This is a genomic window from Alkaliphilus pronyensis (assembly GCF_009017275.1).
GTDB classification, from domain to species: domain Bacteria; phylum Bacillota; class Clostridia; order Peptostreptococcales; family Natronincolaceae; genus Alkaliphilus_C; species Alkaliphilus_C pronyensis.
Genome location: NZ_WBZC01000019.1, coordinates 1 through 57,671 on the forward strand (window position 1 = coordinate 1; position 57,671 = coordinate 57,671).

At 34.0% G+C, this 57,671-nt stretch carries 57 protein-coding genes, 2 tRNA genes and 2 other annotated features (1 of these 61 running past the window's edge); of the genes, 48 read left to right on the plus strand and 11 right to left on the minus strand.

What is annotated here, in order from left to right; translation table 11 throughout:
- The first annotated feature begins 396 nt into the window (after positions 1-396).
- The 4 genes from F8154_RS06170 (at position 397) to F8154_RS06185 (ending at position 4,707) form a co-directional block, all read left to right on the plus strand.
- Positions 397-1,962 (plus strand): multicopper oxidase family protein, encoded by a 1,566-nt coding sequence (locus F8154_RS06170; protein WP_151860737.1) that lies wholly within the window; start codon positions 397-399, stop codon positions 1,960-1,962.
- Positions 1,963-2,212: 250 nt separating this feature from the next.
- A complete protein-coding gene (locus tag F8154_RS06175) occupies positions 2,213-2,806 on the plus strand; it encodes a TetR/AcrR family transcriptional regulator (protein ID WP_151860738.1) in 594 nt (197 codons plus the stop codon).
- A gap of 21 nt (positions 2,807-2,827) precedes the next feature.
- Complete coding sequence (locus F8154_RS06180; RefSeq protein ID WP_151860739.1) at positions 2,828-3,754, plus strand: 4Fe-4S dicluster domain-containing protein; 927 nt, start codon at positions 2,828-2,830, stop codon at positions 3,752-3,754.
- Positions 3,755-4,125: 371 nt separating this feature from the next.
- The gene (locus F8154_RS06185; RefSeq protein WP_151860740.1) at positions 4,126-4,707 is read left to right on the plus strand and encodes a hypothetical protein; all 582 of its coding nucleotides are present in this window, start codon (positions 4,126-4,128) and stop codon (positions 4,705-4,707) included.
- A gap of 587 nt (positions 4,708-5,294) precedes the next feature.
- On the opposite strand, the gene F8154_RS06190 is transcribed toward F8154_RS06185, so the two are convergent.
- The gene (locus F8154_RS06190; protein WP_192930179.1) at positions 5,295-5,765 is read right to left on the minus strand and encodes a hypothetical protein; all 471 of its coding nucleotides are present in this window, start codon (positions 5,763-5,765) and stop codon (positions 5,295-5,297) included.
- 473 nt (positions 5,766-6,238) lie between these two features.
- Here F8154_RS06190 and F8154_RS06195 point away from each other — a divergent pair, with 473 nt between their 5' ends.
- Positions 6,239-6,514: a hypothetical protein gene (locus tag F8154_RS06195; RefSeq protein ID WP_151860742.1), complete on the plus strand. Its 276-nt coding sequence runs from the start codon at positions 6,239-6,241 to the stop codon at positions 6,512-6,514.
- Between the two features lie 18 nt (positions 6,515-6,532).
- Complete coding sequence (locus F8154_RS06200; RefSeq protein WP_192930180.1) at positions 6,533-6,763, plus strand: polymorphic toxin type 44 domain-containing protein; 231 nt, start codon at positions 6,533-6,535, stop codon at positions 6,761-6,763.
- Between the two features lie 822 nt (positions 6,764-7,585).
- Here the strand turns inward: F8154_RS06200 and F8154_RS15040 are convergent.
- The gene (locus F8154_RS15040) at positions 7,586-7,756 is read right to left on the minus strand and encodes a hypothetical protein (protein WP_192930181.1); all 171 of its coding nucleotides are present in this window, start codon (positions 7,754-7,756) and stop codon (positions 7,586-7,588) included.
- Between the two features lie 309 nt (positions 7,757-8,065).
- Between F8154_RS15040 and F8154_RS06205 the strand changes: the two genes are divergently transcribed.
- Positions 8,066-9,364 carry a bifunctional folylpolyglutamate synthase/dihydrofolate synthase gene (locus F8154_RS06205; RefSeq protein ID WP_151860744.1) on the plus strand — a complete coding sequence of 433 codons (1,299 nt, stop codon included), beginning with the start codon at positions 8,066-8,068 and terminating at the stop codon, positions 9,362-9,364.
- A gap of 120 nt (positions 9,365-9,484) precedes the next feature.
- Positions 9,485-10,423 (plus strand): YncE family protein, encoded by a 939-nt coding sequence (locus F8154_RS06210; RefSeq protein ID WP_151860745.1) that lies wholly within the window; start codon positions 9,485-9,487, stop codon positions 10,421-10,423.
- Between the two features lie 68 nt (positions 10,424-10,491).
- Here F8154_RS06210 and F8154_RS06215 read toward each other — a convergent pair whose 3' ends face one another.
- Positions 10,492-11,019, minus strand: coding sequence for a DUF4364 family protein (locus F8154_RS06215; RefSeq protein WP_151860746.1), 528 nt, complete (start codon positions 11,017-11,019; stop codon positions 10,492-10,494).
- 154 nt (positions 11,020-11,173) lie between these two features.
- On the minus strand, positions 11,174-11,386 hold the full coding sequence (locus F8154_RS06220) for an alpha/beta-type small acid-soluble spore protein (RefSeq protein ID WP_151860747.1): 213 nt from the start codon (positions 11,384-11,386) through the stop codon (positions 11,174-11,176).
- A gap of 180 nt (positions 11,387-11,566) precedes the next feature.
- On the opposite strand from F8154_RS06220, the gene F8154_RS06225 reads away from it, so the two are divergent.
- Positions 11,567-12,262: a 4Fe-4S double cluster binding domain-containing protein gene (locus tag F8154_RS06225; protein WP_151860748.1), complete on the plus strand. Its 696-nt coding sequence runs from the start codon at positions 11,567-11,569 to the stop codon at positions 12,260-12,262.
- A gap of 16 nt (positions 12,263-12,278) precedes the next feature.
- Here the strand turns inward: F8154_RS06225 and F8154_RS06230 are convergent, their stop codons facing one another.
- The gene (locus F8154_RS06230) at positions 12,279-12,467 is read right to left on the minus strand and encodes a hypothetical protein (protein ID WP_151860749.1); all 189 of its coding nucleotides are present in this window, start codon (positions 12,465-12,467) and stop codon (positions 12,279-12,281) included.
- A gap of 113 nt (positions 12,468-12,580) precedes the next feature.
- Between F8154_RS06230 and F8154_RS06235 the strand changes: the two genes are divergently transcribed.
- The 4 genes from F8154_RS06235 to htpG all read left to right on the plus strand — a co-directional run bounded on the left by F8154_RS06235 (position 12,581) and on the right by htpG (position 16,473).
- Entirely contained in the window at positions 12,581-13,714 is a 1,134-nt protein-coding gene (locus F8154_RS06235) for a polysaccharide deacetylase family protein (protein WP_192930182.1), read from the plus strand.
- Positions 13,715-13,732: 18 nt separating this feature from the next.
- The gene (locus F8154_RS06240) at positions 13,733-13,912 is read left to right on the plus strand and encodes a hypothetical protein (RefSeq protein WP_151860751.1); all 180 of its coding nucleotides are present in this window, start codon (positions 13,733-13,735) and stop codon (positions 13,910-13,912) included.
- 176 nt (positions 13,913-14,088) lie between these two features.
- Entirely contained in the window at positions 14,089-14,424 is a 336-nt protein-coding gene (locus tag F8154_RS06245) for a hypothetical protein (protein ID WP_151860752.1), read from the plus strand.
- A gap of 168 nt (positions 14,425-14,592) precedes the next feature.
- A complete protein-coding gene (gene htpG, locus F8154_RS06250) occupies positions 14,593-16,473 on the plus strand; it encodes a molecular chaperone HtpG (RefSeq protein ID WP_151860753.1) in 1,881 nt (626 codons plus the stop codon).
- A gap of 13 nt (positions 16,474-16,486) precedes the next feature.
- On the opposite strand, the gene F8154_RS06255 is transcribed toward htpG, so the two are convergent.
- The gene (locus tag F8154_RS06255; RefSeq protein ID WP_151860754.1) at positions 16,487-17,410 is read right to left on the minus strand and encodes a LysR family transcriptional regulator; all 924 of its coding nucleotides are present in this window, start codon (positions 17,408-17,410) and stop codon (positions 16,487-16,489) included.
- Positions 17,411-17,632: 222 nt separating this feature from the next.
- Between F8154_RS06255 and F8154_RS06260 the strand changes: the two genes are divergently transcribed.
- The 5 genes from F8154_RS06260 to F8154_RS06280 all read left to right on the plus strand — a co-directional run bounded on the left by F8154_RS06260 (position 17,633) and on the right by F8154_RS06280 (position 21,576).
- Positions 17,633-17,836 carry a 4Fe-4S dicluster domain-containing protein gene (locus F8154_RS06260; protein WP_192930183.1) on the plus strand — a complete coding sequence of 68 codons (204 nt, stop codon included), beginning with the start codon at positions 17,633-17,635 and terminating at the stop codon, positions 17,834-17,836.
- Between the two features lie 24 nt (positions 17,837-17,860).
- A complete protein-coding gene (vorB, locus tag F8154_RS06265; RefSeq protein WP_151860755.1) occupies positions 17,861-18,931 on the plus strand; it encodes a 3-methyl-2-oxobutanoate dehydrogenase subunit VorB in 1,071 nt (356 codons plus the stop codon).
- A 2-nt stretch (positions 18,932-18,933) separates the two neighbouring features.
- Positions 18,934-19,686, plus strand: a complete 753-nt coding sequence (locus tag F8154_RS06270; RefSeq protein ID WP_151860756.1) for a thiamine pyrophosphate-dependent enzyme — start codon at positions 18,934-18,936, stop codon at positions 19,684-19,686.
- A complete protein-coding gene (locus F8154_RS06275; RefSeq protein WP_151860757.1) occupies positions 19,683-20,222 on the plus strand; it encodes a 2-oxoacid:acceptor oxidoreductase family protein in 540 nt (179 codons plus the stop codon). The genes F8154_RS06270 and F8154_RS06275 overlap by 4 nt, the downstream gene beginning before the upstream one ends.
- Positions 20,223-20,316: 94 nt before the next feature.
- On the plus strand, positions 20,317-21,576 hold the full coding sequence (locus F8154_RS06280; RefSeq protein ID WP_151860758.1) for an MFS transporter: 1,260 nt from the start codon (positions 20,317-20,319) through the stop codon (positions 21,574-21,576).
- Between the two features lie 16 nt (positions 21,577-21,592).
- Here the strand turns inward: F8154_RS06280 and F8154_RS06285 are convergent, their stop codons facing one another.
- Positions 21,593-22,546, minus strand: a complete 954-nt coding sequence (locus tag F8154_RS06285) for a Na/Pi cotransporter family protein (RefSeq protein ID WP_151860759.1) — start codon at positions 22,544-22,546, stop codon at positions 21,593-21,595.
- A gap of 440 nt (positions 22,547-22,986) precedes the next feature.
- Between F8154_RS06285 and F8154_RS06290 the strand changes: the two genes are divergently transcribed.
- The 5 genes from F8154_RS06290 (at position 22,987) to F8154_RS15495 (ending at position 28,550) form a co-directional block, all read left to right on the plus strand.
- Complete coding sequence (locus F8154_RS06290) at positions 22,987-24,948, plus strand: endonuclease MutS2 (protein WP_151860760.1); 1,962 nt, start codon at positions 22,987-22,989, stop codon at positions 24,946-24,948.
- A gap of 54 nt (positions 24,949-25,002) precedes the next feature.
- The gene (gene pdaB, locus F8154_RS06295) at positions 25,003-25,770 is read left to right on the plus strand and encodes a polysaccharide deacetylase family sporulation protein PdaB (protein WP_151860761.1); all 768 of its coding nucleotides are present in this window, start codon (positions 25,003-25,005) and stop codon (positions 25,768-25,770) included.
- A 137-nt stretch (positions 25,771-25,907) separates the two neighbouring features.
- The gene (locus F8154_RS06300) at positions 25,908-27,410 is read left to right on the plus strand and encodes a Mur ligase family protein (protein WP_151860762.1); all 1,503 of its coding nucleotides are present in this window, start codon (positions 25,908-25,910) and stop codon (positions 27,408-27,410) included.
- 239 nt (positions 27,411-27,649) lie between these two features.
- Positions 27,650-28,291: a single-stranded DNA-binding protein gene (locus F8154_RS06305; RefSeq protein WP_151860763.1), complete on the plus strand. Its 642-nt coding sequence runs from the start codon at positions 27,650-27,652 to the stop codon at positions 28,289-28,291.
- Positions 28,292-28,418: 127 nt separating this feature from the next.
- The gene (locus F8154_RS15495; RefSeq protein WP_279237168.1) at positions 28,419-28,550 is read left to right on the plus strand and encodes a hypothetical protein; all 132 of its coding nucleotides are present in this window, start codon (positions 28,419-28,421) and stop codon (positions 28,548-28,550) included.
- 37 nt (positions 28,551-28,587) lie between these two features.
- On the opposite strand, the gene F8154_RS06310 is transcribed toward F8154_RS15495, so the two are convergent.
- A complete protein-coding gene (locus F8154_RS06310; RefSeq protein WP_151860764.1) occupies positions 28,588-29,055 on the minus strand; it encodes a GAF domain-containing protein in 468 nt (155 codons plus the stop codon).
- A gap of 32 nt (positions 29,056-29,087) precedes the next feature.
- The gene (locus tag F8154_RS06315) at positions 29,088-30,284 is read right to left on the minus strand and encodes a CD0519/CD1768 family membrane protein (protein WP_151860765.1); all 1,197 of its coding nucleotides are present in this window, start codon (positions 30,282-30,284) and stop codon (positions 29,088-29,090) included.
- Between the two features lie 307 nt (positions 30,285-30,591).
- Between F8154_RS06315 and hpt the strand changes: the two genes are divergently transcribed.
- Positions 30,592-31,131 carry a hypoxanthine phosphoribosyltransferase gene (hpt, locus tag F8154_RS06320; protein ID WP_151860766.1) on the plus strand — a complete coding sequence of 180 codons (540 nt, stop codon included), beginning with the start codon at positions 30,592-30,594 and terminating at the stop codon, positions 31,129-31,131.
- 37 nt (positions 31,132-31,168) lie between these two features.
- On the opposite strand, the gene dapD is transcribed toward hpt, so the two are convergent.
- Complete coding sequence (dapD, locus tag F8154_RS06325) at positions 31,169-31,909, minus strand: 2,3,4,5-tetrahydropyridine-2,6-dicarboxylate N-acetyltransferase (protein ID WP_151860767.1); 741 nt, start codon at positions 31,907-31,909, stop codon at positions 31,169-31,171.
- Between the two features lie 238 nt (positions 31,910-32,147).
- Here dapD and F8154_RS06330 point away from each other — a divergent pair, with 238 nt between their 5' ends.
- The 11 genes from F8154_RS06330 (at position 32,148) to thrS (ending at position 41,896) form a co-directional block, all read left to right on the plus strand.
- Positions 32,148-33,305, plus strand: coding sequence for a M20 metallopeptidase family protein (locus F8154_RS06330; RefSeq protein WP_243141187.1), 1,158 nt, complete (start codon positions 32,148-32,150; stop codon positions 33,303-33,305).
- Between the two features lie 12 nt (positions 33,306-33,317).
- A complete protein-coding gene (locus F8154_RS06335) occupies positions 33,318-34,313 on the plus strand; it encodes a type II CAAX endopeptidase family protein (protein WP_151860769.1) in 996 nt (331 codons plus the stop codon).
- Between the two features lie 238 nt (positions 34,314-34,551).
- Positions 34,552-34,737: a small, acid-soluble spore protein, alpha/beta type gene (locus tag F8154_RS06340; RefSeq protein WP_151860770.1), complete on the plus strand. Its 186-nt coding sequence runs from the start codon at positions 34,552-34,554 to the stop codon at positions 34,735-34,737.
- Positions 34,738-34,817: 80 nt separating this feature from the next.
- Positions 34,818-35,567: a class I SAM-dependent DNA methyltransferase gene (locus F8154_RS06345; protein WP_151860771.1), complete on the plus strand. Its 750-nt coding sequence runs from the start codon at positions 34,818-34,820 to the stop codon at positions 35,565-35,567.
- Positions 35,568-35,682: 115 nt separating this feature from the next.
- The gene (locus F8154_RS06350) at positions 35,683-35,886 is read left to right on the plus strand and encodes a cold-shock protein (RefSeq protein WP_151860772.1); all 204 of its coding nucleotides are present in this window, start codon (positions 35,683-35,685) and stop codon (positions 35,884-35,886) included.
- Positions 35,887-36,060: 174 nt separating this feature from the next.
- Positions 36,061-36,945 carry an Hsp33 family molecular chaperone HslO gene (gene hslO, locus F8154_RS06355; protein WP_151860773.1) on the plus strand — a complete coding sequence of 295 codons (885 nt, stop codon included), beginning with the start codon at positions 36,061-36,063 and terminating at the stop codon, positions 36,943-36,945.
- Positions 36,946-37,078: 133 nt separating this feature from the next.
- Positions 37,079-37,154: transfer RNA gene (locus F8154_RS06360), tRNA-Phe, on the plus strand.
- Positions 37,155-37,161: 7 nt separating this feature from the next.
- Positions 37,162-37,236 (plus strand) — tRNA-Cys (locus F8154_RS06365).
- Between the two features lie 770 nt (positions 37,237-38,006).
- Positions 38,007-38,921 (plus strand): putative sporulation protein YtxC, encoded by a 915-nt coding sequence (ytxC, locus tag F8154_RS06370; RefSeq protein ID WP_192930184.1) that lies wholly within the window; start codon positions 38,007-38,009, stop codon positions 38,919-38,921.
- Positions 38,922-39,036: 115 nt separating this feature from the next.
- On the plus strand, positions 39,037-39,636 hold the full coding sequence (locus tag F8154_RS06375) for a DUF445 domain-containing protein (protein ID WP_151860775.1): 600 nt from the start codon (positions 39,037-39,039) through the stop codon (positions 39,634-39,636).
- Positions 39,637-39,697: 61 nt separating this feature from the next.
- Positions 39,698-39,912 (plus strand) — a binding site (T-box leader).
- Between the two features lie 79 nt (positions 39,913-39,991).
- A complete protein-coding gene (gene thrS, locus F8154_RS06380; protein WP_151860822.1) occupies positions 39,992-41,896 on the plus strand; it encodes a threonine--tRNA ligase in 1,905 nt (634 codons plus the stop codon).
- A gap of 52 nt (positions 41,897-41,948) precedes the next feature.
- Here the strand turns inward: thrS and ftsH are convergent, their stop codons facing one another.
- A complete protein-coding gene (ftsH, locus tag F8154_RS06385) occupies positions 41,949-43,529 on the minus strand; it encodes an ATP-dependent zinc metalloprotease FtsH (protein WP_151860776.1) in 1,581 nt (526 codons plus the stop codon).
- Positions 43,530-43,914: 385 nt separating this feature from the next.
- Here ftsH and infC point away from each other — a divergent pair, with 385 nt between their 5' ends.
- The 13 genes from infC to F8154_RS06455 form a co-directional block, all read left to right on the plus strand.
- Positions 43,915-44,424: a translation initiation factor IF-3 gene (infC, locus tag F8154_RS06390; RefSeq protein WP_243141189.1), complete on the plus strand. Its 510-nt coding sequence runs from the start codon at positions 43,915-43,917 to the stop codon at positions 44,422-44,424.
- A 20-nt stretch (positions 44,425-44,444) separates the two neighbouring features.
- On the plus strand, positions 44,445-44,639 hold the full coding sequence (gene rpmI, locus F8154_RS06395; protein ID WP_151860778.1) for a 50S ribosomal protein L35: 195 nt from the start codon (positions 44,445-44,447) through the stop codon (positions 44,637-44,639).
- A 25-nt stretch (positions 44,640-44,664) separates the two neighbouring features.
- A complete protein-coding gene (gene rplT / locus F8154_RS06400) occupies positions 44,665-45,024 on the plus strand; it encodes a 50S ribosomal protein L20 (RefSeq protein ID WP_151860779.1) in 360 nt (119 codons plus the stop codon).
- 93 nt (positions 45,025-45,117) lie between these two features.
- Positions 45,118-46,554 (plus strand): TrkH family potassium uptake protein, encoded by a 1,437-nt coding sequence (locus F8154_RS06405; protein WP_151860780.1) that lies wholly within the window; start codon positions 45,118-45,120, stop codon positions 46,552-46,554.
- A gap of 15 nt (positions 46,555-46,569) precedes the next feature.
- On the plus strand, positions 46,570-47,217 hold the full coding sequence (locus F8154_RS06410) for a potassium channel family protein (RefSeq protein ID WP_151860781.1): 648 nt from the start codon (positions 46,570-46,572) through the stop codon (positions 47,215-47,217).
- Positions 47,218-48,039, plus strand: coding sequence for a TrmH family RNA methyltransferase (locus tag F8154_RS06415; protein WP_243141191.1), 822 nt, complete (start codon positions 47,218-47,220; stop codon positions 48,037-48,039).
- A 212-nt stretch (positions 48,040-48,251) separates the two neighbouring features.
- Positions 48,252-48,476 (plus strand) — a binding site (T-box leader).
- Positions 48,477-48,541: 65 nt separating this feature from the next.
- A complete protein-coding gene (gene pheS / locus F8154_RS06425) occupies positions 48,542-49,561 on the plus strand; it encodes a phenylalanine--tRNA ligase subunit alpha (protein ID WP_151860824.1) in 1,020 nt (339 codons plus the stop codon).
- A gap of 25 nt (positions 49,562-49,586) precedes the next feature.
- Complete coding sequence (pheT, locus tag F8154_RS06430; RefSeq protein ID WP_151860783.1) at positions 49,587-51,977, plus strand: phenylalanine--tRNA ligase subunit beta; 2,391 nt, start codon at positions 49,587-49,589, stop codon at positions 51,975-51,977.
- Positions 51,978-52,111: 134 nt separating this feature from the next.
- The gene (locus tag F8154_RS06435) at positions 52,112-52,699 is read left to right on the plus strand and encodes a cell division protein ZapA (RefSeq protein ID WP_192930185.1); all 588 of its coding nucleotides are present in this window, start codon (positions 52,112-52,114) and stop codon (positions 52,697-52,699) included.
- A gap of 99 nt (positions 52,700-52,798) precedes the next feature.
- On the plus strand, positions 52,799-55,210 hold the full coding sequence (locus F8154_RS06440) for a U32 family peptidase (protein WP_151860785.1): 2,412 nt from the start codon (positions 52,799-52,801) through the stop codon (positions 55,208-55,210).
- A gap of 48 nt (positions 55,211-55,258) precedes the next feature.
- On the plus strand, positions 55,259-56,371 hold the full coding sequence (locus F8154_RS06445) for an alanine racemase (RefSeq protein ID WP_151860786.1): 1,113 nt from the start codon (positions 55,259-55,261) through the stop codon (positions 56,369-56,371).
- A gap of 48 nt (positions 56,372-56,419) precedes the next feature.
- Positions 56,420-57,505 (plus strand): dipeptide epimerase, encoded by a 1,086-nt coding sequence (locus tag F8154_RS06450; RefSeq protein ID WP_151860787.1) that lies wholly within the window; start codon positions 56,420-56,422, stop codon positions 57,503-57,505.
- 41 nt (positions 57,506-57,546) lie between these two features.
- Positions 57,547-57,671: the start of a sigma-54 interaction domain-containing protein gene (locus tag F8154_RS06455; protein WP_151860788.1), read on the plus strand. The gene runs 1,732 nt beyond the window's last position; 125 of the gene's 1,857 nt are visible here — the first part of the coding sequence; the start codon lies at positions 57,547-57,549; its stop codon lies beyond the right edge, outside the window.

A 57,671-nucleotide genomic window follows, 5' to 3' on the forward strand; every position in this document is an offset into this window, starting at 1 on the left:
TTACGCAGTCTGCCGGTTCTTTTGTTTCGCAAGGAATTCTTACTACACCTCAATTATTTAAATGTAGGGTCAATTTTTTCGTTTCTCTGCACTTCATATGATACTGTAAATCAAAGTAAAGAAAAGAGTTGCCATATGCCAAGACTAACAAGAAAAAAGATTCAAATTGATCTTTATAAAGTGATGCTATAGTGAGCAAATAAATAAGTTTGGGCTATAGGGAATAACGAAACAAATAGCCGTTCCTATGTTTGGCCTGTTTCACTACCTATGTTTCACTATTCAAAAGCCATTTGAGATTTTACCCTTTCAAATGGCTTTATTCATTTGCACACAGCAGCATCTGCTATTTCATATGATAGTATGAAATAGTAAATTGAAAGGGGTATGCTAAAAGTGAACCTATCCAAATTTGAAGATAAACTACCCATCATTAAGAATCTTAAACCTAAAGAGAAACTGGATGGAGTGCCTTATTACAAAATAAGGATGCAGCAATTCAAACAAAAACTTCATAGAGATCTGCCAGAAACAACTGTATGGGGATTCGAAGGGAAGTATCCAGGCCCAATTATTGAGGTTCGAAGGAATGAGTGGATAAAGGTTAAGTGGATAAATGATCTCCCAGAAAAACATTTACTTCCTGTTGATACCACCATACATGGTGCTGAACCCAATAAACCTAGAGTCAGGACTGTCATACATCTTCATGGTGGAGTAGTACGTCCAGAGAGTGATGGATATCCAGATGCATGGTTTACTAAGGGATACAAAATAGTAGGCCCCTATTTCACTAGAAAAATATACGATTATCCAAACAGGCAGCGTGGAACTACACTTTGGTATCATGCCCATGCAATTGGTATTACACGTCTTAATGTATATGCAGGATTAGCAGGACCCTATATCATCCGTGACCCTTTAGAGAAATATCTTAACTTACCTGAAGGACAATATGAAATGCCACTGCTCATTCAAGACAGGTCCTTTAATGATGATGGCTCTCTTTACTATCCAACAGGACCACAACCACCTGTGCCGAATGTTTGTCCTTCTATAGTTCCTGATTTTTTCGGAGATACCATATTAGTGAATGGAAAGGTTTGGCCATACTTAGAGGTTGAACCAAGAAAGTACAGATTTCGAATTATTAATGGTTCAAACTCTAGATTCTATAGAATAAGGCTTTCGTCAGGTCAACCCTTTTATCAAATAGGAAACGATGGAGGCTTGTTGGAAACACCTATTATTGCTAAACAGATATTATTAGCTCCTGCCGAACGTGCCGATGTAATCATCGATTTTTCTAATTTTAGAGGACATAATATAATCATAACAAATGATGCCCCTTCGCCATATCCAAGGGGAAATCCTGTTGATTCTACTAATGAAGGACAAATAATGCAATTTAGAGTATCGCTCCTGCTTTCACAATATGATTTTAGCACAATTCCTTATAGATTAAGCTCAATCATGCCTCTGTTTGAGAAGGATGCAAGATTAACAAGAAACCTTACCCTAGTGAGGGAAACCGATAAATATGGAAGGGCATTTCTGCTTCTTGATGGTAAAAGATGGGATGATCCCATTACAATAAAACCCCTACTGGGTAGTATAGAGGTTTGGAGCTTAATAAATCTTGCCAACTCTACCCATCCGATACACATTCATTTAGTGAATTTTCAAATCCTAGATAGACAGCCCTTTGATGTGGAGCATTATAAAAAAACAAAAAAGATACTTACTACTGGTACAGCAGTATTACCAGAACTAAATGAAAGGGGATGGAAGGATACAGTAAGAGCAAATCCCGGTGAAATCACTAGAATAATCATGAAATTTACTCCATATGTAGGTTTGTATCCATGGCATTGTCATATACTGGAGCATGAGGATCATGAGATGATGAGGCCCTTTGAAATTGTGAATCAAACATTTGATTATTTTCAAAGAATAAATTGAATATATGTTTTTAAAAGGATAAGGGTTTGAAAAGCTTAGACTACATTCATCAAATTCACGACATACTAACTTGGAATAGTCGGTGGTTTTTTTATTCTAAATCCGCAAAATATCAATATACTAATAGTATTTTTGTAATTGTTATTAATGATTGTATTAGTGTTGAACGGTCATAAAAAAACAAGATTGACAACATGTTAGAAGTTAGATATAATTATAACATACCAACCAGTCTGTATGGAGGAGTGCCATGAATACAAGAGATAAGATTTTAAGGATAGCATTTGAGGCGTTTATTGAAAATGGTTTTGAAAGTATTTCATTGAATCAGATTGTAAAACAGTCTGATTTAACCAAGGGTGCTTTTTATCATTATTTTAAGAGTAAGGAAGAATTATTAAATGAGGTTATTGAGAGTTATTTTATTAAATACATTAAAGAAATGACTGGGTCTATAAAAATAAGAAAAGGTTCAACAAAAGATAAATTATTATTTATTGTACATGCAATTGCCTCTAGGCCTGAATATGATGGTGAAAGCATTGTGGATGATCAAGAAAAAAAAATGTTTAACCTCTTTTTATCGGCTTTGAAAAAAGATGAGGGATTAAGGTTGCAATATATAAACAGTAATAAAATGATATTAAGTGTCTTGTTATCTATCTTAGAAGAAGGAATTAAAAATAAAGAAATTAAATCTTCAGTGTGTCCAACTTCCTTTGCAAGCATTATCAATACTCAGGTTAAAGGGACCTTATTTGCATGGATAACAACAGGAGAAGGTCAACTAGAAGAAAATCTAACAAGGAACTTACTTGGTTTGTATGATTTGATTAAGTGTTAAAGCTAAAGGAGGGAAGATTTGATGAATATGTCAAAAATTATTCCAAAGATCAATGATTGTGTAACACCATTAGAAGATGCTATATTACCAAATGAAATGTCAAAGGCAACGCTATCTGTGCCTGGCTTGATTTCCAAGTATTCCAGTGATAAAGTGCCTATACTAAAAAAGATTCCTGTTCTACCCTATATGCTTGGCTGCCTTTATGAAATTAGAAAAAGTTATCGTATTATCAACAACAATCCTTCTAATGTAAAAACAGAATATAATGAGAACATTATAAAAGAGCTAGAGGTTTTTGCTAAGAAGAATGGCATGTCAGAGATAGGATATACAAAAGTTACACCAGAAGTTGTCTTCAAAGATAAATTTGTCCAATATGATAGTGCAATTGTCCTTACAATGGAGATGAATCCAGAAATCATTAAAACTGCCCCATCGAAAAAAAGTATGAAAGAAGTTTTTAGAACATACTATCAACTATGCAGGTTTGCAAATAAAGCTTCCCAATTTCTTCAGAAGTATGGATATGGCGTTCATCCAGGTCCGGCACTTGGGGGAGATACTAACTATGGTTTATTAGCTAGAAATGCAGGTTTAGGAGAAGTGGGAAAGCATGGACTGCTTATAACCAAAATAGAAGGTAGTTCACTAAGAATCGGAAGTGTGTTTACTTCCATGGAACTTAGATATAACACCGAAAACAAATATGCTTGGATTAGAAACTTCTGCAATAGTTGCAACAAATGCGTAAAAGCTTGTCCATCAGGTGCAATATATAAAGAAACAGAAACTGATGAGCTAGGAAGAAAAAAGCATATTGACATTGCTCGCTGTGCTGTTCCATTTGCCAACGAATATGGCTGTACAGTCTGCGTGAAATCTTGCACTTTCTTCAGTAATGACTTTGATAAAATCAAAAAAGGGTATATGAAAAAACATTCTTGAAAAGGTACAAATGAGTTGTTGGGTTTTGATGGTAACTTTACATTGCTATTATTTCACTAGTAAAACCACCATTGCATGTAGTACTGTGCATGAAACTCAGCAATTGTCAGACTGCGTAAAATCAAACTATAAAATAGCATATAAAAACATATGTAGACGTTTAAATTGCAAGGTTTGTATGATGTAGTTAAAGAAAAAAAGGGTTACTAAAAAGAATATATATAGAATGAAAAAATATAAATCAATTATATCTAATGCCGATAGCACTTGACGATATGATAGATGAAAATAGGATTTATAATCATATTGTAACGTCAGTAGGTGTTATATATAATTAAAACATAATATGATTACAGTAGGAGTAGGGAGTTATGATAAATAAAAAAAATAAGTTCAAGTATGTAGTAGCATGTATTGTTATCTTATTAGTTCTAGTACTTACTGTGTATACCCAAAACCTAGTTCTAAAAAGCCATATCGGCACAAATTATTTTAATAATTTTGAAATTATGCAGTATTATTTAGGTTTGGCAATTAAATATTTGGAGCAAGAGGAAGTAACATTAGACATGGCTAATGCTTGTATTAGTTATGTTGATGCTTGGAGTTATACAACGACACTAAAAGGTGATTTTAATAGAACCGTTTTACAGGGCTACTATGACATTAATCGTATTGTAAACGACTATGAGTTTAGGGATGAGGTAACAAATAGATTAAGAGCATACCATAAAGCACTAGAAGTTGAGTTAGAAAATATACGAGATTCTAAAAATAATCATCCTATTACAAAGATTAACGATTTTATTGCGAGATTCACCCCTTTTCCTCGCATTGATGGAAAGATATATTATGATTATTTAACAACAAATCCACAATACCAAAGCAGGTATCAATTTAGTTCACAAATAGGACAGTTGTTAGAAAAAAGATTTAACGAAAACTTAGATTAATCATTTAAATACATTTGGCGTTCAGCAGCATTGCTAACCAATACATGAAAAGCATAAGCGCCATGATATTAGGTAATGTAAGTAAAACTGTTCATAATACAAAAAATTGGTTTCTTTATGGAAAGAATTAGAATTGTATAGTTCTATGTTATAAAGGAGAGGAGCCTTAAAACAGCAAATGATCTACATACTTTCTTGAGGGATCTTTTTAAAGATGCTCTCCAATTAATGCTTGAAGTTGAGATAAATTGCTATCCTTCATTTTAATATTTAGAATTGATTAAGGGACAACTTGTCCCTTAAAAATAATATAAAGGACTAACAAAGATCCTTTATATTTCCTTAAGATATTTAAAAAATTCATCATTATTATCAAATTTTAAGTCTCTAATATATTGTCTAAATAAACCTGTTGGTATATCTTTTCCCTGCTGATGTATGTGAATAGATATTCTTACATATTCCCCACTAATAGTGCCTTTCCACATTACACCTTTTTTCTTACTCTCACACCTTAAACCAAGTGCTTTGCAAACCTTTCCTAAATCCCTGTAACTGCAAACAGCTATAACACTCGCCCCTCTTTCTTAGAAAATTTCATCTAAGTTCAATACTGTAGCTAACTCTTCAAATGTGTTACAATGCTTTATTTTTAGATAATATGGATATAGTTTCTTCATTTCAGGTATTCTCATATATAGCTCTAAATTATCAAAAAAATCCATAACATTGTCCATTAGAAGATCCATAAAAATCTGTAGAGTTTCTTCTTTCGTTTCTCCACTTGCATAAATTTTTATTTCATTAAGACTTAATTCGTATTGATTGGTTGCATCATCAAAACTTATTTCAGTATTGAACCTATATGCACTCAAAATTTGTACTAACTCCCTGGTAGCTAATATTGATACAGTCTCTCCTCCTTTTTTAGCATTACCAGTAATAACTTCTTCAAAATCATTTATTGCTTTTGAAAAAACTTCACTTATGCTGTTTCTTAAGTCCCTTAGCCCTAAAACCTCCTTCTCAAAAACTTGCTTCTCTAAGCAAACTGTCATTTTAAATCCCCCTTTAAACTCATGGAAAAAGTTAGTTTTACTCATTTTTCTCAACCTTTCAATTGTATTATACATTTACATGTACATTATGTCAATAGTGTGCATTATGTACATGTTTAATATTATTCCTTACATTCGGTAAAATATACTATTTTTTTTTAAAAAACAAAAAAAATAAAGGGACATATTGCCTCTTCTGAAACGCGAAACGCAGGGACGGTTCTTTTGTTTCGCATGGGTTTTTTATTACACCTCAACTTTAGCTCCACTTAATTTGAAGCATCGAAACACTTATAGAACACTTAAAAATCAATAATATTAGTAACGCCACTTAGAAAAATTATATTAACTACATAGAATTACAAAATATTACAAATAAAACTGATATAATAGATATATATGCAACAACTTAGCATTTTGAACCGTCACTGTGTTTACCACTACGACTATATTATACTAGGAGTGATTAACCAATGCTTAAATCTTTTTTAAAAATTTTTGTTAAAGAGGTTTTTATACTTGTTCCTGTATACATATTAGTTTATATATTAAGTAGCTTTTTTATTTATATTTTTCAATCTTATGTTTCTATGGAAGATTTTTTTGATAAGATATATGAATCATTTTTTTTAAACGAAGGATATTTACATCATTTTAAAATATGGTTAGGAGTTTTTGTGGTAAGTTTATATGTTGATTTAATAAAGGAATTTGGAGATAAGGATCGTCAACACACAAAAAATACATGATACATATCATATGTTTTTGTGTGTTTTTATAATAAAAAGTTTACTGCTAAAACCTTTAATGGAATAGAAGTTGTAACATCAGAATATATTGGTAATTACAATTATGGTTTTACAGGAGAAATGATTTTTTCTCTTTCTATTTTATACACAGGAGGAGAATTTGCAGGTGGACATTTATTCACTCCAGAAGGTATGGATGATAGAAGTGCAATTGAAGCTGGTCATGATGATGCAGTTGATAACTGGTAAAATATAAAAGTTATTAATACATAGATATAGCAAAGTAATATTTAAAACTTAAAATATTACTTTGCTATATTAAATTTAATAATATATAATATAATCAAATTAAGGAGACTATATTATTAAGAAATTTTTAAAAATAAATAGTGTAAGTTTTATATTAGGATTATTCTTTTTTATATTTTCAGTATTAAATTTGAATATATATCGGATTAATAGATTAAGTAATATTGATGTAAATATATTAGATTTAGTTTTTAAATTTATTTATATATTTATTATTATTTTAATTCCATATTTATTATTTTTACTTATTAAATTCCATTTAAATTTAAGGGGTTTGAATTATATATATATTTTCCTATGGATTCCTTATTTTTTTATTATGTTTAATTTATTTTTTGCTTTTTTCCCGATAGTTAATCCGCAAGAAATGCCTACACCTGGCGGCGGAATACTTATAATGGTTTCTTCTGTATTTTATTGTATGTATTTATTTATTATTATTTGTAACTTAAATAATAAACTTAATTACTAATATAGCCCTTTGGTTACAACTAAAGCGCTATATTAATTTAACATATAGCTAAATTAGTTACTTAACAACCGTTTCCTAAGATAAAAACAATAGACTTTAGCGGCATATCCTAGGAGCAAAAAAAGCCCCTGTGGTATTCCAGGTTCTATTGGTTTTATCTTTTTTTGTGCTACTTTTTCATTGGCGAAGGGCCAAAACAAGGGGATAGTGTTTAATAGAAACGCAGGGAGGGTTCTTTTGTTTCGCAACTCACTATATTTTACCTTTTTGTGTTTTAACATAATATGTAACTATTGACTAAAAACCATCTTAGCTATAAGATACATTAACGAAGCAAGAAGCAATCCAAAAGATATTAGATAAGCATTCATTGCAAATCTAACATTTTTTGCATTATTCCTTCTAGCAAAAAATATATATAAAACTGCTACCACTATAACTGCCCTCAAAACTTCAAACAAGACAATCAACTCCATAGAATTAATTATAAATATGAGCACATCGCTTAGTGATGTGCTCATAAACTAATTATAATTTATAACATGTCCTTAATACTGTCAATAGTTGCATTACAGTTGTGGATATTAGCAAAAGCTACTGCACCTTTAGTTATATAAGAACCTAGACTCAAAGCTACATCTGTTAAAGTGAAAAGCGCAGTTAAAAAGTGACAACAACTCCGTCCACTCGACATATTCTTTTGACTATCTATAACTATTATGGTAATATTCATTTTAGAATTATATCATACAGTAAACGGAGGAAAGATAATGAACTACAATGAAGCACTTGAATACATCCATGGTACCTATAAGTTTGGTAGTAAGCTTGGTTTAGAAAACATTAAATACCTATTGAAGCTGTTAGGTGAACCACAAAAGGATTTGAAAATAATACATTTAGCCGGTACAAATGGAAAGGGATCAACTGCATCCTTTATTAGTCAGGTTTTAGTAGAGGCTGGATATAGAGTAGGGCTTTATACCTCTCCCTATCTTGAAGCCTTTACTGAAAGAATAAGAATTAATGGGGCAAACATACCAGAAGAAAAGCTTGCTGGGGTAACGGCTATTGTAAAGGATAAAATTGAAATAATGGTTAAAGAGGGTAAGAACCATCCAACAGAGTTTGAGGTTGTAACCGCTATAGCCCTTTATTACTATGCCCAAGAAAAAGTTGACTATCTTGTTTTAGAGGTTGGTCTTGGTGGTAGGCTAGATGCAACAAATGCTATAGATAAGCCGTTGGTTTCAGTTATTACTCCTATAGGTTACGATCACATGGAATATTTAGGGGATACTTTAGATCAAATAGCCTTTGAAAAGGGAGGCATTATAAGGGAAAATGGTATTGTAGTAGCCTATCCACAAGAGGATGAAGCATCAAAGGTTATAAAAAACATCTGTCAGGAGAGGAAAAGTGATTTAATTGTTGCTTCTTTTGACCACCTACAAATAGCTAAATCATCAATAGAGGGGCAAGAGTTTACTATAACTGTTATGGATAAAACCTATAGCAACGTGAGAATTGCCTTAATAGGTAAACATCAAATATATAATAGTATTTTAGCCTTAACAGTTATTGAGGTGTTAAAGACCTACTATAACATTGCAATAGATGATGCCTCCATCTACAGTGGACTTTTAAATACAAGATGGCCTGGTAGACTAGAGCTAATGAAGGAAAAGCCTTTAACAATAATTGATGGAGCCCATAACATTCACGGTGCTGAAGCTTTAAGTAAGACTATAAAAGATCAGCTGAAGGGCTATTCAATAACTCTAGTTATTGGAATGCTTAAGGATAAAGATGTTGAAGGCTTTCTTGAAAAAATAATACCTTTGATTGACAGAGTTGTACTGACAAAGCCTGATAATCCCCGTGCTATGGAGCCACAACACCTGGCGGAAAAAACTCTAAGGTATAACAAGACCCATTATATTGAAGTAGAAATACCCGAGGCTATAGAAATGGCCTTTAAAATAGCAAAACCTAATGAAGCAATAGTTATTGCAGGTTCATTATATATGATTGGTGAAGCAAGAAGAAATATTAGAGAAAAGTACTAGCATAAATCCCCTTAACATCAACAATAAAACTATTATCACATATTTATATGTTCCTCATAAGATAGGTATATAGATTAGAGTTATAGGTGATGTTTTATGGATTGATGATGAGGTGATGGGATGAATGATTTATCTTTAGGCAACTTAATAGTGGCTAACTTTTTTGACGACTCAATATCAATTGTTGACCCTATTAAAGGAAAGGAACAAAGAAGAATATCTCTAAATCAGTATGGTAAAGTTTACCCACTTGAGAGACTAGGTCCTCATCATATAGCAGTTGACAGATGCTTAAAGTATTTATATGTTCCAAATAACTTCAATAATAGCTTGAAAATAATAGATTTAATTACAGGTGCTCCTAAAGAGATACTTTATGTAGGTAGCTGCCCTAGTCAGGTAATACTTTGTAGAAAATACAACTATATTTATGTTGCTAATTCCGATTCTAACAGTGTAACAGCTATCCATTTAGATACTTTAAAAGTAGCACTACAAATACCAACTGGAGAGCATCCCCATGGTATGGTTATGACTACAGATCAGGAAAGGATATTTGTTGCAAATCAAGGCTCAGGTACTATAACTGAAATAACAACAAAAAACAATGAGAAGAAGAAATGTCATTCATTAGATGGCAACCCCTGGCATTTAAAATTAAGCTATAACGGAAAACATTTATACGCAGTACATTATAGCCACCTATATGAAAGAAAGGGTAAGATTTTTATATTTGATGTTGACGAAATGAAGCTAATTAAAACTATTAATATAGGAAAGATGCCAGTAGAGGTAGTGGCAGATAAAAATAATCAAACCTTATATATTAGTGATTCAGATATGGATATTCTTCACATATACTCTCTTGAAAAGGACAGAGAGGAAGGGCGAATTAAGCTTGGTAAAATGCCCCATGGAGTGGAAATCAACTATGATAAAGATGAGGTTTATGTAACCAGTATTCATGAAAACCTATTGCATGTAATAGACACTGTGAGCAAAAGAATAGTTAAAAGCATTTCAGTTGGTAAAGAGCCAACAAGTATTTTAGTTTTGTAGCTTAATTATGAAGGTAATTATAAAGGGTATAAGTATTTTCCCCATTATAATTACCTTTGTTTGTTTACTTAATTTATAAGAAGATTAATAATTTTTCCATAAGTATTTTGTGCTTTTTTTCTCCAATTATCACAAATAAGCTTAGCCTGTTTATTACTTGATACATTCAACTCCATACTGAAAATTTGTTGCTGATTTTCTATAACCTTTAAAGTCACTAAATATTCAGTATCATTCTTTTTAATATAATCAGCCTTTATTTCAGAGCTTTTTTTTAATTCCTCCTTAGCTGTACCAAGAATCCCATTTATTCTGTTAATGCTAGATTGGGGTATTCTATCAGCAAAATATTTTAAGGTGTTTTTACCCTTTTCAGTTATACTAAAATACTGTAGGTTATCCTTAGCTTCTTCAGTTATAAATTCGGCATCCTTTAACTCAGCTAAAAACTGTTGAAGCATAAAATAATTCATTAGGTCATTTTTTAGTATAAAGTCTGTTGTCTGTGAATGGGTTATAGGCATATCAAATTTATCAAAAATATATAATAGCAATAGCTTTTTTTCTGCCAATTGTTGAGATGAATTTACAAACATTTTATAGTCCTCCTTCAGTAAGTATATCTCTATAATAGTTTAATTCATTTTCCCATTTATTAAAAGACTTTCTGTTAGATAATAATATACTAAAAACCACAAAAAAGTAAAAAAGAAGACACTAAATCATATAGTGCCTCCTTTTTTAACATCTTTATTTATTATTACTCATTGTTCTTTCAGCATATTCTACTAACCGCTTTGTCATATATCCACCAACATAACCATTTTGTCTTGAGGTTAATTCCCCTTTGTCCATACTTTCATAGTCAGTTAAGCCTAATTCATTTGCTATCTCCAGCTTCATTTGATTAAGTGCTTGACGAGCTTCTGGTACAACGATACGATTATTTCCGTTACGTGCCATGAATTATTCCTCCTCTACCCTTAATCTAACAACAGCCTTAGTGCTGTTGTACTTATAGTTTAACCATTAAAAGCATTAATATGTTGACAGTAAATTGAGCTACTAAAAAATAATGGAAGCAAATATATAGTTAAGCTACAGCAAATCTTTGTGTTATAATTATGGAAGGAGCTGATTAGCGTGAATAAACAGGAAAAGCTGACACAATTTTTAAATAATGAAGGTATCGTAAAGGTAGGCTATAGTTTTTTAGAAGATCAATTGCCTAATGAATTTAAACACTTAAAAAGTGGAATTACAATAGTAGCTAGATTATCAGACCAAATTATTAGCGATATAGATCCAGAAAATGGACCAACCCACACCTATTTTCATCACTATAGAACCGTCAATACCTTTATAGACCAAGTGGCTTTAAAAGTCACTAATCTTTTACAGCAGTGGGGTTATTTAGCAATGGCAATTCCAGCCTCTCAATCTATTAACAAGGATGGCTGGAGGTATAATAGCTTATTTCCCCATAGGACAGCTGCAACCAAGTCAGGCATTGGTTGGATAGGAAAAAACTGCTGTTTAATAACTGAAGAATATGGCCCCAGAATAAGATTAGGAACAATTTTAACAAATATGGAGCTTCAGTACAACCAACCAATTGATACCTCAAAGTGCTCTAGCTGCAACATATGTGTTGAAGCATGTCCTGCCAATGCATTAACAGGAGCAACTTGGAGTGCTGGTATGTCTAGAGAAGATATTTTTGACCCTGCTATTTGCAGTAAACATATGCATAAAAAGTATCAACACATTGGTAGAGGCGCAGTCTGTGGTATATGCTTAAAGGTATGTCCAAGAGGAAATGGTGTATTAAGAAAATAGGGTAGAAATAACTACCCTAAGTCAATTTGTCTTCAAATTGTCTTTTTACATTCTTTCTATTTCCATGCTGATGAGAACTCTCTAATTGGGATTGTTGTGACTTTGCTTCCCTATGAAAGTGTCTTTCTTCAAACTTGAAGGTTTTTGCACTTTCTTCTCTACGGTCACCTTTAATATTGGTCCATTGACTTTTTCTGATAGACATGAAATCACCTCTTATAATATTATGCTCTTAAACTAAATAATTAATTATAGTTTAATAATGTAAAAAAATTCAAAAATTTTTGTCATATTCAAACACATTTGAGGGGGATGGACATGAAAAGAATAGCTTTTATAGCTTTAGCCTTAATTACTGTTATATTATTTACAGCTGCATGTCAAAGTAACGTTGATAACAATTCTGACCAACCTGTTGTTATAGAGGATAACCAGCAGAAAGGTGATGAAGTGAAAAATCAAGAGGAAGAAACACAGGAAGAAATAGAGAAAGAAACACAGGAAGAAATAGAGGAAGAAACAGAAGAAAATACAGTTAAAGAAATTGATTTAGAGGTAGTTAAACCAAATGAAGCAGGAGAAGTAATGGTTTTAATGTATCATCATATAAAAGAGCCAGAAGCAGAATGGTCAAGGACTCCAGATAATTTTAGAAGGGATTTAAAGGAGCTATATGATAGAGGTTTTAGACCTATTAGTCTATACGATTATGCAACAGGAAATATTACTACAGAGGCTGGAATGACACCATTAGTTATTACCTTTGATGATGGTAATCAGAATAATTTTAATATGATAGAAGATGAAAATGGAGAGTGGATAATAGATCCAGATTGTGCAGTGGGCATACTTGTGGCTTTCAATGAAAGGTATCCTGATTTTCCTTTAGAGGCAACTTTTTATATTAATGGCGGAGTTCCATTTGGACAAAAGGAGTTTGTTGAATATAAGCTTAATTATATAGTAGACAAGGGAATGGATATTGGTAACCATACCATTACCCATGTTAATTTTACAAATACAACACCACAAATAATACAAGAGGAAATAGGAAAACTAAGCAAATTTATAAAAGAATATTTACCAAACTACGAAGTTAATACTCTAGCATTGCCCTTTGGATCTAAGCCATCAAATAAAGAATGGCATAAGTATCTAGCTGAGGGTGAGTATGAGGGTGAGAACTATGAGAATGTAGCGATTTTAGAAGTGGGATGGGACCCATATCACTCTCCTTTTAGCAATAATTTTAATCCCTTAAAAATCCGTAGGGTTAGGGGTAGTGAAACAAAGGTAGATGGAGTGGGCTTATATGATTGGTTAAAGGCATTTGATGAAGGAAAGCGACTACGTTATATAAGTGACGGTGACCCCAATTATATCTCTGTACCAGAAGAGTATAAAAATTCCGTTTCAGATAGTAAAAAACAACAACTAATCAGAACCTATTAAAAAAGTATGGAGGCAAGCATGAGGAAAATAATATTGATAATGCTCATTATGTTTACTTTAGTAGGATGTTCAAAAAACACAATTTCTAATAATGAAAGCAATTATGAAGAAATAAGTAGCTTGAAGGAACAAATGGCAGAAAAGGATAAGGAAATACAAAGATTAATAAACTGCTGGAGGATAGAGAGTTTTATATAGATAACGATAATGAGCTGATTAATTACTATGTCAGCTATATTGAGTCCTCTAAATACACTGAACACACTGACAGCAGCATATATAAATTAGCCTGGAGACTAAATGATAATTCTTACATTATACTTAGAGAGGTTGTAGGTAAAGGTGAGAGTGAATTAGTTTATGAAGATAATAACATGTATACATTTAAGGTTACAGATGACGAGGATTTAATTGCAATTTCCTTTTATAATAAAGATAGAAGCATTGACAGATTAAAGCTTGTAGATACTGAAGGAACTATCCAAAAGGAGTATAGTATTGAAGATTTTTATAAAAACGATGATTCAGATGAAAAAATGAACATATATATTAATGATTTTTCAATAGATAATTCAGTGCTTTGGGGTGGTATTGGTGGTGACTTGGATGTTTTTTTACAATTTATAATTCATTTAGAAGATGGAAGAATTGAAATAATAGATTATAATAAGTATGAAGAGTATATACAGAAATACCCATATGTAAATTAGTTTTTAAATGACAAGTTAGCACTTTAATGGAGAGAGTGCTAACTTTTTGTTGACATAAATTTCTTATAGTTGTATCATAGTTTTGTATAAGGCTATGGCATAAAAATAATATAGAAAAGAAATGATGTATTCGGCTTTAATTAACAAGAATGAGAAGGAGTGGTTTTTATGAGTAAGCAAAAGGGTAGCCTGTCTATACATAGTGAAAACATATTCCCTATAATTAAAAAATGGTTGTACTCAGATCAAGACATTTTTATTAGAGAGTTAGTATCCAATGGATGCGATGCTATTACAAAGGTTAAGAGGTTAGATACCTTTGGGGAGGCAGATTTGAGTGGAGAGACAAACTTCTACGTTAAGGTTGTTTTAGATAAGACAGCGAGAACACTAAAGTTTATTGATAATGGTATAGGCATGACGGATGACGAGGTCAAAAAGTATATAAATCAAATTGCATTTTCTGGTGCAGAGGATTTTCTAAACACCTATAAGGATAAGGGTGATAAGGATCAAATAATTGGGCATTTCGGCTTAGGCTTCTATTCAGCCTTTATGGTGGCAGATAGGGTGGATATTGATACATTATCCTTTAAAAAAGAGGCTGAGGCTGTTAAATGGAGCTGTGATGGTGGAACAGAATTTGAAATGGAAAAGGGAGACAAGCTAGATAGAGGAACAGAGATAACACTTCATTTAGGAGAAGAAGGTGAAGACTTCTTAAATGAATATACTGTTAGATCAACTATTGAGAAATACTGTTCTTTTATGCCATATCCAATCTTTTTTGATGTAGCAGATAAGGAGCCAGAAAAAGATAAAGAAGGTAATATAGTTGTTGAAGAGCCAAAGCCTTTAAATGACATTGAGCCCCTGTATTTAAAACAGCCTAACAGCTGTAAAGATGAAGATTATAAGGAGTTTTATAGAAGCACCTTTAAAGATTTTAAGGAGCCACTATTCTGGATTCACCTGAATATGGATTATCCATTTAATTTAAAGGGTATTCTTTACTTTCCTAAACTAAATACGGGATTTGATACATTGGAGGGACAAATTAAGCTATACAATAACCAAGTGTTTATTGCAAATAATATAAAGGAAGTAATTCCAGAGTTTTTACTGCTGTTAAAGGGAGTTATAGACTGTCCAGACCTCCCATTAAATGTATCTAGGAGCTTTCTTCAAAATGATGGGTCAGTAAGAAAAATATCTGACTATATTACTAAAAAGGTTGCAGACAAACTGAATCAGTTGTTTAAATCAGAACGGCAGCAATACGAAAAGTTTTGGGATGATATAAGCCCATTTGTAAAATTTGGATCATTAAAGGATGAAAAATTTTATAAAAAGGTGGATTCAATAATACTATATAAAACCATTAATAACAAGTATACCACAGTGGAAGAATATCTCTCAGGTTTAGAAGGAAAGCTGGAGAATCAAGTATATTACGTAACTGATAAAATACAGCAATCCCAATATATTAAATTAATTAAGGAAAATAATTTAGATGCTGTTATACTAGACCACCACATTGATTCAGCCTTTATATCCTATGTAGAAGCTCAAAAAGATAACTTAAGCTTTAAAAGAGTTGACTCCGACATAGCAGAGCTTATAAAGGATAAAGAAGCAATAGAAGGTGAAGAGGATAAAAACCAAACTGAAGGCCTATTATCCATTTTTAAAAAAGCACTAAACCGAGAGGATTTAAAGGTGAAGCTTGAGAGCTTAAAGTCTGATGATGTTGCTGGTATGATTATCCTTTCAGAAAACAGCAGAAGAATGCAGGATATGATGAAGATGTATAGCATGAATGGCATGGATATGGGGGCTATCCCTAGTGAAGAAACCCTAGTACTAAATAAAAAGCACCCACTTATAAGCTACCTAATTAATAATAATGAGGAAGGGTCAGATAAAGCTAATATGATAGCTCAACAGGTGTATGATTTAGCGATGATTAGCCACAGAACTTTATCTCCCGACGATATGAGTAGCTTTATTAAAAGAAGTAATGAGATTATGAAGCATTTAATTTCATAAAGATAAGAAGCTTCTATTTGATAGGAGCTTCTTTTATTTCCTGTCTATAATACATCTTTGAAGCTTCAAGCTGATTTAAGAACAATGGAATAGAAGGGTTAGTATTTGATTTTTTCCATGCAATAACTAGCTCATCCTCAGCCTGTTCCCCTTCAATATCAATAAAACGAAGACTAGGGCTTGACTGAAGCTTTAAGCTATTGGGAAGTATAGCAATTCCCATTCCCGAATCAACCAGTAATAATACAGTTTGAATAAGCTTTGGTTCACTTACTATGTTTGGGTTAAAGCCATTATTGGTACACATAAGCAAAGTTTTGTTAAAGCCTTGAGGCGACTCATGTCTATTGAGGACTATAAAGCTTTCATCTGCTAAAGCCGAAAGGGAGATGCTTTTTTTATCTGCAAGGGGGTGATCACAATGCATTACAACAGATATTGTTTCTGTAAAGATATGCTTGCTTTTTAAGCCACCAATATTATCAACCCCAAAGGATAGAGTAAAGCCCACATCTAATTCACCGTTTTTGAGGCCCTCTATTAATAAGCCATGGTTTAATTGGTTTAATTGAAGCTCAACCTTTGGATAGTTGCGTCTAAACTCTCTAATTAAATAGGGAAGAAAATCCTTTTCTGTATAGCCTATAAAGCCTGCCTTTAAATTACCAATAATTCCTAGATCAGCCTGACGAGTTTTTTCTATAGCCTCCTCACTTTTATTTACAAGACCAATTGCCTCCTTAAGAAGCACTTCACCGGCATTAGTTAGTCTTACCGATCGCTTATTTCGAGTAAAGAGCTGTACGCCAATTTTTTTTTCTAAATCTGCAATTTGTTGACTTACTGCCGATTGAGCTATAAATAGCTGCTTAGATGCTTCAGTGAAGCTTAGATGCTCTGCAACAGCAATAAAGTAACGGAGCTGTCTAATATCCATAATCTACCCCCAATCTAATAGTAGTAAAATATATAAAAATAATATCATTTATATCTGTTTTAATCAATATAAATAAGTTTTACTTATTACTATAATAGCATTATTGTATTTCACAATGTAAGAAATATTCTGTATTCTATAACTAAGAATAAATTTTATACACTCAAATAATATTTGAATTTGGTAAAAATTACAAAATACAAAGCAAAGGGAGGTATTAGCATGGCTAAGGTAGAGGTACTAAAGGAATACTGTAAAAGTTGTAGTCTTTGTATTGATATTTGCCCTAAAAAGATACTTGCTATAGGAGACAAAGCCAATAAAAAGGGATACTTTACAGTTATTTGTGAAGATCAAGAGAAATGTATTGGATGTGCCCTGTGTGCAACAGTCTGTCCCGATGTAGCAATAGAGGTTTATAAATAATGGTAGGAAGGAGCTGAAATTTAGATGGAAAAAGTGTTATTGAAGGGTAATGAAATAATTGGTGAAGCCGCCATTCGTTCTGGATGTAAATTGTTTTTTGGTTATCCTATCACACCATCAACAGAGGTGGTAGAGTACTTGTCAAAGCATTTACCAAAGCAAGGTGGAACTGTGTTACAAGCAGAAGATGAAATTGGAGCTATAAACATGTGCTATGGAGCAGCCTGTACAGGCTCAAGGGTTATGACTGCATCATCAAGCCCAGGTGTTAGCTTAAAGCAAGAGGGGATTTCTTATAGTGCTGCAGTTGGTTTACCTATGGTTATTGTAAACGTTAACAGGTGTGGTCCTGGATTAGGTGGACTTGGTCCGGCTCAATCAGATTATTTTCAATCGACAAGAGGTGGAGGCCATGGAGATTATAGAACTATCGTTTTAGCACCTTCAAAGGCTCAAGAGCTTTACGACTATACAATGCTAGCATTTGATTTGGCTGATAAGTATAGAAACCCAGTATTACTATTAACAGATGGATTTTTAGGACAAACTATGGAGCCAATTGTATTAAAGGAAAGACCTGAGGCACCAGTGGTTGATAGAGATTGGATTGTTGATGGATGTAAAGGAAGAAAGAAGCGGGTTTTAGCCAGCTATTCCTTGACTAATGAAATAGGTGAAGCAAATAATCTTAAGTGGGAAGCTAAGTATAAGGATATACAAGAAAAGGAACAGCACTGGGAAGAATTCCATACTGAGGACGCAGAATACCTTTTAGTTAGCTATGGTACAACAGGTAGAATATGCAAGAGTACTGTTTTGAATGCACGTGCTAAGGGAATAAAGCTTGGTTTAATTAGACCTATTACCTTATGGCCATTTCCAGTAAAGGCATTTGCTCCACATATGGATAAGGTTAAAGGCATAGTTACAGTAGAGCTTAATACAGGTCAAATGATAGAAGATGTTAAGCTTACTGTAGAATGTAAAATGCCAGTTTACCTATACCGTAGACAGGGTGGTATGCTACCTACAGAAAATGAAATATTAGATTTTGTAGAAAATAAATTTAGTTTATCTGGATCAGAGGAGGTGTAGGAATGAAAAAAGTGTTTACTAAAACTAAAGGCTTAACAGATGTTCCTTTTTCATTCTGCCCAGGATGTACACATGGAATAATCATGAGACTTATTGCAGAAACTATGGAGGAACTAAATATTATTGAAGATACAATAGGTATCTCTCCTGTAGGGTGTGCAGGCTTTAGTCAGGATTTCTTTAGCTGTGACTTTGTGGGAGCAGCCCATGGTAGAGCTCAAGCAGTGGGAATAGGTGTTAAAAGAGCCCTTCCAGATAGGGTAGTTTTCACATATCAAGGTGATGGTGACATTGCTGCTATAGGAACACAGCATGCTATTCATTCCGCTGCTAGAGGAGAAAAGATAACTTCTATTATGGTAAATAACGCAATATTTGGCATGACCGGAGGACAAATGGCCCCCACAACCCTTGAGGGTATGAAAACAAAAACCAGTCCCTATGGTAGAGACATTGAATCAACTGGTTTCCCTATTGATTTACCTAAGGTTATTGCTAATCTGCCGGGTGCTGTTTATGTAGCCTCTGTATCTGTAGATTCACCAAAGAATATTGCTCAAGCTAAAAAGGCAATAAAAAGGGCTTTTCAAGTACAGCTGGCAGGACTTGGCTTTGCATTTGTCAGTGTTTTATCAACCTGTCCAACTAATTGGGGAATATCACCTGTAGACAGCTTAAAATGGTTACGGGAAAATATGATGCCAATATATGAAATGGGCGAGCTAAAGGTAACAGAGGAGGTAAAAAGCTTATGATGGATAAAGTAATCATTGCTGGATTCGGTGGACAGGGGGTTATGTTCCTAGGAAAGGTTATGACCTATGCTGGAATGGGCTCTAATCTTGAGCTTTGCTGGATACCCTCCTATGGACCAGAAATGCGTGGTGGAACTGCCAACTGCTCAGTAATTCTTTCTGATGAAGAAATATATTCACCTGTTATTGACTTTGCTGATGCTGCTATTGTTCTTAATAAACCAGCCTACGAGAAGTTTGCACCTCGTGTTAAGCCTGGTGGAGTATTAGTAGTTAACTCCTCCTTAGCCCAGCTAGAAAATCCTAGAGAAGATATTACAATAATTGAAATACCAGCAACAGATATGGCAAATGAAATAGGAAACACAAGTATTGCAAATATGGTTTGCTTAGGGGCACTGCTTCCACACCTTAAACTAATTGATTTACCGAAGGTTGAGAAGGCGATGGATGAATTAGTTGCTAAGAGAAGACCAGAATTATTAGATACTAACCTATTGGCTATCAATAAAGGTATAGCATATAAAAAATCCTAAAGTGTTTTAGGGACTAAGAGCCCATAATGACTTTGTTATCATTGTGGGCTTTACTTTTTAATAATTATCAAAATATATTTTAGGAGGGTTGACTATGGAGCAGAGTATTATTGATAACACAAAGGGAAAAAAAGGGGATATTAGAGGGTGTTTAGCAGTACTTGGTAGTACCTTTGCTATATTTCTTCCAGGTTCATTAGTGTTCGGATTTCCAGGTTTAATGGGTTCTATATGGAAGGAAATGCTGCAAATTGAATCTGGTGCCCTTGGCTATGTAATGTTTTTCATGCTAGCATCTTTAGGTGTTTTTATGTTTTTTGTAGGAAAATGGACAACAACAATCGGTGTAAGAAAGCTTATGATGATAGGAACAATCATAACAAGCTTAGCAACCCTTATGATTGCCTTTGTTGCAAATATATGGATGATTTACTTATGGGCATTTTTAGTTGGTGGAGCCTCATGCTTTATCTACTCTCCAGGTATAAACAGTGTTCAAAGATGGCATCCGCAAAAAAGAGGTCTTGTGTCGGGTATTGTAAACTTAACCTTTGGTATATCTGCTGCAATTATGGTGCCTATCTTTAGAATTATGATAGAGGCAGTGGGCTATCAAACACTATGTATAGCATTGGCAATAATAACATTAATAGTAGGTTTAATAGCTTCTCAATATACGGAAATACCAGAAAAGGTTAAGGGTAGTCAAACACAACAAAGAAAAACTGCTGAAGCATCAAATAAAGTCAGTGAGGGTGATTTTACACCAAGGGAAGCAATTAAAACCAAAAGCTTTTGGTTGATTTGGAGTGTGTGGGCTCTAATGGGGGCTGCTGGTGTTACAATGGTGACCCTATCGGTTAATCTAGGACTTTCTCGAGGCTTCGATTTAGCTGCTGCTGCTACTATCTTAACTGCATATAATTTAACCAATGGTATTAGTAGATTAGTATCAGGAGCAATTTCAGATGTAATAGGTAGAAAAGTAACCTTGGCCATTACCTTTGTTGCTGCTGGAATAGCCTATATGATTCTTCCCTATGCCTATAGCTTAGGGGTTTTATCAATACTTGCAGCCATGATTGGATTTGGCTATGGGACTTTATTTTCCTGTTCTGCACCAATGATATCCGATTGCTTTGGATTAAAGAATTTTGGAATAATACTAGGCCTAGTGTTTACTGCCTATGGATTTATTGCAAGTATAATTGGTCCTGCCGTTAGTGGATATATACTTACGGTAACAAATAATAATTATACTGCTGTGTTTAACTATTTGGCTGTATTTTGTATAATATCAGCTGTACTAATAATGCTTGTTAAGAATCCAAAGAAGAAGGAGAGTACAGCGTAAGTTTCAGCTATCCACTCTATTTTTTAAAAGAATAGGGAGTATCCTTTATAATAAAGTTCACACACTTTACTATTAATGGAAAAATAGGTAGCAAAACTATAGTTGTTGCTACATTAAATAGTGTATGACTATGTGCCAGCTGTCTAGCTAAATTGAAGGGGGCAATAATTATAGCTATTTTATTTAGGGGCTGTAAAAATGGATATATTATAACAGCCCCTAGAGTATTAAATATTAAATGGATTATGGCAGCTTTTTTGCCAGCCCTACTTAGATTAATGCTGGCAATTAAGGTTGTAACACAGGTGCCAATATTTAAGCCTAACAGAATAGGAATTGCGGCAGAAACAGTAATACTTTTACTAACTGTCATAGACTGTAAAAGTGCAACCCCTGTACTACTACTCTGTATTATTGCAGCAGTAGAAAAACCCATTAGTATTCCTAAAAAAGGTCTGTCCCCCACCTCAATCATAATCCTTTGAAGGGGTATGATATGCTGAAGAGGCTGTAGACCCTCACCCAATAGATTAATACCAATAAACAATAATCCTAAGCCCATCATGGTTTCACCAAACAAAAACAGTTTTTTGTTTTTAGTCTTAATTATTGTACAAATTAATCCACTCAACAGTAGTATTGGAGCTATGGTACCTATCCTAAAGGCTATTAGCTGGGCTGTTATTGTAGTACCAATATTTGCCCCCATAATCATTGGTGTTACCTGATATATTGATAGAACACCTGCCTCTACAAGCCCCACCATAATTATGGTTGCACTACTGCTTGACTGTAGAAACATAGTGGTTATAATACCAATTAATAGCCCTATAAATGGGTTTATGTTTAAGCCCTTTAGCCTAGCTTTCAATTGTTTAGAAATTAAATGTTTAAGTCCAATGGTAAGAAGTCGCATACCAAGCAAAAACAATGAAAGACCTGTAATACATAAATATATAATATTATTCAACTGGTATCCCTCCTTCATAAAATATATTGGAGAGATTTGTTTTTAATTACCTCTTATGGTGTGAAACAAAATACAAATAAAGTTTTTGTTGACTCAATACAGGAAATAACATATAATAGCAGTGAAAAACAACAAAAGGAGCTTGTTTTATGTTGGTGACTGTTCTTAACAAGTAATTGAATATTGGTAAGGAAGATGGAAAAATCTGTTGCTATAGCATCAGGTCAATTTTGTGTACTTCTTCTTAACCAATCATTGTTAGGAACACAGGCTCAATTTATATTTTCAGTACAACTTGTCCGTGTTTAAACACGGCTTTTTTTGGTTGTTGTATGAAAATTATATTATTTTTTTATTGTATTATATACAATAGGCTTAGCCGTAGATGAGTGTGTTCATTTACGGCTTTTTATATGTTAAAAATGAAGGAGGATGCTAGAATGAATAAAACAGCAATTGAGCTACTAGAATATGGAAGGATTAAGGGAAAACTTAAGGAGTATACACTTTCAGAGCTAGGGGCTGAACTAGTAGATAAACTTCAGCCACAATTCAACAAAAGAATTATAGAAACATGGCTTAAGGAAACTACAGAGGCAAAGTCTATATTAAATATTACATCTGCAGTACCTATCCATAGCCTTAAGGGTATGGATAAGCTAACAGAAAAGTTTGGTAAGGGCATGGTTCTTCAAGCTACAGACCTAGCTGCCCTATGTGATTTTTTAGAAAACAGTAGTAAAATGAAAAAATTTATGAAAAATGCAATGGACACTGCTCCATTAGTTACAAGTTATGGTCTTTCAATTTACGATATTGAAGAATTAGTAGAAGAAATTAATAGATGTATAAGAGGAAATTCAGTTATTGACAAAGCCACCACCTCTTTAGCTAAAATAAGAAAGAAAATTGCAATATTAGAAGAAAGAATGAAAACTAAGCTGGATAGTATAGTCAAATCTATGGGAAACAATGAATATTTACAGGATAATTTGGTTTCTGTAAGGGATGGCAGATATGTTATTCCTGTTAAAAGAGAGCATTCAAAATCTATAAATGGAGAAGTACTAGATCGTTCCAACACTGGTTCTACAGTTTTCATTGAGCCTAAGGAGGTAAAAAAGCTACAAAATCAGCTGAATCAGATGAAAATTGAGGAGGAGCAAGAGGAATATAAAGTCTTATCACAGCTAACAGCACTAGCAGAAGGATATACAAAGGAAATTTCTATAAATATTGAAATTATGGCTAACTATGACTTTATTTTTGCTAAGGGTAAGCTCAGTAGATATATGGAAGGAAATACAGTTACTCTAAATAATAATAAATGTATTTGTATTAAAAAGGGTAAGCATCCTCTAATAGGTAAGGAAGCAGTACCACTAAACTTTAGCATTGGCGATGATTACCATAGCCTTGTTATTACTGGTCCAAACACTGGAGGAAAGACAGTTGTTTTAAAAACTGTAGGCTTAATGTGTATGATGGTTCAATCGGGACTACATGTACCTGTGGCCGAGGGTAGTCAGTTTTCTATATTTAAAAACATTTTAGTGGATATAGGTGATGGACAAAGCATTGAACAGTCATTGAGCACTTTTTCTTCACATTTAAAGAACATTATTTATATTCTTCAAGAGGTATCACCACAAACATTAGTAATAGTTGACGAATTAGGTTCGGGCACAGACCCAGGTGAAGGGATGGGCCTTGCTATATCAATTTTAGAAGCCCTAAGTAGTAATGGAGCAACCACCTTAGCAACAACCCACTATAGCGAAATTAAAGAATTTGCTGACAAAACACATGGCTTTGAAAATGGTTGTATGGAGTTTGATATTAACAGCCTAAAACCAACCTACAAATTAAAAATTGGTAGAGCTGGTGAGAGTAATGGGTTCTTGATAGCTCTACGATTAGGAATGAGCTCTGAGCTTATTAAACGAGCACATGAGATAACCTATAAAGAAATAAAGGATTATAATGATTATAAATTTACAGCCCCTATTGAAAATGAAGTCCAAATGCCTAAAACAGAAAATGCAGTTAAGGAAAAAGCATATGATGAAGCAAAGGATAAAGCATATGATGAAGCAAAGGATAAACTTGAAACCAAGAAAAAAGTAGTTGGTAAATTTAAGGTGGGTGACTGTGTCTTTATTAGTAGCCTAAACAGAACAGGAATTGTATGTGAACAGGCTAATCATAAGGGTGAAGTAGGTGTAATGGTGATGAAGAAAAAGCTTAAAATAAATCACAAAAGATTATCCTTATACATTGAAGGAGATGAGCTTTACCCAGAGGATTACGATATGGATATAGTTTTGGAAAGCAAAGAAAACAGAAAAAAGAAAAAGACCCTGAGTCGTAAGTTTGTAAGGGACCTTCAAATTCATTCATAAATGCAAGCTCCTCGAATAAACTTGTATAAAGCAAATTTTGTAGGAGGAATAGACATGAAGGTATGGGTGTTTTCTAAAAGATCGGTGGTGGGCACTGCACTATTATTGGTTGTTTTATTGGTGGGGATCATCTACCTCCTTAATCTGGGTAGTGATGTAGTGGAGGTATTTGCTCCCAAAAGGAAACTACCTATTTATAGTGTAGAAACATCTGAAAAGGTTGTTGCCATTAGCTTTGATGCAGCTTGGGGGGATGACTTTACAGATGATATATTAGATACATTAGATAAGTACAATGTTAAAACTACATTTTTCCTAGTTGGATTTTGGGTAGATAAATATCCCGATTGGGTAAAGGAAATCCATGAAAGGGGCCATGAAGTAGGTAACCATTCCTCTACTCATCCCCATATGTCGAAGCTTAGTAAGGAGAATATTATTAAGGAATTGCAAACTACTGGAGATAAAATAAAAAGCATAACAGGAATACAACCAACAGTATTTAGACCACCCTTTGGAGACTACAATAACTTGTTAATAGAGACAGCCGAAGAGCTGGGCTACTATACAATTCAATGGGACGTAGATTCTCTGGATTGGAAAGAAATGGGAGTACAGCCTGTGGTGGATAGGGTAACTAGAAATGTTAAAGATGGCTCGATTGTTTTATTTCATAACAATGCAAAGCATGTGGCAGAATTTTTACCTATGATTTTAGAAAGACTACAAGAACAGGGCTATAAAATTGTACCGATATCTCAGCTAATAATAAAAGAAAACTATAGAATGGATCCTTCAGGTAGACAGATACCAGATGCATGAAGAAAACGTGCCATTAGCTGCAAGTGTGTCTCGCCTTAAGAAGATTTTGTGTTTTGTGTTGAATATATTTTATCTACATAATCCACACTATAATTATCTTAAGCTTCATCAATTAAAAGATGCTAGGAGATGAACAAATGATTATTCATGGCATAAAAGTAACGGGAATTACTAGCAGCTCAAAAAAAGTAAAGACTGGCTATGGGTTTGTTGCTCTTAAGGGAGAAAAGCATGATGGTAATGCTTATATTGATGAAGCCATACGTAATGGTGCAGCTATCATCTTTACAGAATCTAATATAACCCATAAGGATGTACCAATAATCAAAGTGAAAGATGCTAGAGAGACTCTAGCTGAGCTTTGTAATAGGTTTTACAATTACCCTTCAGATAAGCTCAAAATAATTGGAGTTACTGGCACAAATGGAAAAACAACAACCACAAACATGATATATGAAATATTGAGGAACTATGGTATGTCAGTCGGACTAATAGGAACACTATGTATTAAAATTAATGACAGACTATACGAATCCAACTATACTACCCCTTTAGCAGAGGAAATATATCACTATATAGCAAAAATGGTAGAAGAAAAGGTTAAGGTTTTAGTTATGGAGGTATCCTCCCACGGCTTAAAAACCAACCGAGTACATGGAATAGAGTTTGATATTGCAATACATACCAATATCGAACGAGATCATATTAATTTCCACAAAACCTTTGATGATTACCTACAATCCAAGAAAAAGCTTTTTGATGGCTTAGAGAATGGTAAAATAGGCATCATTAATATAGACAACCAACATGGATTAAGACTTTTAGAGGGTAATCATAATATAGTCATTATTACCTATGGTTTAAACACAAAGGCTACGATCACGGCCTCTGCAATAGACTCAGATGAAACCACTGCATTTAATTATTGCCTACAGAGAGGAATCACATCTATTTCTGGAGTAGAAATAGAGCCCTTTGAGTATCCAATAAAGCTGCCATTGGCAGGGAAGCATAACATATATAATGCATTGTCGGCCATTACCTGTGGACTACTATTGGATATGCCAATAGCCTCTATTGCAAAACAGGTTAAGGGCTTTAAACCAATATCACGAAGGATGGAGGTAATATATGACAAGGAGTTCAAGATAATAGATGACTTTTGTCATAATCCTGCCAGCTATGAGGCAGTTTTAGGAACCATTCAAACCATGGAATATAATAGTCTTCATATAATTAATGCAATAAGGGGTAATAGAGGAGTAGACATCAATAAAGAAAACGCAGAAGTGCTAAAACAGTGGGGGGAGATACTTAATGTAAAAAATCTATATATAACCTCCAGTAGAGATGTCTGCGGACCATTAGATGAAGTCACCTCTGAGGAAAGGGATGGCTTTTTAGAGGTATTCTCTAACACCACTATTCCAGTCAGGTATGAAGAAAAACTACAGGAGGCCATTGATAGAGCATTAAGTAATATGAAGGATAGGGATTTATTACTGCTGTTAGGTCCTCAGGGAATGGATAAGGGTAAGGATATTTGCATAAGGCTATTAAAAAAAAACAAACATGACTATACTACAGTACCCTATATAGTCCATGACTATAAAGAAAACTTAGTTCCGATTGAGTTTTAAACTCCACCTGAGCTCAAGTTTCCATTATTTCCAAGCTTGGCGGCACTTATCTCCGCTTATGAAGCGGGAGTGTTAATAACGCCGCTGAGATAAATATTAGTACAAGCAAGGTGAAATACAGGGAAAACTTTTTCCTTGTATTTTTTAATATAAAAACATAATCTAGTTCTCCCTTGAATAAATATGTTTATAGATTAGATAATCAAAGCACATAAGAGTAGAAGGGAGCGTTGGGTTATATGATGAACCATATAATTAACAGCAATGCAGTTACTTTAATTGGAAAAATAAGTGGAGAAAAGGAGTATAGTCATGAGATGTATGGCGAGGGGTTCTATAGCTATACTATTGAAATTCCAAGATTAAGTGAGAATAGTGACTATCTGCCATTAACAGTTTCTGAGAGATTGCTGGTGGATTTAAGCCTAAAGCCAAATGCTACAGTTAAGGTGGAGGGTCAATTAAGATCATATAATAAATATATTGATGGGGCCAATAGGCTGGTACTAACAGTATTTGTTCGAGATATTTCAGTTTATGAGGCTGATGGGGAAATAAAGAATCCCAATCAAATTTACTTAGAGGGGTTTATTTGTAAAAGACCAATATTTAGAGAAACACCCTTTGGAAGAGAAATAACAGATATTTTATTGGCTGTAAATAGAGCCTACAATAAGTCAGATTACATACCATGTATTGCCTGGGGAAGAAATGCTAGATTTTCGTCTAAACTAAGTGTAGGAGATCATATAAAAAGCTGGGGAAGAATACAAAGCAGAAATTATCAAAAGAAATTTGCCGATGGAACAGTTATAAACAAAGTGGCATATGAGGTTTCTATTTCAAAGATGGAGATGGTAGAGGAAAAAGCAACTGAATAAGTATTTTTTTGCTTAAAAAAACACATTCTTAATACCTTGTGTATAAGGAGTGTGTTTTTAATATGGAAAAACTATGGTTTCATTTTTCAATTAATATTATAATAAAAGAAAAGGAGTGTGATTAACTATGGAAATATATATAGTTCCTGCAGCAATAGTTTTAATTATATTAATATCAATACAATATTCCTTAAATAAAATAATCGTTTTGTTAAAGGAAATTAAAAATCTTTTGAAAAGCAATTATCAAAAAGAATAAAAGAAATACCTAAAAAAAAGCCCTTTCTGGACTTTTTTTATAGCCTTTCAGCAAGCATTGCAGCGATAGCCTCCAATAAAGATTTATCTGATTCATCAAAGGCAGCAGGTGTATGGCTATCAATATCTATTTCACCTAAAACCTCAGTTCCCTTTATGATGGGAACAACAATTTCAGATGCAGTTTCAAAGCTACATGCAAGATAATTAGATTCCTTTGTTACATCATCTACCACAAAGGTTTCCTTTCTTTCAGCAGCCTGTCCACAGATTCCCTGTCCAATTTGAATTTTAACATGGTCTGTGGGGCTTCCTACATAGTGACCTAATACCAGTTCCCCACCCTTTATCATATAAAACCCTGTCCAATCATAGTAGGGGATACTTTTATCAAGCATTTCTACTATTCCTTGATATACCTTATCCATGTCATTTTCAGTAGCTATTAGCTCCTTAGCCTTAGCTTCAAGCTGTTTAAATAAAATACTCTTTGTTTTTTTATCCATAGAATCAGCTCCTTTTTATTATTAGTTTAATTTTAACCTAAAATAAATGAATATAGCTTAAACAAGTAATTGGCTGCTATTCCTGCAGCAATTCCTCCAATTGTATGGCTAAGAATAGCTTTATTGGCTAACTGTCGCACATTAAGGGCATCCATCATACCAACATGAGTGCTTAAATAGCCACTCCAACACATACCCATTGCAGTAAATACTGCTATATCACCAGGCCCAATCAAATTACTATCTAAAAAGCTTCTAACTATTCCTAGAGCAGCACCAACTGCACCTAAAGAAGTTATAGGAAAGGCTAATGCTTCTACACTTTGAAATCCGAAGAGGGGCTGTAAAACAGGAAAAATGTATTGGCCTAGCTTAGGTAATAGGGCTACCCCTTCATAAGCCTCACCCTTATACACAGCAACACCATTTTCCATACCACTGGGGCCAAAGGTTAAAAGCATAACTATAGTACAAATAAATAATACACCAGGAATAATAGCTAAACCCATTTCTACACCGTTTTTTCCACCCTCTAATATGGCATCCAGTGCCCTTTCAAAGGTGTTTCCCTGTCTAATTTCTCTAACCTCAAGGAAGCTGCTACTAACTTGAGGCTTCTCATCCTCTACCCCGTAGTACTTCTTTGTCTGTCTAGTCATTAGTCTTACACTAACTATACTGCCTATGATGGCGCCAACATTACCAATTAATGCAGGGGCAATAAACTCTTCTCCTAAGCTTATCATATAGGTAGTCAAAATTAAGCCCATTCCAAATGCAGTACCAAGATTACATAATGCAGGTACTTGATATATTTGAAAGTATTTTTTAAATCCTTGATCCTTAGCCAAAGATATAATTGCTGGATTATCAGATAAATAGGTAGTAATTGCACCTATAGAGGCAGCACCCGGCATACCGTAAAGGGGCTTCATAATAGGTGAGATTATCATATTTATTAAAGCGACAACACCAAATTCAGATAATAAAGCTGCAAGGGCTCCAGCCAATACTGCAATAGATAATATAAAAAAAACAGTATTCAATAGTAAATCGTGGGCGGTATTCATAATTACATTAAACATAATCCCAATACCCATTGTATTACCTAAATACAAAAAAGCTCCACCTATAACCAGTAAAAAAACAAAGGTTTCTTTAGATACAGCCCTTTTGGTTTTACTTGATGCTATGGGATCTTTGGCTTCTGATACTTCTGCTGATTTCATTGCTCCACCTCCTGTATGTATACATACAATTTTACTATTGTGTAGGCAAGTTGACAATAACAATTATTAATCAATACGAAATTGTAAAAAATTACTTTATCTTTAGAGGAGCTACTAACACTCCCACTACTTATGGGGCAGATAAGTGCCGCCAAGCTAGAAAGTAAGGGGAACTAAGTTTTTTAAAAATAGAAAAGTAATGAAGCTATATAACTTTGGTTTGACAAGGGTTTAGATTTAAATTAGAATAAAAATAATAAATAGCCATTGAATATATTTACAATCAATTAAATGGAGGGAGAGCCCTATGGATATAGAAAAAAAAGTATGGGAAGTTCTACTTTCCGAAGAAGAAATTAGCACAAGGGTGAAAGAATTAGGTGGTCAAATATCAAAGGAATACATAGGTAAAAAGCTGGTAGTGGTTTCACTGCTTAAGGGAAGCTTTATTTTTACAGCTGATTTAGTTAGACATATGACTATACCAGTTAGAGTTGAATTTATGACAACATCCAGCTATGGACACGGGGAAGAAAGTAGCGGATCAGTAAACATAGTTGTTGATATAGAAAAAGACCTAACGGGCTACGATGTTTTAGTAGTGGATGATATTACAGATTCAGGATTAACTATGAAATTCGTTATGGAGCATTTAAAGCAAAAAAACCCTGCCAGCGTAAAGTGCTGTGTTTTATTGGATAAACCTGACAGAAGAAAGGTTGAAATAGAACCAGACTATTTAGGCTTTACAATACCAGATAAATTTGTTGTTGGATATGGGTTAAACTTTGGCGATTATTATAGAAATGTTCCCTATGTTTTTGTTGTAACAGACAAGGATCGTTAAAAAATAATAGCTCCAACAAATAGGTAGGGGTAGTTATCTACCCCCTTAAGTCATCTAAAATTTTAATTTTTTCTAATGTTTTTTCGTTTTTCATTTTTATTACCCTTGCCGGCATACCTGCTACAACTGAATTGCTTGGCACATCCTGCGTTATAATTGAGCCTGCAGCTACAACAGCTCCTTCCCCCACGCAAACCCCCTCCAAAACTACAGCATTTGCCCCTATAAAAACATTATCCTTTATTATAACTGGATTAACACTTGGAGGCTCAAGAACCCCTGCAATTACCGTGCCTGCACCTATATGTACATTATTGCCTATAATAGCCTTAGCACCAATAACACAGTTCATATCAATCATGGAGTTTTCGCCTATTTCAGCACCAATATTAATTACTGCCCCCATCATTATTATAGCATTCTTCTTTATTAATACATTCTCTCTAATAATGGCACTAGGCTCTACACGAGCTTCAAGCTCTAGTAGATTTAATAGTGGAATGGCAGAGTTTCTTCTATCCTGTTCAATATGATAATGAAGAATAGTACCTTTGTTTTCCTCCAATATTCTCTTAATTAAGTGGTATTCACCTATCAAAATCCAGAGACTTTCACTGTTGAAAATTTTAACAGCCTCATTTTCTTCTGTAGCATTAATATACCCTTGAAGATAAACCTTAACGGGAGTCGATTTTTTTGTATTCTTTATGGCTTTTGCTATAGAGTCTGGACTAGATAAATCGAAGCTATTAATGCCTATATCACCTTTATAACCCATTACAACATTCCCCTCTTAAAATTCTTTTAACGCTTTAATTTCGCCATAGCCTGTTTAAGATAAAATGCTTTTTTTCTGTACATTATATGTGTTTAATTTCCTATAAATACACAATTTAATAAACATAATAGAGGGATTCAAATTTTATTTATCCATAGACTATAGATATATGGTAAAATATAAGGGTGCATTTTAAGAAAACAATCAATAAATATATAGTACTGAAGGGATGATTCAATTGAATCTATCAAGTGAGGTATGCAAACTACAGGATGAAATAATAAAAATACGTCGAGACCTTCATCAAATTCCAGAACTAGCCTTTGAAGAATACAAAACATCAAAATACATTAGTGACTATCTTAAAAGGCTACATATAAACTATGAAGGTGAAGTTGCAGGAACAGGAATAATCGCAAATTTTAAGGGTACAGAGGGAAAACGGACAATTGCCTTTAGAGCAGACATGGATGCACTTACTATAGAGGAAGAAGCAGAGGTTGAATATAGGTCGATTCATAGTGGTAAAATGCATGCCTGTGGACATGATGGACATGTAGCAATTCTACTAGGTCTAGCAAAGTACTTAACCATAAACAATGGAAAGATTAAGGATAATATAGTTTTGATTTTTCAACCTGCTGAAGAAGGACCAGGTGGTGCACTTCCAATTGTTTCTCAGGGATACATAAAAAAATATTCAATAGATGAAATATTTGGACTACATATATTTCCATCTATTATGGAGGGGGAAATTGGTGTTAGAAAAGGACCAATGATGTCACAAACTGGTGAGTTTGATATACATATTAGAGGAAAAGGTGGGCATGGAGCAATGCCCCATGAAACCATTGACAGTGTTGTTATTGCAGCAGAAATTATAACTGGCCTACAATCAATAGTAAGTAGAAGCATTAATCCCATAGAACCCTGCGTAATAACCATAGGTAGGGTAGCTGCTGGTGAAAGGAGAAATATTATTGCAGCAGAGGCTAGGCTTGAGGGTACCATTAGAAGCTTTAAGCAGGAGGTTTATGATTTAATAAAGCAAAGAATTAATGATTATGTTAAAGGGACAAAGGTAATACATAACTGTGAAGTGATTTTAGAGTTTAGAGATATGTATCCAGCAGTAACAAACGATAATGGCTTGACAGATGAGCTTTTAAAATGTCTTAAGGATGCAAAGGTGCATTTAATAGATCCCATTATGCTGGCAGAGGATTTTTCATATTATCAAAAGGAAATACCTGGGGTTTTTTTCTTCCTTGGTAGCAGAAGTGAGGAGTATTATTATCCTTTACATAGCAGTAGGTTTAATTTTAATGAAGCTGTATTACTTAATGGGCTTCAAATCTTTATAAATATATTAAGGCAAAGAGGAGCCTTAGAATAGAGGGGTGAATAGATGAAGGAAGAAAGAAGCTTAAGGGTGCTAGACTCAAACATTCTGTATGTAATAGGTGCTTTTTTGTTTGCTACAATCGGAGGCTATGTACAAAATAAAGATTTGATAACTGGAATTTTAATAACAGAATATGTTTTAATTTTACTGCCTCCCTTTATATATCTTTTAGTTACAAAGATAAATATTAAGAAAACCATGAGATTAAATAGATTAAGTATAAAACATGGGTTACTTATAGTTGCTATTACATTGCTAATGTATCCCGTGGCTGTTTTCACAAATGCGTTTGGAATGTTTTTATTAAGCTTATTTGGAAACCTAAATGTACCTGAAATGCCAGTTGCCAACAGTTCTTCTGAGTACATACTTTTAATGTTTGTTGTATCAATGGCACCTGGTATATGCGAGGAAGTGTTTTTTAGAGGGTTCATTATGCGGGGCTATGAGGCATTAGGAAAGAAAAAAGCAATTATTTTATCGGCTATACTATTTGGAATATTTCATTTTAATCTATACAACCTATTTGGACCAATAGTTTTAGGGTTAGTATTTGGTTACTTGGTAGTTGTAACAGATTCACTATATGCAGGATTTCTAGGACATATTGCAAATAACGGCTTTGCAGTAACGCTTGGCTTTGCTGTTCAATACTTAACTAAAATGATGGAGGATTTACAGGAGTTAGGTATGGATGGAGGGGCTGCAGAAGTGCCTGAAGTATCAACTACTGTAGCACTTTTAATAAGCATGGCGTTATTTGGAGCTATAGCACTTATCACAGGCTTTATTGCATATAAGCTGCTTAAGATTATAAAAAAGGATATGGATAAGCTTAATAAAAGTAAAATAAATACTCATGAAGGTGAAAACAATATTGATGCTTTACAGCTACAGCCTAAGACCAAAAAGTATGAGTATTTACCTTTATTACTAGTGGTACCAATTATTATTTTTGTAATATATGTACAACTTGGCGAAATTATGAGCCTAGGCTAGTTAGGAAAAGAAAAAAGGACTGTGGGGACAGTCCTTCAGTAAAAGATATCTATATTTTCACGGGGGAGTGAGAAATAAGATAGGTTCGTAACCAACATTAATGTAACATTATTTTTCATGGAAATCAACCCCAAAATTAATTATTACTTTTTTTTAAAGAAGTTATTGAATTTCGTTAATCCTTTACAAAAGAATATATTTCTGCATTCCTTACATAATAAGCTTAGGAGGGATGCAGATGAAGAAAAAAACATTTAATGAAGATTTTACACCAGACCTGCTTATGAAATATGAAATTGCCGAAGAGCTTGGTCTTATTGATAAGGTAAAGCGTTTAGGATGGGGTGGCTTAACGGCTAAAGAGACCGGTCGTATTGGTGGGCTAATGACTGTAAAAAAGAAGAAAGAAAGGCAGATTAAATAACGAATTAAGCCAAGTCTCCTTCGTCTAAAAGCTATACATTTTTGTTAATATCCTATAGGTTTAAGGAGATGAATAAATAGATGAAGGAACAATATGGAAGATTTGCATATCTATATGATAGATTAATGGCTGAGGTGGATTATTTACATTGGGTAGACTTTATACAAAGTATTATTCAGGAATACAACATAAATCCTAAAGAAGTTCTTGAACTGGCCTGTGGAACTGGTAATATAACAATACCAATGGCTGAAAGGGGATACCGAATAACAGCCCTTGACATATCACAAGACATGCTAACAGTAGCAAAGGAAAAAGCTATAGAAAGCAATGTACATATTACCTTTATACAGCAAAATATGATTAATTTTTGCACACAGCATAGCTATGAAGCAGTGATATGTGTATGTGATGGCATTAACTATGTTACTAATAATAAGCAACTAAAAAGTGTTTTTGCAAATACCTATAAAGCCTTAGATGAAAATGGTGTTTTTATATTTGATATAAGTAGCTATTATAAGCTAAGTAGCATTATTGCCAATAACACATTTGGTGAAAGCTTGGGGGATTTAGTATATCTTTGGCAAAACTTTTATAATGATGAAGCAGCTCTTTTAGAAATGGAGCTAACCTTCTTTCAAGAGGATAAAGAGGGTCTTTATAGAAGGTTTGAAGAATATCATAAGCAAAAAGCCCATAGGGCAGATGAAATAGTAAACTTATTAGAGCTTGTTGGATATACTGATATAAAGGTATTTGGTGATTTTTTATTGCAAAAACCTAAGGATAACACTGAAAGAATTTTTTTTGCAGCTAAAAAGAAGTAAAATCAGTAATGCTACTGATATTGACACTTTAAAAGTTACTATGATAAAATTGTATTGATGGAGATACATATAAAAGTAGTATCGTCATGAATTATTTATTTAGGAGGAAATTTTTATGGAAAAAGGTACAGTAAAATGGTTTAATGGTGAAAAGGGTTATGGATTTATCTCAAGAGAAAATGGAGAAGATGTATTTGTTCATTTTTCAGCTATTGTAATGGATGGATTTAAAACTCTACAAGAAGGGCAAGCAGTTAGCTTTGAAATTGTTGACGGTGACAAAGGCCCTCAGGCTACAAACGTAAGTGTTATACTTTAATCTGTTATGCTATGATTTGTAGTTAACCCTTAGGGGAGCATATATAGTATAATTAAAGCAAGTTGGGAGACCAGCTTGCTTTTTACTGAATTTATTGATTAAAACTACATATTTCCTAAATGAACAATTAAGGAATAAGGTATACTACATATATATAACTACAGGGGTGAAAAAATGAAGAGTAGAATAGTTAGGGTAACAGCATCAAATAATATGATTAGAGGCTTTTTTGCAGATACAACAGAAATGGTTTCAAAAGCATGTAAAACCCATGTAACATCTCCAGTAGCTTCAGCGGCACTGGGAAGAACCCTCACAGCAACATCAATTATGGGGCTGATGTTGAAGGAAAAGCAGCATAGAATTACTATTAAAATTAATGGTGGAGGACCTATAGGAACTATACTATCTGTAGGAGATTCATACGGTAATGTAAAGGGTTATGTAGATTATCCTCAGGTTGAATCTACCTATATAAAACCTGGTAAGCTTAATGTTGCAAATGCAGTAGGAGATAAAGGGACAATTACAGTAATTAAAGACCTAGGCTTAAAGGAGCCATATATTGGTACTTATCCCATTACCTCAGGAGAAATTGGAGAGGACTTTGCAGCATACTTTCTGCACTCAGAGCAACAGCCTTCAGCAGTGGCATTAGGTGTTTTAGTAGATATAGACTATACCATAAAGGCATCTGGAGGTTTTATAGTTCAAGTGCTACCAGGAGTAAGTGATGAAGTATTAAACAAGCTGGAGGATAGACTAGGTCAATTACAATCCATTACAAATCTTATGAAGGAAGGCATGAATGAAGCTGAGATATGTAATCATGTACTAGAAGGGCTAGAACCACGAACTATAGAAGAGTATGAGGTGGATTTTGTTTGTGACTGCAATGAAGAAAGACTAGAAAAAGCCCTCATAAGCTTAGGTGTAAAGGAGCTAGAAGAGATCATCCAAGAGGATAAAGGTGCAGAAATGACCTGCCACTTTTGCAATAAAAAATATTACTTTAATGAGGAACATTTAAGAGGGCTGTTGAATACCATTAAAGAATAGCAGTTCAATATCTTTAAAACGCAATTTTAGAGTCATTGAAAATGTAAAATTTAAGTAAACTATTTATTATAATCATTATTGAATTTTTTAAAAAACTAATGTATAATGAAATTCGGCTTAAAAATTTAATAGTGCCCAGATAGCTCAGTCGGTAGAGCAGGGGACTGAAAATCCCCGTGTCGGTGGTTCGATTCCGCCTCTGGGCACCAAGTATAAGGCGGCATAGCCAAGTGGTAAGGCAGAGGTCTGCAAAACCTTTATTCCCCAGTTCAAATCTGGGTGTCGCCTCCAAATATATCCTTTAACCTTTAATTTTAATTAAAATTAAAGGTTTTATTTTTTGTCTTTTTTTAATCAACATTGCCTCTACCTTTGTTTTTAACTTTTAACTTTTAATTTTTTAATTTTGATCTTGTTTTATGGTTTTGATTCTTTACTTACTTATTCCTTATTCCCTATTCCTTATTACTTGCTATTGTAGTTTTCCATTATCAATTTTACATTTTCAATTTTGTATTTGTCTTTTATCTTTTAACTTTTAATTTTTTATTTTTGATCTTGTTTTATGGTTTTGATTCTTTACTTACTTATTCCCTATTCCCTATTCCCTATTCCTTATTACTTGCTATTGTAGTTTTCCATTTTCAATTTTGTACTTGTCTTTTATCTTTTAATTTTTAACTTTTCACTTTTAATTTTTAACTTTTAATCATGTCTTCTTGTTTTTAATTTTACTTATTCCGTATTCCATATTCCTTGCTTTTATGGTTCAACATTTCTTATTCCATCACTATAAATAGTATTAATCATATACTGATATAAAAAGCAACTTATTATAACTCTTATAAGATAAATCAGAACAAAAAGGGTATATAAATTACATAGCTTATAGTGGTAATTTGTGCTGAAAAATTTTTCGTAATATAAATTAAGGTTTTTACTGGCTTTTTGAAAAAATCTTTATATTAATTGGAATAACTACAATTTACTGTTAAACCATATAGAGAATATCATCATAGTTTAAACATATACTACTAATACAGCAGAAGGGAGTGATGTGCTTGAATTTACTGCTGATTAAAGCAAAAAATAATATAGAAAAATTGCAGGAAGCACTTTCTAAAGAGATTGATTCATTTAAAAAGGAAGGTATTATTTTAAAAGAAACTTTAACAGAGTATGATAGTATATGGCATTTATCATATACTGTAAAAATAGATAGCATAAAAAGCTATCCAGTTAATGATTTTATAAATATGTTTAAATATTGCGTATCCAATGCTATTTCAGAACATATACAAAAATATCAAGAGCCCCAAATAATTAAAAAGATAATAAATCAAGAGTACTATTATTTTGATGAAGGTGAGAGGGAAGAAATTGAGAAATTGACACGAGATATAATAAGTCAAGAAAACAAAACCTCTTTAATAATTAATAAAGAAAAAATAAACAAAAACCAGATAATGGATGAAATTCTATTTTATCTTAATGATTATAATGAAATACACCTAGATGGATTTACTACTTTCCGTCTTAAGAAATATTTAATTAATCTTGAAGAAATTATAGAGGATGCAATAGAAGATTATTTAATGGATAGAGAGTATAATGAGTTTATCAAACTATTAAAATATTTTGTAGATGTACAGGAGTCAAAAATAAATGTTATTCATATAGTAATAGATCAGCATCATGATTATAAGATGTATGATGAGGAGAATAAAGTCATCAATAATGACTATTTAAAGGAAATAGCTAAAGAAATGACAGATCAACAGTATCTTAGCTATGAAGATTTACTAATAAGCACACTAATAACAATGGCACCACAAAAAATATTTATCCATAAAGCCAATAGTGTTAGCCAGTCAGATTTAATTAGAACAATAGTTAAAGTTTTTACTACAAAGGTAAGTATATGCAATGGCTGTGATTGGTGTAAACACAGTAATGTCAATAACAATGAAAACTAACCCCGTACTAACTACGGGGTTTGCCTATCTATAATTAAAGGAATAATATATGCAATAGTATACTCAATATGGTATAATAGCAATTGCATTTAATACAAAAGAGGTGAAAATATGTATGATAGGCATCATCTTGTTGCTAGGCCTTGTTGGAGCCTTAATTGGATGGGTTACAAATATCCTTGCCATAAAGCTATTGTTTAAACCCTTTGAGGCAATAAAAATACCCATACTAGGAATAAGCATTCAAGGACTAATACCCAAAAGAAAAAAGGAAATTGCCAAGAGTATTGGAATAACAATTGAAGAAGAGCTTGTTTCAATAGAAGAGGTTATGGATAGCTTTCTACAACAGCAAAACAAACATCAATTAGTAGACTTTATTAAAGAAAAAATTATTAGTATAGTAAATCAAAGGTTACCAGTAATAGTTCCAACCTCTTTAAGAGGTATGATAAATGGATATATTAGTACGGTTATTGAAGAAGAGGCATCCCAGGTAATTACCCTAACAATGGAGGGGATGATACATAAGGCAGCCACCAATATAGATTTAGCTTCTATGGTTGAGGATAGGATTAATAATTTTCCTATGGAGAAGCTAGAAGAGGTTGTCTTAAAAATTGCAAAGAATGAATTAAAGCATATAGAAATATTAGGTGGAGTTGTTGGATTTATAATAGGTCTATTTCAAGGTATAATTATTTTATTACTGTAAAGAATATATATAACAACTTGACAAATATTACTTTTATAATTATAATTATAAAAAATTATATTATAAGGCTATGAAAAGGAAGAGTAGGTTAAACCCAGTACCTAGAGAGAAAGCATCGTGGGCTGAAAGTGCTTTTGTATATGGATAATTGAAAACTACCTTTGAGCTGTTTCTTAGTAGCATATATGCAAAAGGAATCCGGTAACTCCGTTAAAGTATACAAGGTGGATTAATCAATTTAGGTGGAACCGCGGGAATATGTCTCTCGTCCTATTACAAAATAGGATTAGGGACTTTTTGATGTTTTTGAAGTAATCACGATAGTTAGCTTAAAAAGGAGGTTGTAATTATGGAAATGCTAAAAGTAACATTAAAGGATGGATCGACTAGAGAGGTTAAAAAAGGTAGTACCCTTTATGAAGTAGCTAAAGATATAAGCGAAGGGTTAGCCAGAGTAGCAGTTGGTGGAGAAGTAGATGGTAGGCTTATGGACTTAACTAATAGACTAACACAAGACTGCAGCTTGAATATTTTAAGGTTTGACGATGATGAAGGTAAGGAGTTTTTCAGACACACAAGTGCACATATTCTTGCACACGCAGTTAAACGTTTATACCCTAATGTTAAATTAGCAATAGGACCAGCAATAGAAAATGGCTTTTACTATGATTTCGATACTGATTATAAGTTTTCACCAGAGGATTTAGAAAAAATCGAAGAAGAGATGAAGAAAATAGTTAAGGAAGATTTACCCCTTGAAAGATTTGAACTTCCTAGAGAAGAAGCACTAGAAATGGTTATTAAAGAAGGAGAAGACTACAAAGCTGAACTAATCAAGGACCTTCCAGAGGGCTCAATTATATCATTTTATAAACAGGGTGAGTTTACAGACCTATGTGCAGGGCCACATTTACCTTCAACAGGAAAGGTTAAGGCTATTAAGCTGTTAAGTGTGGCTGGTGCCTACTGGCGAGGGGATGAAAAAAATAAAATGCTTCAAAGAATCTATGGAACTTCCTTTGAGAAGAAGAAGGAGCTGGAGGAATACTTAAATAGATTGGAAGAAGCCAAGAAGAGGGATCATAGAAAAATTGGAAAAGAGCTAGATCTTTTTAGCCTTCAAGAGGAGGGGCCTGGCTTTCCATTCTTTCATCCAAAGGGTATGGTAATAAGAAACCTACTAGAGGATTTTTGGAGAAAGGAGCATGTAAAGTGGGGCTATGATGAAATTAAAACACCACTAATTCTTAATCAACAGCTATGGAAGCAATCGGGGCACTGGGATCATTATCAAGATAACATGTATTTTACAGAAATTGATAATCAGGACTATGCGGTTAAACCAATGAATTGTCCAGGGGCAATACTAACCTTTAAACGAAAAATCCACAGCTACAGAGATTTGCCCGTTAGAATGGCAGAGCTGGGTTTGGTACATCGACATGAACTATCAGGTGCATTACATGGTTTAATGAGGGTCCGTTGCTTTACTCAAGATGATGCCCACCTATTTATGCTACCAGAGCAAATTAAGGATGAAATAATAGGAGTTATTGAGTTCGTTGATTATGTCTATAAAGTGTTTGGCTTTAAATATCATATAGAGCTATCGACAAGACCTGAAAACTCAATGGGTACAGATGAAGAATGGAACCTAGCAATAAATGCCTTAAAAGAGGCATTAGAAGCAAAAAAATTACCCTATAAAATAAATGAAGGTGATGGAGCCTTTTATGGACCCAAAATAGATTTTCATTTAGAGGACTGTATAGGAAGGACATGGCAGTGTGGTACAATACAACTAGACTTTCAGATGCCACAAAGGTTTGACTTAAACTATATAGGAGCAGACGGTGAAAAACATAGACCAATCATGATCCATAGAGTATTATATGGAAGCATAGAAAGATTTATAGGAATTTTGATAGAGCACTATGCAGGTAAATTCCCAACATGGATTGCACCAGTACAGGTTAAAATATTACCTATTACTGATAAGCACATGGGTTATGCTGTTGAAATTGAAAAGGAAATGAAGGCTAAGGGAATTCGTGTTGAGCTTGATTCAAGAAACGAGAAAATAGGCTACAAAATAAGAGAAGCACAGCTTCAAAAGATTCCATATATGTTGGTTTTAGGAGATAAAGAAATTGAAGCAGAATCTGTGGCAGTTAGGTCCCGTGACAAGGGAGAAGTAGGGGTAGTAAAAACAGATGAGTTTATAGAAGATATTTTAAAGGAAATTAATACAAGAAGCTAACAAAAAAAATGGGATCATCTAAAGATCCCATTTCTTATATTTTTCTAAGCTGTTAAACCGCCTCTAGCTCCTGACTAGATTTAATTTGACCAGTAAAATCATCACCAAGTATTTGATTTAGCTCATCGTAGTTTAAGGTTTCCCTTTCCATTAGTGAGGTAGCTATTTTTTCAAGATACACTTTATTATTAGTAAGCAGCTTAGAAGTATCCTTATAGCACTGATCAATTATTTTATTCATTTCTTTAGTAATTTGATGACTTAAGGTTCTAATCATGGAGGGCTCTTGACATAAATAGCCTAAATCACTCATGCCGAACTCACAAACCATTTGCATTGCAACATCCGTTACTTTTTTTAGGTCGTCCTTTGCACCTGTTGATAAATGGTTAAATATTAATTCTTCAGCAGCTCGCCCACCTAGCATTACCATTATTTTATGACAAAGCTCTGTTTTAGTCATTATATATCGATCATCCTGTGGCATTTGTAAAACGTAACCTAATGCTTGTCCTCTTGGAATAATTGACACCTTTTGAACCATGTCGGTATTAAGTACTTTACCAACCAAAGCATGACCTGCCTCATGATAAGAAACTATTTGCTTTTCCTTCAGTAAAACATTTGGGTTTTTCACCTGTAGCCCTGCTATTACTCTTTCTATGGCTAAATCAAAATGCCTATGGGTAATTATAGTATTGTTTTCTCGTACAGCTATTATAGCGGCTTCATTGGCGATATTAGATAAATGAGCGCCACTCATTCCATGGGTCTTTTTAGCTAAGGTCTCAATACTTATATCGGGGCTTAAGGGTTTGTTCTTTGTATGAACCTTTAAGATTTCCTCCCTTGCTTTTATGTTTGGGTTGCCTATATACATATGTCTATCAAAGCGTCCGGGTCTTAATAAAGCCTCATCCAATAAATCTAGGCGGTTGGTTGCCCCAACGACAACCACTGTCTGATCTGTATTAAAGCCATCAAGCTCAACTAAAAGTTGATTTAAAGTCTGATCCTTTTCATTATTACTATCCAAGTGTCTTTTAGCTCCAATTGCATCAATTTCATCAATAAAGATTACACTTGGTGCTTCTTTTTTTGCCTTTTCAAATAGGGTTCTAATTCTTTTTGCTCCAACACCCACGTATTTTTCAACAAACTCAGAACCACTTGCAGAAAAAAATGCAGATTTGGTTTCCCCTGCCACAGCTGAAGCCAAAAGGGTTTTACCAGTTCCAGGAGGTCCATAAAATAGTATTCCTTTAGGTATTTTAGCCCCCATCTTTTTATACTTCTCAGACTTTTTTATAAAATCTATTACTTCAATCAATTCTTCCTTAACCTCATCTAAACCTGCAACATCCTCAAAGGTCACCTTAGGCTTTGTAAAAAACTCATTACCATTTTGATCCTTTTCCTTTTTTTCACTGTTGATGGTGGCGTGGGCATATTGAGGAGATTTGTCAAGTTTGATATAATAAATAAACAGAAAAACAGTAATACCAAATATCAGTAAACGATCGGCAGATGTTATTTTACTATTTGCTATATTTTCAGTCCATCCAGAAAAGCTAGACAGTACAGATAAAGCAATAAACAAACATAAGAGTATAAAGATAATTCTTTTTTTCACTGCATCACCACCTTATCTAGTCTATAAAATTATCTTGCCCAAAAGAATAGAAATAATAAATGTGATTTATAATAATAGGCAGGAAATATATGAAAAATATTAAATTTATGACAAAAGAAGTTGACAACTGCAAGTCCTATTTGATATTATATTTAAGACAACAAAGTAGAAGTTTCCACTTCTCACCCTGTAGCAAAGGTTAACAGGGTTAATAGAAGAATATTGTAAATTATTTTTAATTTATATTTTATTTCTATTAAAATGAGGTGGATACAAAAAGTATTCGCTTTTTTTATTGGGGAAATACTTAGTTTTCTTTAAGGCTTGAAAAAGTAAAAATTTAATTATTATATGTTAAATATGGAGGTGCTAGCTTATTAGAGATTTGAATGATTTACAAATTAATGACGAGATTAGAGACAAAGAGATTAGAGTAATTGATAATGAAGGAGAGCAGTTAGGTATTCTTTCTGCCAAAGAGGCCTTAAGCCTAGCAGCAAGTAAAAACCTAGATTTAGTCAAAATTGCTCCACAGGCAAAACCGCCTGTATGTAGAATAATGGACTATGGTAAGTATAAATACGAGCTTGCCAAAAAAGAAAAGGAAGCAAAGAAGAAGCAAAAAGTAGTAACTGTAAAAGAAGTTCGTCTTAGTCCAAATATTGAATCCCATGATTTAAATGTTAAAGCCAATAGAGCTTTAAAATTCCTTGAAAATGGTGATAAGGTTAAGGTTACCTTGAGGTTTCGTGGAAGAGAACTAAGTAACACCAGTATTGGTGTAAAGGTTATTAAGGAATTTGCATCCTTACTCACAGAAGTAAGTACAGTAGAAAAAGAAGCAAAATTAGAAGGAAAGCAAATGATAATGATATTAGCTCCGAAAAACCCATAATCTGAAGGGAGGAAATACTAATGGCAAATAAAATGAAAACCCATAAAGGTGCAGCAAAGAGATTAAAAAAGACTAAATCAGGTAAGCTTAAAAGATTTAAGGCCTACACCAGTCACATACTAACTAAGAAGTCTGCCAAAAGAAAGAGAAAACTTCGTAAAGCAGCAATTGTTACAAAAGGAGACCAAAAAAGAATTCAGCAACTATTACCATAAATAATATGAAAAGGAGGTTTTTAAAATGGCAAGAGTTAAAGGTGCTATTAATGCACGTAAAAAACATAAAAAAATATTAAAGCTTGCAAAGGGCTTTAGAGGAGCAAGAAGTAAGCTTTTTAGACCAGCTAATCAATTCGTTATGAAGGCTTTAAGTCATGCATACGTAGGTAGAAAGCTAAAGAAGCGTGATTTTAGAAAACTATGGATAACAAGAATAAATGCAGGTGCAAGGGCAAATGGATTATCCTATTCCAGATTTATAAATGGTTTAAAAACCAGCGGTATTCAAATGAATAGAAAAGTTTTAGCTGATATGGCTGTTAATGATAAAGAAGGCTTTGCTCAATTAGTTGAAACCGTTAAGCAAAAATTAAATGCTTAGAATTAAGAGTCCCACTGATTAGGGACTTTTTTTACATATATTAATAGCGTTAATTGCAAATGAAATAAAAATTAGGCTATATCATTTATAAATATGTTAATAATTCATTATAAGGGCTTTAATAGCTTAACATATTTTTACTTTAATGTTATAATAGGAAAAATGAAAATTGTGAGGGAGAAGGGTATGAAGAACATAGAGAACATAAAGCTAGACCCTACTCAAGTCTTAGTGTTGGGATTTGCATCTGTTGTTTTAATAGGTGCAATGCTACTTAATTTGCCTATAGCCTCTGTAAATGGAAGAAGCATTGGGTTTTTAGATGCACTATTTACATCGACCTCTGCAGTTTGTGTAACAGGCTTAGTGGTTGTTGACACAGGAACCTACTGGACAGTTTTTGGTAAAACAGTAATTCTCATATTAATTCAAGTAGGCGGACTTGGATTTATGACTATGGCTACACTATTTGCTATTGTTTTAGGTAGAAAGATTTCCTTAAAGGAGCGTTTGATTATTCAGCAGGCATTAAATCAAAATGACCTTTCTGGTCTGGTTAGATTTACACAGTACATATTACTTGGAACCTTTGTTATAGAGGGAATAGGGGCAGTCCTACTATCTACTAGATTTATTCCAGAGCTAGGGTGGTCAAAGGGTATTGCCTACTCAATATTTCACTCAATTTCAGCCTTTTGTAATGCAGGGTTTGATATTATAGGGCAGGGAAGGAGCTTAATGCCCTATGTTACTGATCCAATTATTAATGTGACTATTTGGCTGTTAATTATTCTTGGAGGTATAGGCTTTTCGGTTATATCAGAATTTTTTACCTTAAGGAACTTTAAACAGTTAAGCCTTCATTCTAAATTAGTTATATTTATCACCTGTCTTTTATTGGGCATGGGCTTTGTCTCATACCTATTACTTGAATTTAATAATCCCAATACTATTGGTGAGCTAAGCTTTGGTGGAAAGCTTATGGCCTCAGCCTTTCAAAGCATTACCCCAAGGACAGCAGGCTTTAACACCATTGACACCAGTCAATTGACTACTGCTTCAAAAATGCTAACAATAGTATTTATGTATATAGGTGGTTCACCAGCCTCCACTGCTGGTGGTATTAAAACAGCTACCTTAGGGGTGATTCTTTTTACAGTTATTTCTGTAATAAAAGGTAGAGAAGAAACTGAACTATTTGGTAGAAGATTATCACGGAACATAGTAAATAGATCGTTGACAATTGGAGTTATTGGTATTGGGCTAATTGTTGTAATGGCAATGCTTTTAACAATAACAGAGGGCTTTGAGTTTATGGAAATTCTCTTTGAAACGACTTCAGCCTTAGGTACAGTTGGCTTAAGTCTAGGTATTACTTCAGAGCTAAGTCCATTAGGAAGAGTAATAATTATAATTGCCATGTTTATTGGTAGATTAGGACCTTTAACCATTGCTTTTGCACTTGCAAGACAGAGCAGAAAGTATAAAGGGACCATTAGATATCCTGAAGAAAAAATTATGGTGGGATAGAAGGGGTGAAATCATATGAAGCAGTATGTAGTTATAGGCTGTGGTAGATTTGGAAGTAGTGTAGCTAAAACCCTATATAAAATGGGTAATGATGTATTGGCAATTGATGGGGATGAAGAAATAATTCAAAACATTTCTGAGGAGGTTACCCATGCAGTACAGACCGATGCAACAGACGAGCATGCCCTTAGATCATTAGGTATTAGAAACTTTGATGTAGCAGTAATAACCATTGGCTCTAACATTCAATCTTCAATTATGACAACACTTATTGTTAAGGAGCTTGGAGTTAAATATGTTGTAGCTAAGGCTCAAAATGAATTACATGCTAAGGTTTTATACAAAATTGGTGCAGATAGGGTGGTTTTCCCAGAGCGTGATATGGGAATGAGGGTAGCCCATAATTTAATTGCCAGCAATCTTCTTGACTATATTGAATTATCACCTGAGTATAGTATTATTGAAATAACTGCACTAGAAGAGTGGGAAGAAAAAAGTCTATTAGATTTAAATATTCGTTCCCGTTATGGAATTAATATAATGGCCATAAAGCATGATAATAAAATAAATGTATCTCCAACAGCTACAGATATTATATATAAGGGAGATGTACTGGTGGTAATTGGACATAATGATGATCTATTAAAAATTCAAAGAGGTTAGGTGAATAAAGTGGAGTATCAAATTATTACCAGTGAGCAAAATGTTATTATTAAACATATAAAGGGCTTAAGGCTAAAAAAAAATAGGCAAAAGCATAAAAATTATATTATAGAAGGTGTAAGAGCTATTAATGAGGCTATTAAAAACAATGTAGCTTTAGAAAAAGTTATATTTTCTAAAACCCTTTACAGTGTTGAGGGGGGGAAAAGCCTACTTAAGCAGGTTGAAGAGAAGCTTTCGGCAATTGAAATAACTCCAGAGCTAATGAAAAAGCTTTCCGATACAGAAAATCCACAGGGGATTATTGCTTTAGCTAAGATTAAAGATAACAGCTTAGCTGATATTATAATATCCCCAAAAGACCTTGTGGTAGTATTAGATAGAATTCAAGACCCAGGTAATTTAGGGACTATTATTAGAACTGCTGAAGCGGCAGGAGCAAAGGCTGTTATTCTAACAAAGGGAAGTGTTGACCCATATAATACCAAAACCATCAGAGGAACAATGGGAGCACTTTTTCATGTACCAATCATTATCTGTAATGAAGATCAAGAGTGGCTACAATTCATAAAGGATAATAGGATTAGACTAATAGCAAGTGACGTTGAAGCACCTAAAAGCTACAATGATATTGAATATACTGGTAGAATAGCAATAATTATAGGCAACGAAGGAAATGGAATAAGAAGAGAGCTTTTAAATGAGGCTGATGAAGCCGTAAAAATACCTATCTATGGAAAGATAGAATCCTTAAATGCTTCAGTGGCAGCAGCACTACTAATATATAAGGCTATAGAAGGACGAAGGCAGGAAAATAGTTAGAAATTTCAAAAAATTATCCCGTGATTATTCACACTTCCTTGTTATAGGAATTATACTATGCTATAATATACCTATAATGGCTATAGGGAAGGGGTGTGGTCTATGAAGACCGCTGATGTATTCTGGAGGTTATTTGTGTTAACTGGTTCCGTAACAGCCTATATAATGTATAAAAAACTCATGAATTAATAATGATATTAAAAACTATAGATAAAAAAGCTTTGAAGGAGAAAAGTAGGCTATAAACTATTTTAAAAGAGAGAGGATACAATTGGCTGAGAGTATCCTTATTATAAGAATAGCTGAAGTTCACTCTGGAGCTGTAGGGTTGAAATAGCAGTAGACCTTACCGGTTTAAGCCGTTACTGTTCTCAAGGTGGTGTAAAAGAATTACACTATTAGGGTGGTACCGCGGAGTAAAAACCTTCGTCCCTTTTGGGATGAAGGTTTATTATATGTTCTTTTTTAAAATTTAGTAATTTATTAAGAGAGGAGTAGTATGATGGAAGCAAAATTAAAGAGTCTTGAGGCAAGTGCCAAATCTGAAATTGATAAGGCCATTACCTCAGATGAGCTAGAAAAGGCTAGAGTTAAGTATTTGGGCAAAAAAGGAGAGCTAACTGAGGTCTTAAGGGGAATGGGTAGCTTATCCCCAGAAGAGAGACCTATTGTTGGAAAAGTTGCCAATGAAGTTAGAGCTTCAATAGAGGCCTCACTACAGGCTGCAAAGGAAAACATAAAGGGCAAAGAGCTTCAGCAAAAGCTAAAATCCGAAACAATAGATGTAACAATGCCAGGCAAACAATTCAAAATAGGTAAAAAACACCCTTTAACACAGGGGATGGATGAACTAAAAGATATTTTTATAGGAATGGGTTTTAAAGTTGTTGAAGGACCAGAGGTGGATACCGTATATTATAACTTTGATGCTTTAAATTCTCCTAAAAATCATCCCTCAAGAGACATGAGTGATACCTTTTATATAACCGAGGACATTTTACTTCGTTGTCATACATCAACTGTTCAAATTAGAACAATGGAAAAGCTGAAGCCACCAATTAGAATTATATCTCCAGGTAGATGCTTTAGAAATGATACACCAGATGCCACACATTCCCCCATGTTCTATCAATTGGAAGGACTTGTGGTGGACAAAGGAATAACCCTAGGGGACTTAAAGGGAACCCTTGAAGTCTTTGTAAAGCATTTCTTTGGAGGACATACAAAAATAAAGTTCAGACCCCATAACTTCCCCTTTACAGAACCAAGTGCAGAGGTTGATGCCAGCTGCTTTAAGTGTTCAGGAGAAGGCTGTAGTGTATGTAAAGGCAGCGGCTGGATTGAGCTACTGGGCTGTGGGATGGTTCATCCAAATGTACTATCAAACTGCGGTATAGACCCAGAGGTCTATAGTGGCTTTGCCTTTGGAATGGGAATAGATAGATTAATAATGAATAAGTATGAAATTGATGATATACGTCTATTGTTTGAAAATGATATTAGGTTTTTAAATCAGTTTTAAGAAAACAATATAGGAGGGAAGCTTAATGCTAGTACCAGTGAAATGGCTAAAGGAATATGTAAATATACAGCTACCTACAAAAGAGCTTGCTGATAAAATGACTATGTCAGGTTCTAAGGTAGAAACGATTGAGGCCTTCGGTGAAGGAATTGAAGGAGTAGTGATAGGAAAAATCGAAGGGATTCTACCACATCCTAATGCAGACAAACTAGTTATCTGTAAGGTGAACATAGGAGAGGAAATGCTACAAATAGTAACAGGTGCATCTAATATTAAAGAAGGTGATTATGTTCCAGTAGCAATAGATGGTGCAAGGCTTGCAGGTAATCTTAAAATAAAAAAGGGCAAGCTTAGGGGTGAAGTATCTGAAGGTATGCTTTGCTCACAGGATGAAATGGGAATTGCTAAAGGACTTATATCAGAGGAGAATAAGGATGGAATATGGGTTTTAGAGCAAGAATACCCATTAGGTGCAGATTTTATGGAGGTGATAAACTTTAAGGATGAAGTTATAGAATTTGAGATTACCTCCAATAGACCCGACTGCTTAAGCATGGTTGGAATAGCTAGAGAAGCTGCAGCTACCTTAGGGGAAAAAATAGAATATCCACACATAAGGGTTAATGGAATAGAAGAAAAGGCATCGGATAAAGCTAAAGTTATTATTGAGGATACAGAAGGCTGTTTACGCTATGTAGCCCGCCTTATAAAAAACGTTGAAATAAAGGAATCTCCCCAGTGGATGCAGCAAAGATTAATTAAAGCAGGAGTAAGACCTATAAACAATATAGTTGATATCACTAATTACGTAATGCTTGAATATGGTCAACCTTTACATGCCTTCGATTTAGATAAAATAAGTGGTGATACAATAATCATTAAAAAGTCAAAGGAGGGTGAGAAGTTCAAAACCTTAGATGGTGTTGAAAGAACCCTTAAAGCCACAATGACAATGATAGCCGATAAAGATAAAAACCTTGCCATTGCTGGGGTAATGGGGGGAGAAGAATCAGAAGTAACAAAGGCAACAAAAAACATCCTATTAGAGTCGGCCTCCTTTGATAATGATAATACAAGGAATACATCAAAGCTATTGGGATTAAGAACAGAAGCCTCCACCCGTTTCAGCAAAGGAGTAGATTCAAATTTAGCCCTTACGGCAGCCAATAGAGTGTGTCAATTGATAGAAATGCTGGAAATAGGTGAAGTGTTAAGGGATGCTATTGATGTATACCCAAATAAGAAAGAAAATAGACAATTATGTATTAGACCAAATAGAATAAATGAATTACTTGGCACTAATATTGAAGTAGGGGAAATGATTAAAATATTAGAATCCTTAGAAATAGAAGCCAATTTAATAGAAGGCAAGCTACAGGCTACAGTACCTACCTATAGAGATGATTTACAGCTAGAGGCCGACTTTGCAGAAGAAATTGGTAGGATATATGGCTTTGATGTTATACCAGCTACTATGGCTAGGGGCAATATAGTTGTTGGAGGTAAAACTAATGGTGAAGCCTTTGAGGATAAAACCAAACAGCTATTAAATGCAATGGGCTTTAATGAAGTTTTAAGCTATTCCTTCGTTAGTCCTAAGACAGTTGATAAAATTAAGGTTGACTCAAACAGCATCAAAAGAAATTTTGTCAAGCTACTAAACCCACTGGGGGATGAAACAAGTGTAATGAGAACTGGCCTACTACCTAATTTATTAGAGATAATATCGAGAAATCAAAACCGTAACAACCATGATTTTAGAGGCTTTGAGCTGGGGAAAATATTCATTCCTAAGGGTGAAAATCAGCTTCCATTTGAGTTGCCTCAGCTGGCAATTGGTGTCTATGGTGAAGCAGAAGATTTCTTTACACTTAAGGGAGCAGTTGAGGGCTTACTAAAGGGTAGTGGAATAGATGACTTTGAATTTGAGGCGGAAAAAAATCATCCAACATATCATCCTGGAAGGTGTGCTAACCTATTTATAGGCGGAAATGTTGCTGGTACTTTAGGGGAAATACACCCAGAGGTAATGAATAACTATAGTTTAGATAAAAAAAGCTATTGTGCTGAGTTGGATTTCAGTATCCTACTGGCCCTAGCTAGGGTAGACCGTAGCTATAAGCCATTACCTAAATATCCTGCAATCACTAGAGATTTTGCAGTTGTTCTGAAGGAAGAAATATATGTAAAGGACATTGAAAAAATAATAAGGGATAATGGAGGAAGTATCTTAGAAAGCTTTAGATTATTCGACATATATAGAGGTAACCAAATATCTGAAGATCATAAAAGCGTGGCATATACTTTAACCTATAGACATAGTCAGAGGACACTAACAGATGAGGATGTAAATAAAGTACAGGATAGAATACTCAAAAAAATTGAAGATGAACTAGGAGGAAGCCTAAGAGATTAGGTAAGCCTTTAGGCAAAGCCCAGCCCGGTAATCAATATAATAAATTGAAGTGCTGGGCTTTACTATGGCCAGTAAAAATTTAAGAAGTTAATATTTTTTGCAGGATATTATAATTTTATAAAGAAATTATTTAAGTGAATAGATATATTCATTTAAAGGGGCTGGATTTAATGGAAGTAAAAAACAAAGTATTAATTAAAATAAATGGACAAGAATATCCTATAGTTGGAGCAGAGCCAAAGGAATACCTTTTGAAGGTAGGTAGCTTTGTTGACGATAGAATGGAGGAAATAGCAGGGACAAATAAGAGACTAAGTACATCGATGATTGCGGTTTTAACATCTATAAATATTGCAGACCAGTATTTAAAGCAAAAAGATGAGTTAGAACACCTGCAACAGCAATATACTGTCCCCTTAAATAAGCTTGAGAAAATGAAGACAGAGCTTGAAGCAGCCGAAAAGCGTTTGAAGGAAACAGAGTATCATAATCAACAGCAGCAGCAACAGCTATTGGTGTTAAAGGAGTATAAAGAGAAAAAGGAAAAAGAAACAGCCCTACTAAGGGATACCCTTAAGGAAAAGGAAAAAGACCTACAAAAAGCTGAAGAAATTATTAACGACCTTCAAAACAAGCTATTTGAGAATCAATTAAAGCTGGTTGAGGCAAGAAAGCAGCTAGATGCTTATGTAGAAGGATCTGATAAAGGTCACTACAAATAGTAGGTTGACTACATTAGATGAAAAAGTAGTGATATAATAATATTACTACTTTTTATTATTACATACTTTTGTATTCCATTATAAGGAAGGTTGTTTGCCATGAAAAAAGTTGAGCTATTGGCTCCAGCAGGAGATTTTGAAGGGCTAAGGGCTGCCCTAGTAAATGGAGCAGATGCAGTATATTTAGGAGGAAAAGACTTTAGTGCTAGGGCATATGCTTCTAACTTTGATAGAGCTACAATTGCTGAGGCTGTAAAATATAGTCATTTAAGAGGTATGAAGGTATATGTTACCATTAATACCCTTTTAAAGGATGTGGAGATAAATAAGCTATTAGATTATGTAGCTTTCTTATATGAAAATGATGTAGATGCACTAATAATACAGGACATAGGGGTACTGTCTTTAATTAGCTACGGGTTTCCGGACTTTGAGCTCCATTGTAGTACACAAATGACCCTTCACAATACCCCTGGAATTGAGGCTATTAAAAGCTTTGGTGTTAAAAGAGTTGTTGTAGCAAGGGAGTTGAATATAAAAGAAATCCAAGAAATATATAATAATACAGGTATGGAGCTTGAGGTTTTCATTCACGGAGCTCTTTGTGTATCCTATTCAGGCCAGTGCTTAATCAGTAGCTATATAGGAGGAAGAAGCGGTAATAGGGGTAGATGTGCCCAGCCCTGCCGAAGAAGCTATGAACTATTGGGACAAAATAATAAAAAATTAAAGAAGGAAGCCTATCATATTAGTATGAGGGACTTAAATACAATAAAATATATAGACAAACTTATAGAAGGTGGAGTAGCTTCCTTTAAAATAGAAGGGAGAATGAAAAAGCCCCACTATGTAGCAGCAATAGTAAGAAGCTATAGGCAAGCAATTGATAGGTATTTAATATCAAAGCAAATGATGGATGAAGAGAAGGTAAGGGATGAAATTGCACAGGTTTTCAATAGAAGGTTTACTAGAGGCTTTATATTAGAAAGCCCTAAAGAGGAAATTGTAAATATAGAAAAACCAAGTAATAGAGGAGTTTACTTAGGTGAAGTATTATGGGTAGATAAAGGAAGAAACACTATTAGGCTAAAGCTGGAGAAGCCACTGGCCGTAGGAGATGGAATAGAAGCTTTAACCTCTAGTGGTAAAGATGTAGGAGGAGCCATAACCACTATTACTATCAATAACAAAAAAGTACACAAGGCAGATAAAAATGAAACTGTAGAAATAGTGGTAAAGGGCAATGTAAACAAAGGAGATAAAATATTCAAAACCCATGATGCAGTGCTAACAAAGCAGCTTCAAGAAACCTATGAAAATAAGGATATTACAATTAAGCTTAAGGGTGAAATTACAATAGAGATAGACAAAGCCATAAAACTATATATATGGGATGAGCTAGGTAATGGAGCTTATCAGGAGTCAGAATTTATAGTTGAAAAAGCAATAAAGGCTCCATTAACAGAAGAGCGAATAAGGGATAATCTAAACAAACTGGGTGGTACACCCTTTGTATTTGAGTATATTAATATTAATTTAGAAAAAGGAGCTTCAGCACCTATAGCAACTATTAATGGACTTAGGAGAGGGGCTATAGAAAAGCTATCGGATATTAAAAGTAAGCATCACCCTAGAAAAATGATAAAGGAAATAGTAAGAAAGCCCTTTAGAATGCCGGTTTATAAGTTGGCAGAAGGAAAAGATATAAAAACTATAAAAACCTCCCTTAGGGTAGACACAATTAAGCAGTTAAAAAGTATTAATGCACCTACTATAGATAGGGTATATTACGGAGATTTAAACACCCTAGATTTAGCAATAGATTTTTGTAAAGGTAAAGGCTGGAATATATTTTTTAGATCACCCAATATAGTGAAGGACAAAGATTATAATTATATTAATGAGAAGCTAAAGCATCTAAAAATAGATGGTATTCTCGCAGGTGATATTGGTATGGTAAAAAATGCAATGGATCAATATAGTATTCCTGTTATCGCCGATTACACCCTAAATCCTTTTAATAGCTATAGCCTAGATACCCTATTGGGTTTAGGGGTTACTGGAGTAGTTATCTCAACTGAGTTAGACTTAAAGTCCATAGGAGATTTACTTAGCTGTAGCTCTATGGAAATTGAAGTTATTGTCTACGGAAAGCTAATGGCAATGACTCTTGAATACTGTCCCTTAAATGATGTTGCTAATTGCATTAACAGCTGTAACCAATGTAGCCATATACCCTACAGCTATAGATGGGGCCTAAGGGATCATAAAAATATGATTTTTCCAATTGCCAAGGACTTTTTAGGTAGAACAATAGTTTTAAACTCACAACCATTATTCATGCTGGATAAGCTAAAGGAAATAAAAAAGGTTAATCCACATAGGCTTCAAGTATCCATTACTGATGAAGATACGGAGAAGATTAAAAAAATCCCCTTAAATATGGAGGGAACCACAAGGGATTTGCCAGTTAGCTTTACTAGGGGACACTATTTTAGAGGGGTAGAATAAAGCCAGATTAACAGAAGGTAAAAGTATTGAGATTATTAAGAAAAGGGAGTGATTAAGCTGAAAATTACAGAGTTAGAAACCCCATGCTTGGTGGTGGATTTAGATAAGCTGGAAAAAAACATTGCTGAAATGCAACAGCTTGCAAATCACCATGGTGTAAAGCTATGGCCAATGATAAAAACCCATAAAAGTCATTACATAGTAGATAAGCAAATTAAAGCTGGAGCAGAGGGTATATTAGCAGCAAAGCTTTCGGAGGCTGAAAAAATGCTGGAGGCAAATGTAAAAAAGATAATGCTGGCATACCCAATAATTGGAGAAGGTAAGCTTAAAAGACTCATTGCCCTATCAAAAAAGGCTGAAGTCTATTGTAGTATCGACTCATTAATATCTGCTGAGATATTAAATAAAGCAGGAATCGACTCCCAAACCCTGTTTAAATGTATTGTTATTATAGACAGTGGCTTAAATAGACTAGGAATTAAGCCAGAGGAAACTGCTAGGTTTGTTAAGAGCTTAAAAGAGCTGAGTAATCTTAAGGTGGTGGGTGTTGCAACCCATGGTGGCCATGTTTATGGTGCGGTAGATAGAGAGGGAGTAATAGAAGCAGCTAATCAAGAAATAATGGCTATAGAAGCCGCTGAAAAGCAACTGCTAGAGGAAGGAGTAGCCTGTGAGGTTGTTGCTATAGGCTCTAGCCCAACTGTAAAGGTAATAAATAATTATAGTTCAATTAAGCAGATTAGACCAGGGAACTATGTGTTTAATGATGCTGTACAAATGGCTTTAGGGGTAGCGAAGGAGGATGATTGCTCACTATTTGTTAGGGCAACAGTAATTAGCATACCTGAAGAAGGAAGAGCAATAATAGATGCAGGAAGCAAAATTCTATGCCTCGATACTGGTGCCCATGGAAATACTAGCATAGTTGGCTATGGTAGAGTTAAGGGATTTGAGGAGATAGTAGTAAAGGGCTTGTCAGAAGAACTGGGAAGGCTACAGTATAATCCAAGCAAAATACAGCTACAGATAGGAGATATTATTGAGATAATACCTAATCATGCATGTACAGTGGCCAATATGGTGGATAGGATATATGGTGTTAGAAATAGGATGGTTGAAAAGGAGATATTAGTATCTGCTAGGGGTTTAGTTTATTAATTACGGGTGCTAAAACACCAAAACTAATATACAATAGGAGGAAGCAATATGAAGATTAAAGATATTCAAGTTGGAAAGATTTCTGTTCCCTTAGTAAAACCCTTCAAAACTGCCCTAAGAACAGTTAAATCCATTGAAGACGTTGTAGTTAAAATAACTACAGATACTGGACACGTTGGGTATGGAGAGGCTGCTCCTACTGCTGTAATTACAGGTGATACAACTGGAGCAATTATTGGTGCTATAAATGAATACATAAAGCCCCAGCTAATAGGCTTAAACATAGAAAACTTTGAAGAGGTAATGCTGAAGCTCCATAGCTCCCTAATAAAAAACACCAGTGGTAAGGCTGCAGTTGACATAGCCCTTTATGACTTGTTTGGACAGCTACATAATGCACCCCTATACAAGCTTCTTGGAGGCTATAGGAATGAAATAATAACAGATATTACAATTAGTGTAAACGACCCAGATGAAATGGCTAAGGACAGTATAGAAGCAGTAGCAAGAGGCTATAAAACCCTAAAAATAAAAGTAGGAAAGGATCCACAGAAGGATATTGAGAGAATTAAAGGAATTAGAAATGCAATAGGCTATGATATTAAGCTTAGGATAGATGCTAATCAAGGCTGGAGGCCAAAGGAAGCTATTAGTATTTTAAGAAGGATGGAGGATAAGGGTTTAGAGATTGAACTAGTTGAACAACCAGTATTAGCCCATGACTTTGAAGGGCTAAAGCTTGTAACAGACAATGTAGGCATACCAGTTTTAGCAGATGAAAGTGTCTTTTCACCAAGAGATGCATTGAGAATACTAGAAATGAGGGCTGCTGATTTAATCAATATTAAGCTAATGAAAACTGGGGGAATATATAATGCCCTAAAAATATGCTCTGTTGCAGAGGTATATAATGTAGAATGTATGATTGGCTGTATGCTAGAGAGTAAAATAAGTGTTACAGCAGCAGCCCATTTAGCAGGTGCAAAAAGCATAATTACTAAAATAGACCTAGATGGACCTTCATTATGTAGCCAAGACCCAATTAATGGAGGGGCAATTTTCGACGATTACAGAATTACAATTCCAGAAGAAAAAGGCTTAGGCTTTACAAATATTTCAGATGCCTTTTTTTAATAAAGAAAACGCAAGGGAAAAAAATTAAAGGATGAGTATATATGTTTATTAAAGATAGTTATGTAAAAGAGTTTACCGACATGATGTCTGAAGGCTTTATTTTTATTGATAACCTAGGGAAAATACAAATTTACAACAATAAGGCCAAAGAGATATTTGGAATAAT

Excerpts from the sequence above, each read along its gene's own strand:
- F8154_RS06175 (WP_151860738.1), top strand. The coding sequence starts at position 2,213 with ATGAATACAAGAGATAAGATTTTAAGGATAGCATTTGAGGCGTTTATT.
- F8154_RS06180 (WP_151860739.1), top strand. The coding sequence starts at position 2,828 with ATGAATATGTCAAAAATTATTCCAAAGATCAATGATTGTGTAACACCA.
- F8154_RS06185 (WP_151860740.1), top strand. The coding sequence starts at position 4,126 with ATGATAAATAAAAAAAATAAGTTCAAGTATGTAGTAGCATGTATTGTT.
- F8154_RS06190 (WP_192930179.1), bottom strand. The coding sequence starts at position 5,765 with ATGACAGTTTGCTTAGAGAAGCAAGTTTTTGAGAAGGAGGTTTTAGGG.
- F8154_RS06195 (WP_151860742.1), top strand. The coding sequence starts at position 6,239 with ATGCTTAAATCTTTTTTAAAAATTTTTGTTAAAGAGGTTTTTATACTT.
- F8154_RS06205 (WP_151860744.1), top strand. The coding sequence starts at position 8,066 with ATGAACTACAATGAAGCACTTGAATACATCCATGGTACCTATAAGTTT.
- F8154_RS06210 (WP_151860745.1), top strand. The coding sequence starts at position 9,485 with ATGAATGATTTATCTTTAGGCAACTTAATAGTGGCTAACTTTTTTGAC.
- F8154_RS06215 (WP_151860746.1), bottom strand. The coding sequence starts at position 11,019 with ATGTTTGTAAATTCATCTCAACAATTGGCAGAAAAAAAGCTATTGCTA.
- F8154_RS06220 (WP_151860747.1), bottom strand. The coding sequence starts at position 11,386 with ATGGCACGTAACGGAAATAATCGTATCGTTGTACCAGAAGCTCGTCAA.
- F8154_RS06230 (WP_151860749.1), bottom strand. The coding sequence starts at position 12,467 with ATGTCTATCAGAAAAAGTCAATGGACCAATATTAAAGGTGACCGTAGA.
- F8154_RS06235 (WP_192930182.1), top strand. The coding sequence starts at position 12,581 with ATGAAAAGAATAGCTTTTATAGCTTTAGCCTTAATTACTGTTATATTA.
- F8154_RS06240 (WP_151860751.1), top strand. The coding sequence starts at position 13,733 with ATGAGGAAAATAATATTGATAATGCTCATTATGTTTACTTTAGTAGGA.
- F8154_RS06245 (WP_151860752.1), top strand. The coding sequence starts at position 14,089 with ATGTATACATTTAAGGTTACAGATGACGAGGATTTAATTGCAATTTCC.
- htpG (WP_151860753.1), top strand. The coding sequence starts at position 14,593 with ATGAGTAAGCAAAAGGGTAGCCTGTCTATACATAGTGAAAACATATTC.
- F8154_RS06255 (WP_151860754.1), bottom strand. The coding sequence starts at position 17,410 with ATGGATATTAGACAGCTCCGTTACTTTATTGCTGTTGCAGAGCATCTA.
- F8154_RS06260 (WP_192930183.1), top strand. The coding sequence starts at position 17,633 with ATGGCTAAGGTAGAGGTACTAAAGGAATACTGTAAAAGTTGTAGTCTT.
- vorB (WP_151860755.1), top strand. The coding sequence starts at position 17,861 with ATGGAAAAAGTGTTATTGAAGGGTAATGAAATAATTGGTGAAGCCGCC.
- F8154_RS06270 (WP_151860756.1), top strand. The coding sequence starts at position 18,934 with ATGAAAAAAGTGTTTACTAAAACTAAAGGCTTAACAGATGTTCCTTTT.
- F8154_RS06275 (WP_151860757.1), top strand. The coding sequence starts at position 19,683 with ATGATGGATAAAGTAATCATTGCTGGATTCGGTGGACAGGGGGTTATG.
- F8154_RS06280 (WP_151860758.1), top strand. The coding sequence starts at position 20,317 with ATGGAGCAGAGTATTATTGATAACACAAAGGGAAAAAAAGGGGATATT.
- F8154_RS06290 (WP_151860760.1), top strand. The coding sequence starts at position 22,987 with ATGAATAAAACAGCAATTGAGCTACTAGAATATGGAAGGATTAAGGGA.
- pdaB (WP_151860761.1), top strand. The coding sequence starts at position 25,003 with ATGAAGGTATGGGTGTTTTCTAAAAGATCGGTGGTGGGCACTGCACTA.
- F8154_RS06300 (WP_151860762.1), top strand. The coding sequence starts at position 25,908 with ATGATTATTCATGGCATAAAAGTAACGGGAATTACTAGCAGCTCAAAA.
- F8154_RS06305 (WP_151860763.1), top strand. The coding sequence starts at position 27,650 with ATGATGAACCATATAATTAACAGCAATGCAGTTACTTTAATTGGAAAA.
- F8154_RS15495 (WP_279237168.1), top strand. The coding sequence starts at position 28,419 with ATGGAAATATATATAGTTCCTGCAGCAATAGTTTTAATTATATTAATA.
- F8154_RS06310 (WP_151860764.1), bottom strand. The coding sequence starts at position 29,055 with ATGGATAAAAAAACAAAGAGTATTTTATTTAAACAGCTTGAAGCTAAG.
- F8154_RS06315 (WP_151860765.1), bottom strand. The coding sequence starts at position 30,284 with ATGAAATCAGCAGAAGTATCAGAAGCCAAAGATCCCATAGCATCAAGT.
- hpt (WP_151860766.1), top strand. The coding sequence starts at position 30,592 with ATGGATATAGAAAAAAAAGTATGGGAAGTTCTACTTTCCGAAGAAGAA.
- dapD (WP_151860767.1), bottom strand. The coding sequence starts at position 31,909 with ATGGGTTATAAAGGTGATATAGGCATTAATAGCTTCGATTTATCTAGT.
- F8154_RS06335 (WP_151860769.1), top strand. The coding sequence starts at position 33,318 with ATGAAGGAAGAAAGAAGCTTAAGGGTGCTAGACTCAAACATTCTGTAT.
- F8154_RS06340 (WP_151860770.1), top strand. The coding sequence starts at position 34,552 with ATGAAGAAAAAAACATTTAATGAAGATTTTACACCAGACCTGCTTATG.
- F8154_RS06345 (WP_151860771.1), top strand. The coding sequence starts at position 34,818 with ATGAAGGAACAATATGGAAGATTTGCATATCTATATGATAGATTAATG.
- F8154_RS06350 (WP_151860772.1), top strand. The coding sequence starts at position 35,683 with ATGGAAAAAGGTACAGTAAAATGGTTTAATGGTGAAAAGGGTTATGGA.
- hslO (WP_151860773.1), top strand. The coding sequence starts at position 36,061 with ATGAAGAGTAGAATAGTTAGGGTAACAGCATCAAATAATATGATTAGA.
- F8154_RS06375 (WP_151860775.1), top strand. The coding sequence starts at position 39,037 with ATGATAGGCATCATCTTGTTGCTAGGCCTTGTTGGAGCCTTAATTGGA.
- thrS (WP_151860822.1), top strand. The coding sequence starts at position 39,992 with ATGCTAAAAGTAACATTAAAGGATGGATCGACTAGAGAGGTTAAAAAA.
- rpmI (WP_151860778.1), top strand. The coding sequence starts at position 44,445 with ATGGCAAATAAAATGAAAACCCATAAAGGTGCAGCAAAGAGATTAAAA.
- rplT (WP_151860779.1), top strand. The coding sequence starts at position 44,665 with ATGGCAAGAGTTAAAGGTGCTATTAATGCACGTAAAAAACATAAAAAA.
- F8154_RS06405 (WP_151860780.1), top strand. The coding sequence starts at position 45,118 with ATGTTAATAATTCATTATAAGGGCTTTAATAGCTTAACATATTTTTAC.
- F8154_RS06410 (WP_151860781.1), top strand. The coding sequence starts at position 46,570 with ATGAAGCAGTATGTAGTTATAGGCTGTGGTAGATTTGGAAGTAGTGTA.
- pheS (WP_151860824.1), top strand. The coding sequence starts at position 48,542 with ATGGAAGCAAAATTAAAGAGTCTTGAGGCAAGTGCCAAATCTGAAATT.
- pheT (WP_151860783.1), top strand. The coding sequence starts at position 49,587 with ATGCTAGTACCAGTGAAATGGCTAAAGGAATATGTAAATATACAGCTA.
- F8154_RS06440 (WP_151860785.1), top strand. The coding sequence starts at position 52,799 with ATGAAAAAAGTTGAGCTATTGGCTCCAGCAGGAGATTTTGAAGGGCTA.
- F8154_RS06450 (WP_151860787.1), top strand. The coding sequence starts at position 56,420 with ATGAAGATTAAAGATATTCAAGTTGGAAAGATTTCTGTTCCCTTAGTA.